Genomic DNA, 56,340 nt, shown 5'->3' with positions numbered 1-56,340 from the left:
CATGGCCCGGTCAACCAGCGCCTGGCCGCCATCGACCTTGTCGGAGAACGCCTGATAGACCGGCGCACTTGCAGTGACGAAGGCATCCCGGTCCACCTCGTTGACGGCCATGCCACCCGCCTTGAGGCTTGCCAGCAGCTTGTCATCAAGCTCCGCACCCTTGGCGAAGGCCCAGCTCTGGGTCTCGGCGGAGACTTCGGCAATCGCTGCCTTCACGTCCTCGGGCATCTTGTGCCAGCCGGCCTGACTGCTGGTCAACCAGATGGGCGAATAGACATGATTGGAGAGTGACAGGTACTTCTGCACCTCCTGGAACTTGGCGCCATCGATGTTGGACAGCGGGTTCTCCTGACCATCGACGACCCCGGTCTGCAGCGCCACGAAGACTTCCGAGAAGGCCATCGGCGTCGGGTTGGCGCCCCAGGCGTTGAACATGCCGGTCCGCCATTCGCTCTGTGGGGTACGCAGCTTCAGCCCGTCCAGGTCTTCTGGCGCAACGATCGGATGCTCGTTGTTGGTGATCTGACGGAAGCCGTTCTCCCAGGTGGAGACCAGCTTGAGGCCCTTGGACTTGGCATCCTCGGCCAGATCCGTCATCACGATCGCGTCATCGATGCGCTTGAGGTGCTCGCGGTCCTTGACCATGAACGGCATGTCGAACAGGGCGAAGCTTGGTGACACGGACGACATCACCGAGGAAATCGCGGCCAGGTCGACCGTACCCAGGCGCAGCTTCTGGATCAGCTGGCGCTCATCCCCCAGCTGCCCACTGTGGTAGTACTCGACCTGATGCTCATCGCCGAGCCGGGCTTGCAGGCTATCGGCGAAGTACTGCGCGGTCTGGCCCTGCAGACTGTTGGGACTTCCCCCGATGGCAAACACGATCTTCTCGGCATGCGCGGTCGTGGTACCCAAGGCGGCGGCTAACAGCGTGGCGGCAAGCATGACTCGCTTCATTGTCGAATCCCTTTGATTGTTCTGATTATGGGTATGGACGTATCGCGTATGGCATGACGCTTGAGGACGGTGAGCGTGTGCTGGCGACGGAGCTTCGAGCGCTTCACGCGCAAGAGCCGCCTTCCTCAAGTGGACTGCAAACCATACCAGATAGAGCAGAACTTAGACGCCTTCCGACTCAAGGGTCAATCCAATTGGCGCAGAAATAGACCTTTGTCTAGACAAATACGCAATATATCGCTCTACACCATAACATCTGGCCTGTTTTGCAAACCACATGATACCTGATGGCGGTGCTCCAGACGCGAAGGCCCCACCGGCATCGCCGGCAGGGCCTGGACAGATCAAGACATCAACCTCGATGTCTCTTCAGCGGGGCCATGAGCTGGCACTCACCATGGCGCAGGGGGGCTTCTTACGCACCGCCTCCCCAAGCCACGGCATCATGGGGGTGAAGGCTCTCGATATGCCGCACATGGACATGCGCCTCACCCTGTGAGACCGCCAGGCCATTGATCAAGCGGCGCGCGGCGTCCTCGACGAACATCAGATTCTGACCATTGAGCGCGGCAAACGCCTGCTCATCGGCGCGTTTCACGGCCGTCTGGACAGGCGTCGCCACGGCCTGCTCGATGGCATCGATCAGCGCGATCAGCCCTAGATCCTCGGCCTCAGGCTTGAGGGTGACCCGGACAATCGCTTCACTGCGCTGGCTGTGGGGCGTGGCCAGGGTGGCATGGTGGGTGAGCCACTCGGCGACCTGCTCTGGGGTCAGCGTTGCATCATGGCGGTGAGCCTCCAGGAATGCCTGCTCGATCAGCTGACGCGACAGGGCCGCCGAGCAGGGACAGGTGGAGGAATAGCCAACCGTGACACTGGCCTGCAGCGTGAACCTGCCCTCGTGCAGACTGGCCTCCAGCGTGACGGGATACGACTTCCATCCGTAGAGTGCCGGCGTGACTAGCGCCGGACGCTTCACCAGCAGTGCGAACGTCATCTTCACGCGGGCATTGCGCGAGGCGCAGTCATGATGACTTTCGACCATTGCAGCGAGCACATTCCGCAGACTGCCGGGGGTCAGCGCCTTGCCCTCCGCCAGCCCATCCAGCAGACGGTAGAGGCGCGACATGTGAATGCCCTTGGTGTGCGGCATCGGCAGGTCGACCTGCGCATCCACGCGGGCATGCAATTCACGGCGGTAATCGCCCTCCTCGATGAGCACGGGCAGATCAATGCCCTGCATGCCCACCCACTGAAGGGGGCTCAGGGAACGGGAGCGCTCGGTCAGGGAAACGTCGGGGAGTATTGCGGTCATTCGTCAGATATCCAGAGCGGCTCTCATCAGTGCCGCCTTCCTCACGCCGGTGGGAGGCAGGCACTGAGTTCCGCCGAAGTGTGGGGGAGTGTCAGGAGAGGTGAAGAACACAGCGCGGACGGCTCGCCGTCAGCGCAGGATCATCCCGCCAGTCGCGAGGAGTGATGGCCGGTGATCTTCCACTCGCCGAGGATCTCCTCGAAGGTGAACAGAAAGCGGGCCGGGATCGTGACCGTCTCGTCAGCGACGCGATACTCGAAGGTGTAATGCCCGCCGATCACCACGGTGCCCAGCTTGCGACTGACCCGTGGCGAGTACTCACCCAGCTCGCAGGCCAGCGCCTCATTGGCGAGAAAACCATCGAAATAGGCCTGCCGTTGCTGGCGATTCTCACGCACATCATCGGCGACCGTCGGCACCAGAATCGCGTCCTCGGCATACAGCGAGAGAAGCGTTTCCTTTTCCCCACGCGTGACGGCGATCGCCCAGCGCTCGAGCGTGCGAGTCGCGGCATTGATGCAGAATTCAGCGTCACGTTCCGTCAATGGAGGGGACGTCGGATGAGGCATGCAGTGGCTCTCCCTTGAGGATGGTGCTCTTGAGGATTTGGAAGGAAAGACGGGGGCTGCCGGCCTCCCCGCCTTGATGTCACGTGATCGCTCAGGCGTCGGCACACCGCAGGATGCCCTGCCCCAGACGCTTAATCAGCTGCGGATAGAGTGTCTCGCCCAGCGGCAGCCCGACACCCAGCGGCTCGAAGACGATGGAGGTCTTGACGCCGGTCCCCTCGAAGACACTCTCGATCAACGCCGGGTTGTACTGTGGCTCACGGAAGACACACTGGATGTTGTCCCGCGCCACGCGCGTCTGGATCTCCTTGACGCGCGCTGGGCTGGGCGTGGAGGCATCCCCCAGCGAGATGGCACCGGACGCGGGGACATCGAAGCGGTGCTCGAAGTACTGGTAGGCATCATGGAAGACGATGTAGCGAGTGCCCTGAACTTGCGCCAGACGCGCTGACAGTGACTCTGTCATGGCGTCGAGCTCCCGCTGGCCCGTCTGGGCATTCCTGCGATAGGTCGCGGCGTGCTCCGGGTCCTGCGCTGCCAGCGATTCCGCGATCGCCGCCAGCCAGAGACGCGCATTCATCGGGTCCAGCCAGCCATGCGGGTTCATGCCAACGTGGGCATGCTCATGGTGCTCGTCATGGCCGTCGTGATGCTCGTCGTGCTCCGCATGGGCTTCGTGACCGCCATCATGATGCTCGTCATGGTCACCGTGCTCTTCATGATCACCATCGTGATGCTCTTCGTGATCGCCATGCACTTCATCATGTTCAAAAGACACCTCATCATCATGATGATGCGCTTCGAAGGTGGCGCCCTCGCGATAGCGCAGATGAAGGGTGCCGGGCACTTCCATCAGCTCGAGGGTGTCGGCATCCGCGGCCAGCGACGCACGCGCCTTGGCAAGCCAGGGCGTCAGGTCATCACTGACGAAGATCAGGACATCCGCGTCGGCCAGTGACCTGGCCTCCGAGATCCGCATGGAATAGCCATGCGGCGAGGCTCCAGGCTGGATGACAAGCTCGGGACTGCCCAGCTCCCCCATGACGCGCGAGACCAGTGAATGCACCGGCGGGATGTCCACCGCGACGGAGGGCACCTCCGCCATGGCCACGGCGGGCAGCATCAATACCGGCAGCGAGAGTAAGGGCAGCAACCGATTGCGCATGACGGTTCTCCAGAAGATGCGATGACACGGAAGGAAGTTTGGAGACGCTACCGCCTCGACCCAATATGTTATAACATAACACTTACGATCACTGAACCGTCAACGTTGTCATTCTTCAAGGGCCTGCTCCCCATGCCGCTGTTATCGATCGAGAACCTCTGCGTCACCCTCGGCAAGCACCGCATTCTCGAGGAGATCGAGCTACAGGTGGAACGCGGTGAAATCGTCACCCTCGTAGGCCCCAACGGATCGGGCAAGTCCACGCTGCTTCGCAGCATCATCGGGTCCATTGCTCCGTCGCACGGTCGGATACAACGAGAGTCGGGACTCAAGATCGGCTATGTCCCTCAACGTCTGAGCCTTGACCCGACGCTGCCGATGACGGTGGAACGCTTCCTGAACCTGCCACATCGACACTCGCTGGATGCCGTGGCGCATGCCCTCCTGCAGGCCGGCATTCCCGGTGCCGAGGTTCAGCAGATCGCCAGTCTCTCCGGTGGTCAGTTCCAGCGCATTCTGCTGGCCCGTGCACTGCTGGATTCGCCTGATCTCCTGCTGCTGGATGAGGCGACCCAAGGCCTGGATCACCGAGGCATCGCGGATTTCTATCGTCAGATCGACCGTGTCCGTCACACCCTCGGCTGCGGAGTGCTGATGGTCAGCCACGAACTGCATGTGGTGATGCGCGCCTCGGACCGCGTCGTCTGCCTGCATGGGCACGTCTGCTGCCAGGGCACGCCAGAGCGCGTCATGGCCTCACCGGCCTATCAGGATCTGTTCGGACTCGATACCGCTGACGCCCTCGCCTTCTACCGACATGACCATCGACACAGCCATCGACACAGTCATCACCACAGCCACACGGCCCCGCCGATGGATGACAGGGTGCCGCCTGCACAGCCCCTCACGACACCCGCGACACCGATCACAGAGAGATTGTACTGATGCTTGACGCCCTCATGGACGACTTCATGGTCCGCGCCGCTCTGGCAGGCATTGCCGTGGCGCTTGCGGCAGCGCCCCTGGGCTGTTTCGTCGTCTGGCGGCGCATGGCCTATTTCGGCGATGCCACGGCCCACGCCGCGATTCTCGGGGTGGCGCTGTCACTGTTGATGTCCACCTCGATGCTGGCAGGCGTGCTCATCGTCTCGCTGATCATGGCGACGCTGGTAACCCTGCTCAGCGGACGCGGCTATGCCATGGACACCCTGCTTGGCGTCATGGCGCACTCCGCGCTCGCCTTCGGGCTGGTCGCCGTCTCCTTCCTGCCTGGCGTACGGATCGACCTGATGGCCTATCTGTTCGGCGATATCCTGGCCGTCAGCAAGACGGATCTTGCGATCATCGCCACAGGCGGCCTGCTGGTCCTCGGGCTGCTCCGCTGGCGCTGGTCGGCATTGCTCACCGCCACGCTCAACGAAGACCTGGCGCGTGCCAGCGGTATCAACCCGCGACGCGAGCAGCTGGTGCTGACATTGTCGCTGGCCGTGGTGGTCGCGGTCGCCCTGAAGGTGGTCGGGGCGCTTCTGATCACCGCCCTGCTGATCATCCCGGCGGCCACGGCACGCCGCTTCTGCCACACCCCCGAACTCATGGCGGTTGCCGCTGCCATCATCGGCGGGATTTCCACCACCGGCGGACTGCAGGCGGCCTACTGGCTGGATACGCCCACCGGCCCCACCATCGTGTGTCTCGCCGCCCTGCTGTTTGCCCTGAGCAGCGTATCGGCACGGCTCTCGCGTCTGGCCTCCCGCACAGCCCCCGACGCACCTGATCCACGAAAGCGAGTCGAGTGAGCCTCTCAGACACTGACAGGATGCCGGAACGCCGAATGGCGAGACGACTACTTTTCTGCGTCAATTAGCAGCTTGCGCAATAGACGGGCAAGCTGCTCCTGCTCCTCACTGTCCAGCACACTCGCCATCTGATGCAGGTTCTCGACATGCCCCGCCAGGGCATCGTCGATCAGATGACGCCCTTCCTTCGTCAGCACGACGCGATTGCTACGCCGATCTTCATCACTGGCCTGTCGCTGCAACAGCCCTCGCTTTACCAACTGATCAATCCGCGTGCTCATGGCGCCAGAAGAGAGCATCAACGTCTGATACAGCTGAGTCGGCGTCAGCGGTTCTCGAGAACGTCGCAGTGTCGCCAGGATATCGAACTCGACAGCAGACAGGCCAAACCTCTCGAACACCTGCTCCATGGCTGGACTGAACAATCGACCAGCTCGGCGAAGACGTCCGAAAATGCCCATCGGCCGACAATCCAGGTCGGGGCGAGCCACCTCCCACTGCGCAAGAATACGATCCACACCATCCGTCATCATGTCTCTCCTGAATATCTTTTCAAAAAGATACTTTGATCTCTGGAGATTTGCGAGTACTGTAAATATATCTTTTAAGAAAGATACTTTCAGGAGAGACAGCTATGCCACTCACCAACGCCAGGAGCCTGGCCATGACCGCCATGGCCCCGATCATATGGGGCAGCACCTATCTGGTGACGCAGACCCTGCTGCCCCTGGATACCCCCTTCACTGCAGCGGCCATCCGCGCCATCCCCGCTGGGATACTCATACTTCTCTGGACTCGGCAGACCCTGACAGGTGGGTGGTGGTTGAAGGCCATGGTGCTCGGCACGCTCAATATCGGGCTGTTCTTCACTTGCCTGTTCGCCGCTGCCTACCGCATTCCCGGTAGCCTGGCCGCACTGCTGCTGGCCAGCCAGGCGGTGTGGGTACTGCTATTGAGCCGCTGGTGGCTAGGCACCGGCTTCAGCGTGACGGCAGTACTGCAATGTGGCTTCGGCGTGGGGGGTGTGGTGCTGCTGGTCACTTCCGATCAGAACGGGCTGGACCCGGCGGGACTCGGATTTGCCCTGCTCGGCGCGCTCTCGATGGCAGCCGGCATCGTCTTGAGCAAACGCTGGGCACGTCCGCCCGACGTCAGTCAATTGAGCCTGACTGGTTGGCAACTGGTGTTCGGCGGGCTCTTGCTGCTCCCCCTGGCTGCCTGGTCGGAAGGGATCCCCACCTCCCTCGATCCTCGTCATCTGCTTGGCTACGGATACCTGATCCTTCTGGGGGGCGTGCTCGGGTATGGGCTCTGGTTCGCCGGCATCCAGAAAATGTCCGCCTTCTCCGCCTCTCTGCTGGGGACCTTGAGTCCGCTGACCGCGACGGTATTGGGCTTCCTATGGATGGACGAGTCATTCGGACCGCTTCAATGGCTTGGCACCTTGTGCATTCTCACGGCCCTGACACTCCCTCTCGGATTCTCACTCAAGCGACATGTCGCTCAACGCAGCCAACCTGCACCTACCCAATGACACTCCCAAGGAACTCACCATGAACTTGCACCTGATGATCATCGTCGCCAGTCAACGCCCTGAATCCGCCAGCCTGCGATGCGCACGATTTCTGGAACGTCAGGCCCTTTCTAGCGGCTTTGCGGACTGTGACATTCTTGACCTTGGCAAGACACCACTCCCCTTGTGGGACACTGATCTTGACAGTCATGTAGGCCATTGGTCCGACATGCCGGACCTTCGACAACGGGTGCAGGCAGCCCATGCCGTGATTCTGGTCACGCCCGAGTGGCATGGCATGGCCACACCGGCGGCCAAGAACTTTCTCATGCTGTGCACCCAACATGAGCTGGGGCACAAGGCTGGATTGCTGGCAGGGGTATCTGCGGCAGACAACGGGGTGTATCCCATTGCCGAGCTGCGCATGAGCGGGACAAAGAACAATCACCTGTGCCTGATTCCGGAGCAGCTGATCTTTCGTCAGGTCGATAGCCTGATTGATGCTGATTCGTTGTGTCACGATGAACCGTTCGAGGCTCGGAGCCGCTACACCATGAGCCTGCTGGCCCACTATGCACGCGCCCTCACGCCGATAAGAGACTTGCCGGGCGTTCCCTCAAGGAGCTTTGCCTTCGGGATGTAATGCTCTGGCCAGCAGGGCTGGCTCTGACGTCTTCTCATCCACCATGACAACGCCCCACTGACCAATGATCAGTGGGGCGTTGTCATGGTGCGCGAGAGTCATCGGGCACTATCTGCCCATCACTCATTCCCAGGCGGGGAACGGGTCCGGCAGGTCACGCCAGGCTTCCTTGCCCGCCAGCAGCGTGGCGTCATCGAGCAGACAGTCGTCCAGCGCCTGGCGGATACGGGCTTCCTCCAGGTTCTGGCCGATGAACACCAGCTCCTGGCGCATGTCGCCGAAGGGCTCCTGCCATTTCTCCTGAATCGACGCCAGATACTCGGGGTCTTCAGGCCATTCGACCTTCGGTACCGCCTTCCAGAACATGCCGCCGAAACCGTAGTGGGCGATGCCACCGGCCTGGTTCCACTGCCCCGCGAACTGCGGGCGCGTGGCCAGCCAGAAGAAGCCCTTGGAGCGCAGCAGCTTGCCACCGAACCAGTCACCGTGGAGCAGCTGGTAAAATTTCTCAGGATGGAACGGCACGCGCGCATGGTAGGAGAAGCTCGAGATGCCGTACTCCTCGGTCTCCGGCACGTGCTCGCCGCGCATCTCCTTCAGCCAGCCCGGTGCCTGCTGTGCACGATCGAAACTGAAGCGACCGGTATCCAGCACCTTGGAAAGCGGCACGGCGCCCTGCGCCATGGGCAGAATCTCGGCTTCCGGGTTGAGCGAGCGCAGCACGGCCGTCAGCTCATCCAGCTGGGTTGCCTCGATCATGTCCGTCTTGCTGATCAACAGCACATCGCAGAACTCGATCTGGTCAACCAGCAGGTCGGCGACATTGCGCTCATCGTCCTCGCCGAGGCTTTCCCCGGCTTCGGCCAGTGACTGCGCCTCGCGATACTGGGCAAGGAAGTTGGCACCATCCACGACGGTGACCATGGTGTCGAGGCGCGCGACATCGGAGAGGCACTGGCCATCCTCATCCTCGAAGGTGAAGGTTTCCGCCACCGGCAGTGGCTCGGAAATGCCGGTGGACTCGATCACCAGGCAGTCGAAGCGCCCCTCCTCGGCCAGCCGGCGGACCTCGATGAGCAGGTCCTCGCGCAGCGTGCAGCAGATGCAGCCATTGCTCATCTCCACCAGCTGCTCCTCGGCGCGATTGAGCGCCACCTCGCTGCCTGTGCCGGGTGCGCCACGCACCATGGCGGCGTCGATATTGACCTCGCTCATGTCATTCACGATCACCGCCACCCGCCGCCCTTCGCGGTTGGCCAGGATGTGATTGAGCAGTGTCGTCTTGCCGGCGCCCAGAAAACCGGACAGCACAGTGACTGGCAGGGATTGTGGCAGGGGCCGCGACAGGGCTTGAGACGGGGATTGCGTTGGAGACACTCGGGGGGAAGTCATCAGGCGGTACCTCGATAGGATAGGGTCTTGGCCACGTCGCTTTCGCCTGGAGGCATTCTTGCCGGCGCAGGGTCAGGGCGAGGGACAGGTGAGTGCCTGGACGTGGGGGACCGCTGGTTTCTCGATCATCAGATGCGGTAAATGATACGTTATAACATAATCTTCCGTCAGCCATTTTCTGATGAACCGCCCCACCTCCTTGTCTCATCAGCATCAGAAAGAAAGAAAACGCCCCACTGGCAAGCCAGCGGGGCGTTTCTCGTCGTGAGCAGAATGTCAGGTGACGATCAGACCGCCATCATCACGGCAGAGGCCATCACTGCCCCGCCCACCAGACGAGACGCGATGGTTGGCACGCTCATCAGGCGCTGACCCACTGCACGGCCCAGCAACGCCAGGGCCAGTGTCGCGACCACGAAGCCCGCCATGTAACCCATGGCACTGCCAGCCGCCGGCATTTCCAGCGCGTGGGCGAAGCCGTGGAAGGCCATGAAGCCGGCCACCATGACGGCGCCAGCCAGAGTCGGCAGACGCAGCAGCAATGCCACCAGAGCACCGGACACCAGCACCGAGAGCAGGATGCCCTGCTCCGCGATCAGCGCATGCAGCGCCTGTCCACCGCTGAGAAGCGCAATACCGGCCCCCGTCAGCATGCCGATGACCATCAGCAGCGGCGTGGCAAGCGTCAAGACCCGAGACTGGCGCGCGCTCCAGATCCCGATGGCCAGCATGGCCAGCAGGTGATCCAGCCCGGTGAAGGGATGCGTCAGGCCGGCCATCAGTCCCTGGGCATCATGCCCGGGGTGTGCAGAGGCCGAGGTCGCCACCAGCAACAGTGAGGTGGCCAGCAGTGCGGAGTGAGAACGCTTCATGTGTCATTCCTGAACAAGAGGATGATGAATTCACCCGATATCCGTCATGTGTCGACTACCGGGAGACAATGGATTCCTGGCAAGCGGCAGAAAACGTTGCGCCGTCAGGCCTGTGCGGCCAGCTTTTCCGGGCGGCGCTCCGGCAGCATGCCGCGATCCAGAATGAAGGCGATGATCTCTTCCAGGCCGACGCCGTCATACAGGTTGGCGAACACGAAGGGCCGCTCGCCACGCATCTTGCGCGAGTCGCGGTCCATCACCTCAAGCGAGGCATGCACCTGCTCGGCGATGTCGATCTTGTTGATGATCAGAAGGTCGGACTTGGTGATGCCCGGCCCGCCCTTGCGCGGAATCTTGTCGCCTGCCGAGACGTCGATCACATAGAGCGTGAGATCGGAAAGTTCGGGGCTGAAGGTCGCGGACAGGTTGTCACCGCCGGATTCCACCAGCACCATCTCCATGTTCGGATGACGCGCCTGGAGATCATCGATGGCCGCCAGATTCATCGAGGCGTCTTCGCGGATCGCGGTATGCGGACAGCCGCCGGTCTCGACGCCGAGAATGCGGTCCGCCTCCAGTGCTTCATGGCGCAGCAGGAAATCGGCATCTTCGCGGGTGTAGATGTCATTGGTGACCACCCCGATGTCGTAGTGATCGCGCAGGGCCAGACACAGCTGACGCAACAGCGCCGTCTTGCCGGAGCCCACCGGCCCACCCACTCCTACGCGTAGACAATGCTTCATGACAGCTTCCTTTCTCGTGAGATATCAGGCGTTCGTGTCGGTCGGTTCAGGCGCCGCCGCCTCAGGACAGGCGGCGTTCACTCAACTCCTGAACAGACGGGAATATTGGGTTTCGTGCTGGGCGGAGGCGAGTGCCAGCCCCGGCAGTATCGGGCCAAGCGCTGCATCCGGGCGCTCAAGCGCCTGTGCGACGACCTCCACCACGCGGGGGCGCAGTTGCTCGGTCAGGCGCTGCGCGGCGGTATGCCCCAGCGGCATGGCCTTGCAGGCCACCGCCAGCTGGTTTTCCAGCCAGGCCCAGGCAAAGCCGATCAAGGTCTGGCGCAGTGGCACCCCACGCTGATGCGCCACCCAGGCGAACACCGTGACGTAGCCCGGTGTCTCGGGCATCAGCGCCGCTGGCGGTTCACGTTCGAGGCTTCTGAGCAGACGCAGCAGCGCCGCCCCGAGACGCGCGTCCTCATCGCTGAGTTCGGCGGTTTCGCGTGTCGCCTTGAGCCAGCCATCCCACTCATTGAGCGCCGCCACATCCTCCACGGCCCATGCCTGCTGCAGGCGCACCAGCAACGGCAGTTCGCAACGGCCGAGCCCGTCTTCCAGCACGCCGTCGATCCACTCGCCAAGCTCCTGCTCCTGAGTGACCCACCCCAGTTCGAAGGCACTTTCCAGCCCCTGGGACCAGGCAAAGGCACCGATGGGCAAGGCCGGACTCACCAGCTGCAGGAGCCCCAGCAGTGCCAGGTCCTCCTGAGCCGGCAGGCCCGCCATGGCATCAATGCTCATGCGTGTGCTCATGGGCGTGGCTGTGAGAATGACCGTGGCTGTGCTCATGCCCGTGCGAATGACCATGATCGTGAGAATGAGCCCCCTGTCCCGCCTGGGCATAGGCGCCCGGCTCAGGATCAAAGGGCGCCTCGTGATGAGTGAGGGTCGCGCCAAGGCGCTCGGCCAGCGCTTCCAGCACGTGGTCCGGCGGGAAGCGCACCCAGCCGGTCTGAATCGCGGCTCCGGTCTCGGCTTCCTGCATGCCGATCGCCAGCTGCACATGGCGATTGCCCAGGTGATAGCAGAGCGCCGCCATCGGACGTCCGGCGGCGATGTGGGCAGTCACTACCGGCTCATCCGCGGCGCGGATGCGGATCACCTCGCCCTCGCGCGAGGCCAGCCGATCGCCGTCACGCAGCACCGGTCCGCGATCCAGAAACAGGCCGACCTCGCGCCCGCCGTCCGTGGTGGCACGCAGCCGCCCGCGGATGCGCAGCTCCAGCGGCAGGGTCAAGGTATCCAGAGGCTCCGCCTCGGTGTGAGCGCTCGCTGGGTCGCCTGAGCCACTGGCGTCTGGCAGGCGATGTATCAGTTCCATCATGGCGTCAATCTCGAATAGGGAGTCAGAACAGGCACTTGAAACAGGCCCTCAGAACAGGTCTTCAGAACAGGTGATAGCGCTGGGCCAGGGGCAGCTCGGTGGCAGGCTCACAGGTCAGAAGTTCACCGTCGGCGAAGACTTCGTAGGTCTCGGGGTCGACCTTGAGCTCCGGGCAGGCATCGTTGAGCTTCATGTCACGCTTGCGCACCTGGCGTACGTCGCGACAGGCGGACAACGGGCTGTCGAGTCCGAGGGCCTCGCCGACACCGGCCTTGAGTGCCGCCTGGGAGACGAAGGTCAGGCGCGTGGCGCTGGCTGCCTTGCCGAAGGCGCCGAACATCGGGCGGTAATGCACTGGCTGCGGCGTGGGAATCGAGGCATTCGGGTCGCCCATCGGCGCTGCGGCGATCATGCCGCCCTTGAGAATGCAGGCCGGTTTGACGCCGAAGAACGCCGGTGACCACAGCACCAGATCCGCCAGCTTGCCGACCTCGATGGAGCCGACCTCATGGGCGATACCGTGGGTGATAGCCGAGTTGATGGTGTACTTGGCGATATAGCGGCGGGCACGGAAGTTGTCGGTGCCACGCTCGGCATCCTCCGCCAGCAGGCCGCGCTGCTCGCGCATCTTGTGCGCGGTCTGCCAGGTGCGGCAGATCACCTCGCCCACACGGCCCATCGCCTGGGAATCCGAGGACATCATCGAGATGACACCCAGATCATGCAGGATGTCCTCGGCGGCGATGGTCTCGCGGCGAATGCGCGAATCGGCGAAGGCCACATCCTCGGGGATGCTCGGGTCCAGGTGGTGGCAGACCATCAGCATGTCGAGATGCTCATCCACCGTGTTGACGGTGTAAGGCCGCGTCGGGTTGGTGGAGGACGGCAGCACGTTGGGCCGCGAACAGGCAGTGATGATGTCCGGCGCATGGCCGCCACCGGCGCCTTCGGTGTGGAAGGTGTGGATGCAACGGTCCTTGAAGGCCGCCAGGGTATCCTCGACGAAGCCTGATTCATTCAGGGTGTCGGTATGGATCGCCACCTGCACGTCGTAGGCATCGGCGACTGTCAGACAGTTATCGATGGAGGCCGGCGAGGTGCCCCAATCCTCATGCAGCTTGAGGCCGATCACGCCGGCCTCTATCTGCTGCTCCAGCCCCTCGGGCAGCGAGGCATTGCCCTTGCCGAGAAAGCCGATGTTCATCGGCAGGCTATCCACCGCCTGCAGCATCTTGCCGATATGCCAGGGCCCCGGCGTACAGGTGGTGGCATTGGTGCCGGTGGCCGGCCCCGTGCCACCGCCCAGCATGGTGGTGATGCCGCTCATCAGCGCCTCTTCCACCTGCTGTGGGCAGATGAAGTGGATATGCGGGTCGACACCGCCAGCGGTGAGGATCTTGCCCTCGCCGGCGATGATCTCGGTGCCCGGGCCGATCACGATATCCACGTCAGGCTGGGTGTCGGGATTGCCGGCCTTGCCGATGGCCGCGATGCGCCCGGACTTGAGGCCGACATCCGCCTTGACGATGCCCCACCAGTCCAGAATCAGCGCATTGGTGATCACGGTATCCATCACGCTGTCATCGGCGCGCTGGCTCTGGCCCATGCCGTCGCGGATCACCTTGCCACCGCCGAACTTCACTTCTTCCCCGTAATGGGTGAAATCCTTCTCCACCTCGATCCACAGTGCCGTGTCGCCCAGACGCACGCGGTCACCGGTGGTCGGGCCGTACATGTCGGCATAGGCCTGTCGCGTTATCTTCATGGGTTGCCTCTTGATCCCGGAGTCTCTATCTCTGAGCTGCAGTTGCTGAGCGAGCTCCGAGCTGAATGCCTGTCAGTGCCATTGCCTGACACATTGAGCTAAAGGGCGTCGCTCGCTCAGCGCTCGACACTGCCGTCATCCTTGAGCTGTCCCATCACCTCGCCACGGAAGCCATAGATATGGCGACTGCCGGCGAAGGGAATCAGCGTGACGTCACGCGTCTGCCCGGGCTCGAAGCGAATCGCCGTTCCGGCGGCGATGTCCAGGCGCTGTCCGAGGGCGGCCTCGCGATCGAACACCAACGCCGGATTGGCCTCGGCAAAGTGATAGTGCGACCCGATCTGGATCGGTCGGTCGCCGCGATTGCCGACCGAGAGCGTGGTGCGCAGGCGGTCCTCACAGAGAGAGATCTCGCCGTCCGCCACCTGATATTCACCGGGAATCATCATTGCTCACCTCACACGATGGGGTTGTGAACGGTCACCAGCTTGGTGCCATCCGGGAAGGTCGCCTCGACCTGCACCTCGGGAATCATCTCGGCGATGCCTTCCATCACGTCATCACGGGTCAGCACCTCTGCCCCGCGCCCCATCAGCTCAGCCACACTCAATCCTTCGCGTGCGCCTTCCAGAATCTCGGCGCTGATCAACGCGATGGATTCCGGATAGTTGAGCTTGAGGCCCTTGGCCTTGCGGCGCTCGGCCAGCAGCGCTGCGGTAAACAGCAACAGCTTGTCCTTGTCTCTTGGCGTCAGTTCCATGTCGTGGCTCTTGTGGTTGTCATTGCGTGGGGGCTCTCGAGGTCAGGTCAGCCAGATGCGTGGCACCTGTGCCTCAAGCCCCGTCATCAGTGGTCGCAGGATCTGCCATGCCTGCTGGCACAGTGCCCAGGCCTCGTTGCGTTCATGGCCGAGATAGCGCAGCAGCAGCACGCCCTCGCGGCGCGTCACCGCCCATCGCGGAGAGGCAGGCATCGCCTCGCGCAGGGCCTCGATGGCCGCCGCCTCATCTGCAAGCCCGACCGCCCACAGCGTGGCCTGGACACTGCAGCCGCCCTGCCCCCAGCGCCCCATGAAGCGCGGATGCAGCGGGTCCAGCGACTGGCGCTCGATCCACACTGGCTTGCCGTCACGCGTCAGGCGAAAGCGTTGTTCCAGATGTCCGCTGACGAAGGGCAGCTCACCGACGGGCCGGCCGAGTGCCAGCACTTCCCAGCCCAGACAGCGAGCATTGCCCTCAAGCTCGAGAGTGGTGGTCTGCTCGCCGCGCGAGCCATTGAAGGCCAGCGTTTCCTGAGGCAGCCATTCCAGGGTGGCGCCGTTGGCGACCTTGAGATGGGTATGCTGGCCCCAGGCCACGCCATTGCGATCCGCCTTGTAGAGCTTGGCGGCCGCCGGCGTGGTCAACAGCACCTGCGCGGCCTGCTCAACCTCTGCCGTGATATGCAGCGCATCACCACTGACCAGCCCGCCGGGAGGGTGCAGCAGATAGACATGGCAGCAGCCGTGGCGGCCTTCGGGATAGAAAGGGCGCTGTACGCGTAGCGGGCCGTGATGACGGCGACGCGTCAGTCGCGTGATGGGGCCTGCGCCATCGCGGGTGTCGGTCTCGAAGCGCAGCGCCAGCGAGGCCTGCCACTGACGCTGATCATCGAAGCGATGGCCGGACGCGACATCCGTCGCGCCGTCTGCGGAAATCATGCGCTGGATCGTCATACGGTCAGGTGCTGCTTGATCAATTCATCGGACAGCGCCGCGATCCCGCCTTCGGCCACCCGCCGGCCGCGATCCATGATCACGAAGCGATCGGCGTACTTGCGCGCGAAGGGCAGCTTCTGCTCGACCAGCAGCACCGTCAGGCCGTCTTCCTTGATCAGGCGCCGGATGACCTCGCCTATCTGGGCGACGATATTGGGCTGGATGCCTTCGCCTGGCTCATCGAGGATCAGCAGCCGCGGCTCGATCACCAGCGCGCGGCCGATGGCGAGCTGTTGCTGCTGGCCGCCGGACAGGTCGCCCCCGCGCCGGTGACGCATCTCCTTGAGCACGGGAAACAGCTCATAGATGCGCTCGGGAATCTGGCGCAGTCCATCACGACGTACGGCCAGCCCGGTGCGCAGGTTCTCTTCCACCGTCATCATCGGGAAGATCTGACGCCCCTGGGGGACATAGCCGACGCCCAGGCGGGCACGCTCCTCGAGCTTGCGGCGTGTCAGATCAAGGGGCTCGTGGCCACTGGCATCGCCACTGATGTTCTCACCACTACCGCCCTCGCCCTCGGCGCGATACAGGAGCTTGCCGTCACGGACACTCTCCTCGCCCATGATGCATTTCATCAAGGTGGTCTTGCCGACGCCGTTGCGGCCCATCACGCAGGTGCATTGGCCGGCGGGAATCTCCAGCGTGAGATCCCACAGCGTATGACTCTCGCCGTAGAACTGATTGAGCGACTCGATGCTCAGCAGCGGCGCCACGTCATTCGTCGCCGCATCATTCGTCGCCGGGTCACGGGTCGGCGATGCGGGGGACATCGGGGTATCGGTCATCTGCGCTTGCGTCATCCGTCACTCTCTCCCAGGTAGACCTCGACGACCTTGGGGTCGCTCGATACCTCATCCATGCTGCCTTCCGCCAGTACCGAGCCCTGATGCAGCACCGTGACCTTGCGCGCGATGGAGCGCACGAAGCCCATGTCATGCTCGACCACCACCACCGACTGGCGTCCCGCCAGGCTGGTCAGCAGCTCCGCGGTGCGTTCCATCTCCTGCTCGGTCATGCCGGCCACCGGCTCATCGACCAGCAGCAGACGCGGTTTCTGCATCAACAGCATGCCGATCTCCAGCCACTGCTTCTGGCCGTGGGACAGGATGCCCGCCTCGCGCGCATGCCATTCCTTGAGATGAATCGTCTGCAGCACTTCCTCGATCCGATCCCGAGTCTCGCCGGTCATGCGAGCGGTCAGGGTCGGGAAGATGCGCTTGTCGGTGGCCATCGCGAGTTCGAGATTCTCGAACACGCTGAGCGCCTCGAAGACGGTGGGCTTCTGGAACTTGCGGCCGATGCCCAGGGTGGCGATCTCGGGCTCACTCATGTGCAGCAGATCGTGGCGGCTGCCGAACCACACCGAGCCACTGTCGGGGCGCGTCTTGCCGGTGATGATGTCCATCATCGTGGTCTTGCCCGCGCCGTTGGGGCCGATGATGCAGCGCAGCTCACCATCGTCGATGGTCAGGTTGAGGTCGTTGATCGCCTTGAAGCCATCGAAGCTGACACTGACATCCTCCAGATAGAGGATCGGCCCGTGGGTCACATCCACCGGCGAGACGCGTGGGGTCAGGAAGTCGAACACGCGATCCCGCGTGGCCATCTCTTTCAACAGGCTCATGCCGTGGCCTCCTGCTCGGTGGGACGAGTCGCGTTCGTCGGATCAATCTTCGCCTTGGACGACGAGCGCCTACCCCAGCCACGCTGGGCGAACAGGCCGGCGATGCCCTTGGGCAACAGCACGGTGACCAGCACGAACAGACCGCCGAGAGCGAACAGCCAAGCGTCCGGCATGATGCCGGTGAACACCGTCTTGGCGTAATTGACGATCAGCGCGCCCAGCACGGCGCCGTAGAGCGTCGCGCGGCCGCCGAGCGCCACCCACACCACCACCTCGATGGAGAACAGCGGCGAGAACTCGCCGGGATTGATGATGCCGACCTGCGGCACATACAGCGCTCCCGCCACTCCGGCCAGCATCGCCGAGACCACGAAGATGAACAGCTGGACACGTTCGACGCGATAGCCCAGAAAGCGCGTGCGCGCCTCGGCGTCGCGACAGGCGATGCTCACGCGCCCGAGCTTGGAGCCGACGATGCCGCGACACAGCAGATAACCGAGTCCCAGCGCCACGCCACTGGCGATGAACAGCGCGACGCGCATGGCATCCGTGCGCAGATCGAAGCCCAGCATGTCCTTGAAGTCAGTCAGGCCGTTGTTGCCGCCAAAGCCCATCTCGTTGCGGAAGAACGCCAGCATCAAGGCGAAGGTCAGCGCCTGGGTAATGATGGAGAGATAGACACCGGTGACGCGGGAGCGGAAGGCCAGGAAGCCGAACACCAGCGCCAGCAGCCCCGGTGCCAGCAGCACCATCAGGAAGGCGAAGGCCGGCATGTCAAAGCCCTGCCAGAACCACGGCAGCTCCTGCCAGTTGAGGAAGACCATGAAGTCCGGCAGTTCCGGATTGCCATACACGCCGCGGTCGCCCACCTGGCGCATCAGGTACATGCCCATGGCGTAACCGCCCAGCGCGAAGAAGGCGCCGTGGCCCAGGCTGAGGATGCCCAGGTAGCCCCAGACGAGATCCACCGCCACCGCCAGCAGCGCATAGCACAGGTACTTGCCCAGCAAGGTGACGGTGAAGGTGCTGACATGCAGCGGATTACTCTCGGGCAGCAGCACATGCAGCAGCGTGACCGCGAGTACCGACAGTGTCAGGACTGCCAGGAATATCTGGGTGGAGCGCTCCGTGAAGGGGCGCGCCAGCCAGGAACGTGAATCAGGCATGGATCAACCCTCCGCGGCGCGGCCCTTCTGCGGGAAGAGTCCCCGCGGGCGCTTTTGAATGAACAGGATGATGAACACCAGCACCACGATCTTGGCGAGGACCGCACCCGCCCAGGGCTCGAGGAACTGATTGAGCAGTCCCAGCGACATGCCGGCCACCAGCGTGCCCCACAGATTGCCGACCCCGCCGAACACCACGACCATGAAGGAATCGATGATGTAGTTCTGGCCCAGGTTCGGCCCGACATTGGTGATCTGCGAGAGCGCGACACCGGCAAGGCCGGCAACGCCGGAGCCGAGTGCGAAGGTCATGATGTCGACACGCGTCGCCTTGATGCCCATCGAGCGCGCCATGGCACGGTTTTGGGTCACCGCCCGCACCTCGAGCCCGAGACGGGTGCGGCGCATGATCAGCATCAGGCCGGCGAACACGAACAGCGCGAAGCCGATGATGTAGAGGCGATTGAGCGTCAATGACAGCGCCTCGTTGATCATCAGCGAGCCGCTCATCCACTCCGGCGTGACCACGATGCGATTCAGGGGCGAGATGGTGGTACGCACCAGCTGCTGCAGGATCAGGCTGATGCCGAAGGTGGCCAGCAAGGTCTCCAGCGGACGCCCCTTGAGGTGCTGGATGACGCTGCGCTCGATGATGACGCCCACCGCCGCCGCGACCAGAAAGCCTGCGGGAATGGAAAGCAGCAGTGCCAGTCCCGGCTGCCCGGGCAGCAGCTGCTGCATGCCCCAGGTGGTGTAGGCGCCCAGCATGATCAGTTCGCCATGCGCCATGTTGATCACGCCCATGACACCGAAGGTGATGGCAAGCCCGATGGCAGCCAGCACCAGTACCGAGCCCAGCGAGAGGCCGAAGTAGAGCGTCTCGAGCCCGCTGTTGAGCTGGAGCTTCTGCTCGATACCGGCCAGTGCTACCCGAGCGGCCTTGGCCAGCTGCGGGTCATCACTGGCCGCAGCACCATTGATGGCGGCAATCGCCGCGGCGTTCAGGCTGCCGGACAGCGTCTCCAGCGCCGCAGGGTCGCCATTGGCTTCCAGCTGCTGGATGGCGAGCGCCTCCGCCAGGGTGTCGCGGATATCAGTATCGGCTTCCTGCTCGATCAGGCTCGGCAGCCGCTCGGCCATGGTCTCATCGACACTGCCGCGCAGGCCGCGCGCCGCCGTGAGCCGGACCTCGGCCTCCGGGGACGACAGGTCGATCATCGACAGCACGCCATCGATGTGGCCGCGCAGCGAGTTGTTGCTGCGCAGTGTCTCGAGTTCACGTCGCGAGACCTTGCCGGCGGAGTCGCCGGACAGAGCGTCGGAGACGGCCCATTCACGGCCGCGATTGTTGTCGATGATCAGGAAGCGCTCGCCGCTCTTGAGGCGAGCCAGCTTGCTTGAGGAGAAGGCTTCCAGCCAGCCACGCGCGCGCTCATCGCCGCTCACGGCAATCTCATCGATCACGGCTGGCTTGGCGGGGTTGCGCGCCTCGGCAAGTCGATTCAGCAAGGTCTGGGCAGCGCTGTCAGACAGACGCGCTGACTGCCCAGTCGCGGATTCGGACTGGGCAGCGGCAAACAGGGGGAATGACAGAAGACAGATCAGCAGCATCCTCTGCCAGCACCAGCGGAACATCATTGCAACGGAGATAGACATCAAGAAGGCCATCCATGGTGAACGCGCGAAGGCGTCATCAGTCTCCGAGGGCATCGCGACCTCGGAGACTGACACTCAGCGAGGCGGCACGCAGGCTCACATGCGCGCCGCCTCACTCTCAGAACGTGCTACGCCTCATTGCGTGGCGACGTTCTGTTGAGCCCCACAGGAATGGGTCACGACATTGTAGTTGCCGCATTCCATCGGTTTGCGCCAGTCACTGATCAGGTCCTTGGAACCTTCCAGATAGTCCGACCAGGCATCACCTGCCACAGTGGAGGGGGTCTGCCAGACGACGGAGAACTGACCGTTGTCCTGGATCTCGCCGATCAGCACCGGTTTGGTGATGTGATGGTTGGGCATCATGGTGGCGTAGCCGCCGGTCAGGTTGGGAACGGACACGCCGATGATGGCGTCCTTGACCGCATCAACCTCGACACTGCCCGCCTTGCGAGCGGCTTCCATCCACATGTTGAAGCCGATGTAGTGGGCTTCCATCGGATCATTGGTGACGGCATCTTCCTTGCCGGTGTAGGCGATCCACTCATCGATGAAGTCGTAGTTGGTGTCGCTGTCCACGCTCATGAAGTAGTTCCAGGCCGCGAGATGCCCGACCAGCGGTGCGGTATCGATGCCGGAGAGCTCCTGCTCGCCCACCGAGAAGGCCACCACCGGAATGTCCTCGGCATCGATGCCCTGGTTGGCCAGCTCACGATAGAACGGCACGTTGGCATCGCCGTTGATGGTGGACACCACGGCTGCCTTCTTGCCCGCGCTGCCGAAGGACTTGATGTCCGAAACGATGGACTGCCAGTTGGAATGACCGAAGGGCGTGTAATTGACCATCACATCCTCGTCGGCCACACCGTGAGACTTGAGGTAGGCGGCCAGGATCTTGTTGGTGGTACGCGGATAGACATAGTCCGTGCCTGCCAGCACCCAGCGCTCCACGCCCACATCGTTCATCAGATAATCCACTGCCGGAATCGCCTGCTGATTGGGCGCCGCCCCGGTATAGAAGACATTCTCCGAGGACTCCTCGCCCTCATACTGCACCGGATAGAACAACAGGCCGTTGAGCTCCTCGACCACCGGCAGCACCGACTTGCGCGAGACGGACGTCCAGTTGCCGAAGATCACGTCGACCTTGTCCTGCGCCAGCAGTTCACGCGCCTTCTCGGCAAACAGCGGCCAGTTGGAGGCCGGATCGACCACGACGGGCTCCAGCTTGCGTCCCAGCAGCCCACCCTTCTCATTCTGCTTCTCGATCAGCATCAACATGGTGTCTTTCAGTGTCGATTCACTGATCGCCATGGTGCCGGACAGTGAATGCAGGATGCCGACCTTGATCGGCCCCTCTTCTGCCTGGGCGACATTGGCCAGCGAGAAACCGACACAGGCGGATAGCATTGCGGCAGCGATTTTCTTGTTCACGACATTCCCTCGTGTCTTGTTGTACTTGTTATCCCGACTGAGGTAGTGCAATTGATGTGCCAGCAAAGCAGGCAATCGCACGAAACATCGGTGCCGTGCGTTGCCATCGTTCAGCCAAAAGGAAATCTCGATATCGTTTTGAATATAAGCCGCACCAAATATGCGCAATCAAAAATATGCCAGCCGGCCATTTGCACCAAACAGGTGAATTGCTGAATATCGTGCACAAAACTCATCCTTGGCATGGCGTAATGAGGAGATTACCAGTCAAAAGCATGGCCTTGACTGGTGCAGCGGGCGAAAGTCGAGCAGGACACGTCAGCATCAGCAGCACGCTGATGATGCATTGCCCTCCGCGGCTCCTTCTGACATGGACAATGATCCATCCCGGCCACCGCGCCATGCGCCGGCGTAATCACTCCGGTATCCTTGCCTCCCCGACTTCTCCAGGAAAGCCCTCATGAAGCGTTATGAACGCTTTGCCGCCGAGATCTCCAACCTGATTCGAACCGGCATTCTCGCGCCGGGTGAGCGCGTGCCGTCGGTGCGTCAGGCCAGCAAGGCGCATGGCATCAGCCCCTCTACCGTCTTTCAGGCGTATTACCTGCTGGAGAATCAGGGCCTGATCAGTGCGCGGCCGCGCTCGGGGTATTTCGTGCGTGACAATGCCTCGCGGATACTCGATGAGCCGCATGTCGCCTTGCAGCAGCAAGCCCCTTCCGATGTCGCCGTCAGTGAACTGGTGTTCTCGGTGCTGGGCTCACTGCGCGACAACGACACCGTCCCCTTCGGCTCTGCCTTCCCGAGCCCGGAGCTCTTCCCGCTCGCGCGGCTTGCGACCAGCATGACGCGTGGGCTGCGCCAGCTGTCATCGCATGCCGTGATCTCCGACATGACCACAGGCCATCCTGACCTGTGCCGACAGATCGCTCAGCGCTACATGGTCAACGGCATGCAGCTGCCGACGGAGGAGCTGGTGATCACCAATGGCGCCATGGAGGCGCTCAATCTTGGCCTGCAATGTGTCACCCAGCCCGGGGACCTTGTCGCCATCGAGGCGCCGGCCTTCTATGCCACGCTTCAGGTACTTGAGCGGCTCAAGCTGCGCGCGGTGGAAATACCGGTACACCCGCGCGACGGGATTGATCTCGAGGTGCTCGAGAATCGTCTGGAGACGCTGCCCATCAAGGCCTGCTGGTTCATGAGCCATCTGCAGAATCCGCTGGGGGCCAGCCTGAGCGATGCGCGCAAGGCCCAACTGTATGCGTTGCTCTGCCGTCATCAGCTGCCGATGCTGGAGGATGATGTCTATGCGGAACTGTATTTCGATCAACGTGCCGAGGTGTCGCCCCCGCAACCCGTCAAGGCGCTGGATGACGAGGGTCTGGTAATGCACTGCGGGTCGTTCTCCAAGTGCCTGGCGCCGGGCTATCGGGTGGGCTGGATATCCGCGGGGCGGCATACCCGGGAGATTTCGCGCCTCAAGCTGATGACGACCATCTCGCCATCGCTGCCTGCCCAGGTGGCCCTGGCCGACTACCTCCAGCATGGCGGCTACGACCGCCACCTGCGCAAGCTACGCCTGGCGCTCGAGACCCAGCAGACGGCCATGCTGGCAGCCATTGATCGCTACTTCCCTGCAGACACCCGCGTTACCCATCCCCACGGGGGCTATTTCCTGTGGTGCGAGCTTCCCGAGCACATCGACTCGCTGGCCCTATTTCAGCAGGCACTGGTCCACGGCATCAGCCTGGCGCCGGGGCCCATCTTCTCGGCCACCCAGGGCTTCAAGCATTGCATTCGCTTGAGCTACGGCCACCCGTGGGACGCGGCGTCAGAGCGCGCCATGCAAACATTGGGTGAATTGCTCAAGGCAGCCTGACACGCGGACCACTCAGGTTGTATGCGATATGCGATATGCGATATGCAGGATGCGAGAAGCGCCTTGAGTATGTGCGCATGAGTGCGCGCAAATACCGCAGTCCTTGCTGCCGCCTTGCCACACAGTCTTCACGCGTTATCCGCTGCGTCAAAACAGTCTTTTGCGGTGCATATCACTCGCTCGAGAGCCGCTTGCCACGCCTTGATTGCGCACCGTTTTACTCACCTTGATTGCCTGCCCTGATGCCGCATGTGTGCCCCTGCAGAGTGCGCCAGAGCCCGCCATGGCGGGGCCTGCCGCCTAGGGCGATGAGGCCAAGCATCTGACACTAACATGGTGCTGGCATCAATCAGAGTGCGCCCTCCTGTCCGGCTCGCCTTGCTGGATTCTTGCCATACCGCCTGGCTGGCGGGTTGACTGGCTCACGGGCATTTCACGCCAAGCCAAGGTTCAGCTCGCAACTGATATGGTTTTTTCTCGCACAACTGAGCCTGTTATGGGATCAGGCGGCTCCCTAGAGTAGCGGCGAAGATTCAGGCAGGGCCGTCCCCCTTGCCGCCTACTCAGGAGACATTGCCATGTTCGGCACCGAGGCCATCGACCTGGCCAGGATACAGTTCGCCTTCACCATCTCATTTCACATCATCTTCCCGGCCATCACCATTGGCCTCGCCAGCTATCTGGCGGTGCTGGAAGGCATGTGGTTGAAGACAGGCACACAGGTCTACCGCAATCTCTATCATTTCTGGTCGAAGATATTCGCGGTCAACTTCGCGATGGGTGTGGTGTCGGGACTGGTCATGGCCTACCAGTTCGGCACGCATTGGAGCGGTTTCTCGGCCTTTGCCGGCAGCGTGACCGGGCCACTGCTGACCTATGAAGTGCTGACCGCCTTCTTCCTCGAAGCCGGCTTCCTCGGCGTGATGCTATTTGGCTGGAATCGCGTCGGTCGCGGCCTGCACTTCTTCTCGACCTGCATGGTCGCACTCGGCACCCTGGTCTCGATGTTCTGGATCCTGTCGTCCAACAGCTGGATGCAGACCCCACAGGGGCACGAGGTCATTGATGGCATCGTCGTGCCGGTCGACTGGTTCGCGATCGTCTTCAACCCCTCCTTCCCCTATCGCCTGGCCCACATGGCACTGGCCTCCTTCCTGAGCACCTCGCTGTTCGTCGCTGCCTCCGCCGCCTGGTTGCTGCTCAAGAAACGCGACACCCCGGAAGTGCGCAAGATGCTGGTCATGGCGGTGCTGATGTTGATGGTGACCGCCCCGCTGCAGGCCTTCGTCGGCGACATGCATGGCCTGAATACGCTCAAGCACCAACCGGCCAAGATCGCGGCCATCGAAGGTCATTGGGACAACAGCCATGGGGAACCGACGCCGTTGATCCTGTTCGGTGTGCCCGACATGCAGCGCGAAGAGACGCGCTTCGCGCTCGAGATTCCGGCCCTCGGCAGCCTGCTGTTGATGCATGACATCGACAAGCAGGTACCGGCGCTCAAGGACTTCCCCGCCGCGGACCGCCCCAATTCGACCGTCGTGTTCTGGAGCTTCCGCCTGATGGTCGGCCTGGGTCTTGCGATGATTCTGCTCGGCCTCTCGGGTGTCTATCTGGCTCGCAAGGGCAGGCTCTTCACCTCGCGGCGCTGGCTGAGGCTGGCCGTCGCCATGGGGCCGGCCGGTCTGATCGCGATACTCGCGGGCTGGTTCACCACCGAAGTCGGCCGCCAGCCGTGGGTGATCTACGGCTTGATGAGAACGGAAGATGCCGTCTCTGCTCACAGCGCCGTTCACCTCAGCATCAGCCTGACAGCCTTTGTCACGGTCTACTTCATCGTCTTCGGCACGGGGATCAACTACCTCTTCAAGCTGATCAAGAAAGGGCCTGAGGGTGATGACAGCCACGCCCCCAGCGGCGGCCCCGGCAAGCCACGTACACCTTCCCGCCCACTGTCAGCCATCGAGGAATCTCTCGACGGCACCACTCACTGACCGGAGCGATGAACGCTATGGGTATCGACCTTTCTGTCATCTGGTCGGGCATCATCCTGTTCGGCCTGATGATGTACGTGATCATGGACGGCTTTGATCTGGGCATCGGCATTCTCTTCCCGTGGGTAGAGGAAAAGGTGGACCGAGATGTGATGATGAATACCGTGGCCCCCGTGTGGGATGGCAACGAGACATGGCTGGTACTGGGCGGCGCGGGACTATTTGCGGCCTTTCCGCTGGCCTACGCCGTCTTGCTGGAAGCCCTGAGCATTCCCCTTGTCGCCATGTTGATCGGCCTCATCTTCCGCGGTGTCGCCTTCGAATTTCGCTTCAAGGCCTCGGACGCGAGCCGCCACTGGTGGGACAAGGCCTTCGTGGGCGGCTCGGTGCTGGCCACCTTCAGTCAAGGTGTCGCACTGGGAGGCTATATCCAGGGCATCGCCTTCGATGGGGTTAATTTCAGCGGTGGTTCGCTGGACTGGTTGTCACCCTTCCCGCTGTTCTGCGGTGTGGCGCTGCTGTTTACCTATGCATTGCTCGGCAGCACCTGGCTGATCATGAAGACCGAAGGCATTCTCCAGGCGCGCATGTTTGCCCTGACGCGCCCGCTGACGCTGTGGGTATTGATCATGATCGCGGCCGTCAGTCTGTGGACACCGCTGGCGCACCCCGCCATCGCCGAGCGCTGGTTCACGCTGCCGCAGCTGTTCTGGTTCCTGCCGGTGCCAGTGCTGGTAGTGCTGGCCGGTTATGCGCTGATCCGCGCCGTCGCCTTTGAATATCATGCCCAGCCCTTCCTGCTGGTGCTGGTCTTGATCTTCCTAGGCTACAGCGGTTTCGGCATCAGCATGTGGCCTGACATCATTCCCGATCACGTGACGATCTGGGAAGCGGCCTCTCCGCCCCAAAGCCAGGGCTTTGCCCTCGTCGGCACGCTCTTCATCCTGCCGATCATCCTGGTGTACACGGCGTGGAGCTACTTCGTGTTCAAGGGCAAGGTCCGTCATACCGATGGCTACCATTGAGAGGTGCTGACATGACATCCCCGACACGCGAGACACATTCAGCGCCACTGCATGCCCCCACAGCCAGACTCGACAACGAGCCATCCGGGACGCCTGCGCGCCCGGCAAGCTGGCTCAGCAAGATCGGCTGGCTGGTGGTCATCTGGGGAGGCAGCGTCAGCGCGCTGGGCCTCGTCTCTCTGACACTGCGACGCTTCATGCAGGCCGCGGGCCTTACACCATGAAAGCAGCGAAAGAAGACATCACGTAGACACAAAAAGACGCCGGAGCAGCGAATGCTCCGGCGTCTTTCTGTATTTCGGGGGCTTTCAGGGCTACGGAGGCTTTTTGGCTTCAGCCAAGCAACGATGCCTCTCCCGCTTATTGTGCGCCTTTCGATAGTGACGCTGTCGCCCACGGGATGTCGGCCCGGGTGGCGGCCATGCGAAGATAGCGCTCCAGAACGCCCATGGCGTTACCCCCGCCAGTGTTTGACAGGAGGCATGCGTGTATTCGATTCGTCTGTGGGCCACACGTCACGCGCGGCTGCTGGAGCTCACCTATCGGGCCGTCGAGCCGGTGATCATCAAACTGCAGCCGCTATGGAAGTCTGTCGGTTACGCACGTGCCGAGAAGCCCGTCGCCAGCTTGGAGCAAGCCTGCAAGGGTTTGCTGTTTGACTGTCAGATGTGTGGCCAGTGCATTCTGAGTTCGACCGGCATGTCCTGCTCCATGAACTGCCCCAAGAATCTGCGCAACGGTCCCTGCGGCGGTGTCATGCAGAATGGCAACTGTGAAGTCGAACCGGACAAGCGCTGCGTCTGGGTGGAAGCCTGGGAAGGCAGCCAGCAAATGAAGGACAGCGACGCGATCCAGATCGTGCAGTTGCCGGTGGACCACCGCTTGCAGGGCACTTCATCCTGGCTGCGCGTGGCTCGGCAAGCCGCTGAGCGTCGAGAGAGCCTGAAATGACATCCAGACTCACTATCCCGGACAACACCCAGGCGCCACCTGCCGAGCGAGATGGCAACGTCGGTCACCTGGAGCGAGTGCTCAGAAGCGGTCAGTTCGCCGTTACCGCCGAGCTGGCACCGCCCGACTCGGCTGACCCACAGGACGTCCATGCACGCGCGCAGCTGTTTGCCGGCCATGTCGATGCCATGAACGCCACCGATGGCTCGGGCGCCAACTGCCACATGTCGAGCGTGGCGATGTGTGCCCTGCTGGCCCGCGAAGGCCATGAGACGGTGATGCAGATCTCCTGTCGTGACAGAAACCGCATCGCCATCCAGGGCGATGTGCTGGGGGCCTCGGCGCTGGGTATCCGCAACCTGCTGTGTCTGACCGGCGATGGTGTGCAGGTCGGGGATCACCCCGAGGCCAAGCCGGTGTTCGACCTCGATTCCCTGTCGCTGCTGGAAATCGTCGCCGGACTGCGTGACAAGCACGCCTTCGCCAGCGGCCGGTCACTGACCTCTGCGCCCCAGGTATTTCTGGGCGCCGCCGCCAACCCCTTCGCCCCGCCCTTCGCGTTTCGCCCTCATCGTCTGGCCAAGAAGATCGCCGCCGGGGCTCAGTTCATCCAGACACAGTACTGTTTCGACCTTCCACGCTTTCAGGACTTCATGCATCGCGCTCGTGATCTGGGCCTGGTGGAGAAATGCTTCATCCTGCCCGGCGTCGGCCCGCTGGCCTCGGCACGTACCGCCGAATGGATGCGCCGCCATGTCCCCGGCGTGCATATCCCGGACCACGTGATCGAACGCCTCAAGGGTGCCAAGAATCAAAAGGCGGAAGGCCGTGACATCTGCATCGAGATGATCCAGCAGTTGCGTGAGATCGAGGGTGTGAGTGGCGTGCATATCATGGCGCATCGTCAGGAAGCGTCTGTGCCGGAGATCATCCAGCGCGCGGGCATTCTGGGGGAAAGAGGCGCATGCCCACCGCCATCCAAGCCTTTTACCCTCCCCTATGATGACAATGGCCTATCGCCAAACCCACTTTGAATACGCTTAGAAACACTTAGACAGCTGGTAATGCATCACGGCAACGCCAGCCTGCTCACGCATCCAGTAAATCCGGCACTGCGACAGCTGGCTAGCGAGTTGTAGACACACGCACATCAAGCCCCGGTCTCGGGGCGCGAAAGTGACGTGATAGAAAGAGGCTGCACAACGCTGAAGATCGAATTCTTCAGTGCGTCAGCATTTCGCGCCGGCAAGATGCTCAAAAGTGAGTGATTGGCACAAGCTTGCTGCTCAACCAGCGGTCGCTGCCTCACGCACTGTCGCGATATCTGGCTCAACGCCAGCCTGAGGACTGACCTCAGGGCTTTCCTGAGAACACGCCTCCAATGCCTCGACCTTCTCAAGCTTGCCCTTGCCGGTGACGATGGCTTCCAGGTGATCGCAGAAGTCACTCAGCGCATCACTGACATGACCCGGCGAGCGATGAAGCTCGATTTCCACATGACCAAGCGGCGGCAAGCCTTCGTCATCGCCGACGATACGACAGCCGGAGGGTACGCTGCGCGGTGTCTTGACGGTCAGTGCCAGTCCGGCCTTCACCGGCAGATTGATGCCCGTCGGTGACTGGCTTGAGTAACGCACGTCCCACTGCCGGTCGTCCCGCCCCAAGGCGGCGAAGGCATGCGCGCGGAAGATGCAGCCTTCCGGATTGAGCGCGAGCGGCAGTACCTCCCAGTCTGCAAGGGATTGGTCTTCAGCGACCACCCACACCATGCGCTCGCGCCCCAACAGCCGCCCGGTCTGGGTCGGCCCGTGACGCACCACCAGCACGGCGTCCAGCAAGCCTTCCTGAAAATCATGCACCAGCGACGCGCTGATCTTGCAGGTCACTTCCAGGCGCACTTCGGGGTGATCCGCGGCGAAGCGCGACAGCAATTCAGGCAGGTAGGTACTGGCCTGTTCTTCCGACGTGCCCAGCCGGATGAGCTCATTCTTGCGATCGACCCCAAGCACCTGCCGCGCCTCATCCTGCAGCTTGAGAATGTGCCGCGCATAGGGCAGCAACCGCCCTCCCGACGCCGTGAGTTCTACCCGGCGGCTGGTGCGAGACAACAGCGCTCCGCCCATCTGATCCTCCAGCCGCTTGATCTGCAGGCTGACGGCAGACTGGGTGCGATGCAGCACCTTGCCGGCGGCGCTGAACCCTTCACATTCGGCCACCGTGACAAAGGCACGAAGCAGGTCGGTATCCATGATCTATGAGCCCTCGCAATGCATTTGATCTTGACCATTCATTTCTATTATCAAAACACGCCCTCTAACCTATTCCTACGTTATTTAGCGATCAGGGAACAGGAGGCCGGGCATGAACGCAATCCAGCAGCAGGACAGTGATACCTCTCTCGATGGGCTGATAGATCTTGAACACTACCCCATCCATCGACTGACAGAAGCGCGGGGTCGCGAACTGATGCGCCAATGTCGCGAACAGCTCGCGCAGGATGGCTGCGTCGTGCTGGAGGGCTTCGTGCCTCAGGAGGCGCTGGCACGTCTGGAGCAGGAAACGGAGCGCCTTTCACCGCTGGCGCACTACAACCAGACCGTCACCAACCCCTACAACAGCGACGGTGATGACTCACTGCCTGCATCGCATCCACGCAATCGCTTCGATGATCGCACCAACGGTTTCGTGGCGGGCGACCGGATCGGCTCGGATACCCTGATTCGCCAGGTCTACACGCATCCCGATTTCCAGCACTTCATCGCCAGTGTCGTCGGCATGGACGACATTCACCAATATGCCGACCCGCTCGCGGACCTGGTCGTCAACGTGCTGCGCGATGGCTGCCAGCATCCCTGGCACTACGACACCAACGAATTCATCGTCACCATGATGACCCGCAAGTCCGATGCGGGTGGCCGATTTGAATACGCCGCCGGTATCCGCAGTCCCGAGGGCGAGAACTTCGAAGGCGTCGAGAAGGTGCTCGACGGAGATCGCTCGCGCCTGACCGCCATCGACCTGAAGCCGGGCGACCTGCAGATCTTCTTCGGCCGCTACTCCCTGCATCGCGTCACCCCGGTTCGTGGTGAGCGAGAACGCCATACCGTGATCTTCGCTTACGCCAAGGAGCCCGGGTTCATCGGTCGCCCTGAGCGCGCCCAGCGAATCTTCGGCCGCATGGCGCCTATCCACGAGCGCCTGCTCAAGGAAGGCATGCAGCGCAGCGACAACCTGGCGGACTGACGCGCCAGAAGACGTACGTGATTCATCTTTGCCCAGCGCTTTTTCTGCCCTTTTTCATCAGACCGTGAGCCCAGACTACCCATGAGCATCGTCGACTTTGAACGCCTGACCGACAGCGAACCCGCAAGCTTCCCGATCGTGCCGTCCGCGCCAATGGCCAATGGCGACAGCATTCCCACGGCCTTTGACCCTGTGCAGCTGCGCGGCGGTCGTCTGACCCGCCTGCGCGCCATGATGGCGGAGCAGGGCTACGCCGCCGTGGTGCTGTTTGATCCCAACAACCAGCGCTACGCCACCGGCTCGCGCAACATGTTCGGCTACTTCCTGCGCAACTCCACCCGCTACATCTACGTGCCTCTCGAGGGGCCGGTGATCCTGTTCGAATACCCCGGTAGCGCCCACGTCTCGACCTGGCTTGAAACCATCGATGAGGCGCGCACGTCCAAGGTGGTGTGGTCCGCCGTCAACCAGCGCGACAATCTCTCGAGCGACCCGTTCGGCATCGAGATCGCCCAGCTGGTCGAGGAACATGGTGGTGGCAATCGCAAGGTCGGGCTGGATCGCTGCACCCTGAATCTGGCGCGCTCGCTGGAAGCGCAGGGGCTGGAAGTCTTCGACTGCATGCAGGACACCCTGCATTGCCGTCGCCTCAAGACGCCTGAGGAAATTGCCTGCCTGGCCCAGTCGATGGCCGGTAGCGAGGCCGCGGTTGCCGCCGTGGAAGCCGCCATCAAGCCCGGCGTCACCGAGAATGAGCTGTTCGCCATCATGTACGGCGATGTCATCCGCCAGGGCGGTGAGTTCATCGAGACCCGCCTGCTGTCTTCCGGACCGCGCACCAATCCATGGTTCAACGAGGCCAGCGACCGCGTGATTCGCCCCGGAGAGCTGGTCGCGCTGGATACCGACACCATCGGCTGCCACGGCTACTACTCCGACTTCTCACGCACCTTCCATGTCGGGCCGGGCCGTCCGACCGCCTATCAGCAGAGTCTGTACCAGATGGCGCACGAGCAGGTGCACCACAACATGTCGATCCTCAAGCCCGGCATCAGCTATCGCGAGATCGCCGAGAGCGCCTGGAAGATTCCCGAGCGTTTCCTTGATCGCCGTTACCCCTCGATCATCCACGGCGTCGGCATGCATGGCGAGACACCGCTGGTCGCGCACCACATGGACTTTGATCGCTTCTCCAAGGATGGCGTGCTGGAACCCGGCATGGTCGTCTCGGTGGAAAGCTATATCGGCGAAGTCGGCGCTGCCGATGGCGTCAAGCTGGAGGAAGAGGTGCTGATCACCGAGACCGGCATCGAGAAGATCTCACGCTATCCCTTCGATGAGGCACTGCTGGGGCGTCAATTCTGAGCACGGGTCAATCCAGGCTCACGGCAACCTCAGCTCAAGACAGCACAAGACAGCTCAAGACAGCGACTTTCTCTGCCACATTCTCTACGACTGAACACAAGGCTGAAAACTGACCGATGGATACCCTGACTCACCTGATTGGCGGTGACGCCGTGACTGGCGATCGCACCCTGGATGTGCTCAATCCGGCCACCGCGCGAGCCGTTCGCCGTCTGCCACTGGCTGATGCCGCCATCGTGCAACGCGCGATAGTGGCCGCCAAGGATGCCCTGCCCACCTGGCGCGCCATGCCGCCCGCCAAACGCGCTCAGGTCATGTATCGCTTCAAGACATTGCTGGAACGGGATGCTCAGGAGATCTGCGCCCTGATCAGTGAAGAACACGGCAAGGTGCTCGACGATGCCATGGGCGAACTCAAGCGCGGCATCGAGAACGTCGAATATGCCTGCGGCGTGCCGGAGCTGCTCAAGGGCGAGTATTCCCACAATGCCGGGCCGAGCATCGACACCTGGTCCAACCATCAACCGCTGGGCATCGTGGCCGGTGTCACGCCGTTCAACTTCCCGGCCATGGTGCCGCTCTGGATGTTCCCCATGGCGCTGGCCTGCGGCAATGCCTTTATCCTCAAGCCGTCGGAGCAGAGCCCGTCGGCGGCCAACAAGATGGCCCATCTGCTGCGCGAAGCCGGACTACCCGATGGACTCTTCAGCGTGGTGCATGGCGATCGCGAAGCCGTCGAGGCGCTGATCGCGGCTCCGGAGGTCAAGGCGATGAGCTTCGTCGGCTCGACGCCCGTGGCGCGGAGTCTCTACGAGGGGGGAACCCGTCAGGGCAAGCGAATCCAGGCGTTGGGAGGTGCCAAGAATCACGCCGTGGTATTGCCGGATGCTGATCTCGACAATGCCGCCAGCACCTTGATCGGCGCGGCCTTCGGCAGCGCGGGCGAGCGCTGCATGGCCATCTCGGTGGCCGTCTGCGTAGGGGATGACACCGCGGATGCCCTGATCGAACGACTCGCGCCTCAGGCACGCGCCATGAGCATCGGCCCGGGCACCGAACCCGGGCACGACATGGGTGCCCTGATCAATGCCTCGCAGCGCGACAAGGTCGCCGGCTATATCGAGGCAGGCGCCAGCGCTGGCGCCCAGCTGGTCGTGGATGGTCGCACTCACCCGCTGGTCGAGAGCTCACCCGGTTTCTTCCTGGGCGCAACGCTGTTCGATCGCGTCACACCTGACATGAGCATCTACCGTGACGAGATCTTCGGTCCGGTACTCTGTGTGGTGCGCGTGGCAAGCTTCGAGGATGCCATCGCGCTGATCAATGACCACCAGTACGGCAACGGCACCTGCCTGTTCACCCGCGATGGCGAGGCCGGACGCCGCTTCGCCGACCAGATTGAGGTCGGCATGGTCGGCATCAACGTGCCCTTGCCGGTACCGGTGGCCTTCCACAGCTTCGGCGGCTGGAAGGACTCGCTGTTCGGTGACCTGCACGCCTATGGCCCCGACGCCGTGCGCTTCTATACCCGACGCAAGAGCGTGTCCCAGCGCTGGCCGCAGCGCAGTGCTCAGGAAGCCGCTCAATTCAGCTTCCCGTCCTGAGCCGCATTGCCGGTAAAGCAAACAAGACGCCCGCGCCAGAACTCTGGCGCGGGCGTCTTGTTGCTCGACAGGCTTATCTGTCTTGCTGCTGGGCTTTCTCAGTGCCTGCTGCTCAGCGCCTGTTGCTATACACCTGCCGCTCAGCGATAGCCCAGCATCAAGTCACGGACCAGCGGCGTATCGGCGTCGCGGTGTGTCGGCAGCTCGAATCGGGCCTTGGCGATCGCGGTGCGCGACAGCTCGGCATGTATCAGCATCTCGCGGTCTTCCGCCTGGGCCAGCGTTTCCCCGCGCGGGCCAAGAATTCGTGATCCGCCCCAGAAGTGACTGCCACCCTCGGGCCCGAAGCGATTGGCCATGATGACCGGCGTGCCGTAGGTCATGGCGTAGAACTGGAGATTGATCGCCCAGTTCTGCTCATTGGAGAAATCATCGCTGACGATGCCCGAGGCCGAATTGATCGGCGCGCATAGCACGGTGGGACGCGCGAGCATGGCGGCGTGCACCAGGCCTGGATTCCACAGGTCCGCGCAGATCAGCGAGGTGGCTGACCAGCCTTCGCGCACATCGTTCTGGGTCAGATCGCTGCCGTGGGTGAACAGCTTGCCCTCCTCCAGCCCGCCGTAGGTCGGCAGATTCAGCTTGCGATGCACGGCCTGCAGCGCGCCATGCTGCAGAATCGCCAGGGCGTTGTAGTACTCCCCCGGACTGGCCTCCTCGACAAAGCCCACCACCAGCTGCATGTCGCCCGCGGCACGCGCGAGCATCAGCAAGCGCGGGTCATGCGGCGGAAAGGCCAGATCAATGACCCGACTGCCCATGCCATAGCCCGTCAAAGACAGCTCCGGGAAGACCAGCAGATCCAGATCGACATCCCGCGCCTGATGGATGATGTCGAGATGACGTTCCAGGTTGGCCTCAATATCGCCGAGGGTGGCGTTGATCTGGGCCGCGCCAACGTGCAGGTGATCTTGATGGTGCATGGGCAAGTCTCGGTAATGAAAAGAGAAGGCAACGAACAGCAGAAGCCAGGGTCAGGGTCAGGTAGAAAACCAAGCGAAAGGCCAGGGCCAAGGTCAGATAGCAGGCCAATGAGAATCAAGCGCCGCGCAGAATGTCAGCCGCGGCCGCCCTATTCAAGCCGGTGCGCCCAGCAGCGCCAGCAGCTCGGAGACCGGTCGTGACTCCAGATCCATCACGACATCACGCAGCCTGGCTGCGCGATCTCCCAGCACCGGCTCCGCCAGGGCCTGATATTTGGCCAACACCTGAGCGTCCGTCAGCGGCTTGTCCGGATTGCCCAGCGCCTCATGGTCTGCGCTTTCCAGCACAGCACCATTTTTCAGGATGATTCGCGCACGGGCCCACCGCTCGGCAGGGAAACGGGCATTGAATACGGCATCCTCCTCGATCATCACCTTGCTCGCCAGCGCCTTGAGTCCGGCATCGTCAAGGGCATCGCAGATGCCTTCCACATCCACGCTGCCCCGCCCCAGGGCACAGGCGACCGACCACGGCAGACTGTACTGCGCCTGCTCCGTGGTGTCGGGGTGCGTGACATGCAGCCGCTTGCCCTCATGGAAGGTGATGATCTCGATACGCGTGATGTCGTCAGGCTCACGAGCGGCGTCCGCCAATGACAAGACCGCTTCGACTGCCGGCTGCGCCCAGCGACACACCGGATAGGCCTTGAAGTACTGCTCGAACAGATAATGACGCTGGCCGAGGTCCTGCCACAGCGCGGCGACCTCCGGCGCCGTGACCGTCAATGCCGGTGCTCCGGTGAAGCCATCTTCCGCCAGCAACGCCGCCGAGATGCCGGTCATCGCCCCCCAGCCGGAGCCATCCTTGAGCATGGTGGGGTGATCGATGCAGCGCATCATCTGGCTGCGCGGCCCATAGAACTCGGCGATGCCCAGCGCGTGGTGCAACGTCTCACGATCAAAGCCGCGCAGACGCGCAGTCACTGCGGCCACGCCCAGCGCATTCCAGGCCCCCGACGTATGGTAATCGGGACTCTGGGCATGCAAGGCGATGCCCGCGCGCGTGGCGACCTCGTAGCCATAGGCCAGCAGCGCCAGAAACTCATGCCCGCTGAGTTGTCGGGTTTCCGGGAGTGCCAGCAGGCCGGGCAACAAGGCCACCCCCGCATGCCCCTTGGTCAGCACCTGGCCATCGTGGGCATCCAGCGCATCGATCAACCAGCCACCCTGCAGGGCGACACCGCTGGAAGAGGCCGTACCGCTGGCGAACAACAGCGGCACGTCGCCGCCGTGCTGGCGCGTGACGTAGCGCGCCGCCTTGGCGGCCAGGGGAGTCCGCGTCGCACCTGCCGCGACGCCCAGCAGATCCAGCAGGCAGCGCTTGGCCTGGTGCAGCTGCTCTGCGCCGAGACGGGTGCAGTCGTACGCATGGATCAGAGACAGCGGCTCAGGCGCCACGCAGGCCTTGCCAGATACATGAGTGGCAGACATGGCATGAGGCAGACAATCCGGTGCAGACATGGGACTTCTCCACGGTGGTAGACACGGCAGTGACGAACGGGATGGCGACAGACGCGAGCGAGGCAGACGCGCCCGCCAGAGACGACAAGACCGCCCGCTGGCGGCCTTGTCGTGCTGGCTTGGCCCCTGAGCCTCGCTGTCAGAGGATCAGGCGTACCTGAAGGTCACTTGAGGCCATGCTCCTTCAGGAAGTCCTCGGCGACCTGCTCGATGGTCTTCTTCTCGACATCGACCTGTGCGTTAAGGCTCGCCATGGTGTCGTCATTGAGCTCGGCGGACAGCGCATTCATCTGCGACTCGAGTTCCGGGTTGGCCTTGAGCGACTCCTCACGCACCACCGGCGTCAGGGCGTAGGCCGGGAAGTAGCCCTTGTCGTCCTCGAGCACCGTGAAGTCGAACGCCGGGATGCGGCCATCGGTAGCGAACACCAGGCCGACATCGACCTGACCATCACGCAGTGCCTGGTAGACCAGACCGGAATCCATGCGCTTGACGTCGGCGCGCCCGACACGGAAGTCATAGGCTTTCTGCAGCGGACGCCAGCCATCATCGCGCGCGTAGAATTCGGCGTTCAACGCGAAGGACAGCCCCTTGTCGTCGTTGACCGCCTGCGCGAGGTCCGACAATGAGGCGATACCGCGCTCCTGGGCATCCGACTCACGCATCGCCAGTGCGTAGGTATTGTTGGCCGCAGACGGCTCCAGCCACACCAGGCCCTTCTCGGCGTCCAGCTCCTTGACGCGGGCATAGGTGTCTTCCGGACTCAGGCGCTCACTGACATCGTTGTAGTTGATCAGTGAGGTGCCTGTGTATTCCCAATAGAGATCGATCTGGCCGTTTTCCTGCGCCTGACGGAGTACGGCAGAGCCCATGCCGGAGCGTTCTTCCACGTCATAGCCCAGGCCTTCCAGATACTGCCCTGTCATGCTCGCCAGAATCTGTTGTTCAGTGAAGTTCTTGCCCCCCACCACGATCTCTTCGGCGTGCGCCGTCGAGAGGGAAGCGGCCAGTGCCGCGCCGGTCAGCAGAGTCGTCAAGGTCTTCATGGTGTTCTCCTATCCTGTGAAAAGTCGGTCCAGCTGGTTGTTATTGTTCAGGTATTGCAGTCTGTCACCACGCGCCGAGCGGGCCGGCTCGTGGGTCTTCGTTCATGCCCGCGCCGGGTTGACGCCTCGCGGCACCACGAGGAAGGCCACCAAGGCCACCAGCACATCCACCCCGATCGCCAGCAGCGCCGTGGGAATGGCACCGGACAGCATCATGATGGGGTCATAGAGATCGATCCCGGTAAAGATCAGCTCCCCCAGCCCACCGGCGCCGATCAGGAAGGCCAACGGTACCGTGCCGACATTGATGGCCAGAGCAGTACGAATCCCGGCGAACATGACATACAGCGCATTGGGCAACTCGACCCGCACCAGGCGCTGAAGTGGCGACATGCCGATCCCGGCCGCCGCTTCCTTCAAGGCAGGTGAGACTCCCTTGAGCCCCGTGTAGGTATTGCGGGTGATGGGCAGCAGGGTCGCGACGAACAGACCGAAGACCGCCGGCACGGTGCCGATGCCCAGAAAGCTCATCGACAGTGCCAGCACCGCCAGCGTCGGGATGGTGGTGCCCACGTTGAGCACCTGCATGGCGGATTCGGCGTAGCGCGTCATGCTGGGTCGCGACAGGATGATGCCCAACGGGACCGCGACCAGGATCGCCAGCCCGCCTGAGAGTGCCGTCAACCAGAGGTGTTGTACCGTCAGGAACTGGATATCGGGTATATAGAAGAGAAACTCTTCGATCACGCCACTCGATTGGCTCCAGACCCCGGCCATGAAGATCGCGACCACGGCCACCAGCCGCAGCAAGCCCGTGAATTTCAGTGTCGGCATGGGCTTACTCCTTGTGTAGCGCGGTCGCGGACATCTCAGCCTGCTGGCCCGCAGCCCCGCCACCTGAATGCGCCCGATAGCGAGACCCCAGGTGGTGGGTGATGGCGCGCTGCGTGATCTGGCCAATGATTCGGCCCTCATCATCGACGCACGGCATCCAGGTCATGTCGTTGGCAAACATCAGTGAGGCGACCTTGCGCAGGTCATCATCCAAGGTGACCACGACGGGCACGCTCTGGAAGTGATCACGGCAATGGCCCTTGGAGGTGCGGGCGATGGCGGCACTGATGATCCCGACCGGCTGACGCTTGTCGTTCACCATCACGATGCTGTTCTGGTAGCCGTAGGCCTCGATGCGTTCGAGCGCCGTGGTCAGGGTGTCATCCGGCATGACCATGCCGATGTCTTCGCTGGCCAGATCACGCACCTTGACCAGGTTGAGGCGCTTCAGGGCACGATCCTCTCCCAGGAAGGATTCGACGAAGTCGTTCTTCGGCGCGGCCAGCAATTCATCGGGCGGTGAATACTGCACCAGCTTGCCACCGCGGAAGATGGCGATGCGGTCACCCATCTTGATCGCCTCATCGATATCGTGGCTGACGAACATGATGGTCTTCTTGAGGTCCTGCTGCATCTTGAGGAACTCATCCTGGATCACCGCACGATTGATGGGGTCGATCGCGCCGAAGGGCTCATCCATCAGCATCACGGGCGGATCTGCCGCCAGGGCACGCGCCACCCCGATACGCTGCTGCTGGCCACCCGAAAGCTCACTCGGGTAACGCTTGAGAAACGCATCAGGCTCCAGCGCGATCATGCGCATCATCTCGCGCGCACGCTCGCGATAGCGGGTCTTGTCCCAACCCAGCAGCTTGGGAACCACCGTGATGTTCTCCTCGATGGTCATGTTCGGGAAAAGCCCGATCTGCTGGATCACGTAGCCGATATTGCGGCGCAGGTCCTGGGTATTGAGGTTGGTAGTATCTTCACCGTTGATCAGTACTCGCCCGGAAGTCGGGCGAATGATGCGATTGATCATCTTGAGGCTGGTGGTCTTGCCGCAGCCGGAGGGGCCGAGCAGGATGCAGATCTCACCGCTCGGGACCTTCATGCTGATATGGTCAGCCGCCGTCACGGCGCCTTTCGGGGTATCGAAGACTTTTGTCAGGTTGTCGAGTTCGATCATGAAGCGTTCCTTGTCGTGTTGGCAGAATCGCGCGCGAATGACGCGTCAGGCGGCGGCCGCTGTCGTGCGGTCCATGCCCTTGGGCGTCAGGCGCTTCTGCAGCGCCAACAATGCATAGTCGACGAGGATGGCCAGCACGCTGACCGCCACCGCCCCGACAATCAGCTGACGTGGATCTGACTGGGAAATGCCACGGCTGATGAAGGTGCCAAGCCCCCCGGCACCGATATAGGCCGCAATCGCCATCACCCCGATATTCAGCACCACGGCGGTGCGTACACCGGCCATGATGATCGGCACGGCCAGCGGAATCTCCACCATCCACAGGCGCTGGTTCTGACTCATGCCCACCCCTCTGGCCGCTTCACGCAGCGCCGGGTCGACATTGTTGATCGCGGTGTAGGTATTGCGAATGATCGGCAACTGCGAATACAGCAACACGGCAATCACGGCCGGCACATAGCCGATGCCCTGCCCGATCAACGACAGGATCGGAATCATGATGCCGAACAACGCGATGGAAGGGATCGTCACGATGATCGAGGCGATATACAGAACGGTCTTGGCGGCTCGCTCGTTCTTGGTGATCGCGATACCGATGGGCACGCCCGTCAGGGTGGCGATTCCCACCGCCACCCCGACCAGCGAGATGTGCTCAAGCGTGCGTGTGGTCAAGAGCTCCAGATTGTCCAGAGCATACTGGATCAGTTCCAAGCGAGATCTCCTTGCTTTTATTGTGTTCTGCACAGACTCCACACCGCGACGCACGCCTGATGATCAAAGCTCGAAGCATCAGAGCCCGAAAGATCAGGGCAACAAGGTCAGAGTCGTCAGGCACGACGGAAGCCGGTCGATGTGGGAATCTGCTTAGCTTAGCAAAGCGAGATAGCAGTTATTTATCGATTTGGATGAGTATGCAAAATGCCAGTTATCAAGAACAGTGATCCTCCTTGCCCCATGCGACCCCGAGGGCACGACTGGCCCACCGACGGCAGGTGTCACTGATTCGCTTTGCAGGTTTAGGGCCAATTTGTCACCGCTATCCGCCTCGTACGCGACGATGGTAACAAAAAAGCCAAAACAATTTATAAATCATCCATTTAGCATATATAGACAGGCCCTACCCCCAGCGAAATGACGGTCGTGCAGCGGGCGCGAGCCTTCCACCCCCCCCTCAACTCCATAAGAAAAATGCATACCCTCCGATAACACTCACCCCCTACTTAGGTCCCATGCCTCGCTCCCATAATGGCCCGATATACAACCGTGCTAATGGAGAGATGCCTGCATGTCCCTGACCAATGCCCTGTCCGACGCGCTGCCGCTGACCCTGAGCGAGTCGCCGCTGTCACTGAACCTGATCACCGCTGAAGGCCCCGAGCCGGTCAGCCCGCTGTGGCTGCGCGAGCGCACCCAGGACCCGGAGCAGCTCGATGAGGTCACCACCCAGCGCCTGTTCGATTCGCATGCCATCGACGTCAATCTCGAGTTGACCGCGGCGCGCCCGGTCGATGAGACGCACGTGGAATTCACTTTCAGTGACGGGCATTGCGAGGTGTATGACCTCACCCTGCTGGCGCATGAGCTGCAGGGCATCACGCCGTTCCCCAAGGCCGAGAGCTGGGATGCGGGCATCGATCAGCAGGCGCAGCGCGTCGACTGGGAGAAGATGGGCAACAATGAGGACTTCCAGAAGGCACTGGAGGCCTATCTGCGCTTTGGCTACATCATCGTGCAGAACGTGCCGACCGATCCGGAGCGCATTCTGGAAGTGGCCGGTCACTTCGGTTACGTGAAGGACACCAACTTCGGCAGCTACTTCGAGGTGTATTCGCGCCCAACCGGCAACGATCTCGCCTATCGCAGCGTGGCACTTGGACCGCACACCGATAATCCGTATCGTGATCCGGTGCCGGGCATCCAGATGCTGCATTGCCTGGTCAACGAGACCACTGGCGGCCTGTCCACGCTGGTCGACAGCCTGAATGCGCTCAAGCAGCTCAAGGCCGAGATGCCGGAAGGCTATGAACTGCTGCGTACCACCCCGGTGGGCTTCCGCTTCCTGGATGCCGGTACCGAGCTGACCACGCGTCGCTGCGTGATTCGCGAGAATTCCGATGGTGAGCCCATCGGCGTCAACTACAGCCCGCGTCTTGATCATCTGCCGCACATGTCGCTGGAGAACACGCGCCGCTACCATCAGGCCCGTCAGCGTCTTGGACAGCTGTTCCAGGACCCGGCCAACGAGATTCGCTTCCAGCTCGAGTCCGGTGAGCTGATGATGTTCGACAACACCCGTGTGCTGCATGGCCGTACGGCGTTCGACACCAATGAAGGGCATCGCCACCTGCAGGGCTGCTACATGGACAGCGACGGCCCGCGTGAGCGCTTCGCCACGACCCTGATGCGTCAGCGTCAGCAGCAGGCACAACAAGAAAACCGTGAGGAAATGGCGTAATGGATCAGGTTTCATTCACCCAGATGAAGGACGGCACCGCAGAAGACTATGCGTTGCTCGAGCGTCTTGAGGATCAGTTCAATGAAGGGCTGGTGGAGCGCCTCAAGCTTGCCCTGCGCAAGCTCGATGATGGTCTGAGCGGCTACAAGGTCAGCCGTCTGGAGCACTCCCTCCAGTCAGCGGCACGTGCCGAAGCCGACGGTGGCGATGATGATCTCGTCGTCGCGACCCTCCTGCATGACTTGGGTGACGAGCTGGCGCCCTACAATCACTCGCAGCTGGCCGCCGCCATCATTCGCCCGTATGTGCGTGCCGAGGTCACCTGGATCATCCACCACCATGGACTGTTCCAGAAGTTCTACTACGGTCACTTCTACGGCGAGGACCGCAACGAGCGCGAGATCTACAAGGATCACCCCTGGTATCAGAAGTGTGTGGATTTCTGCGAGCGTTATGATCAGGCGGCCTTCGACCCCGACTATCCGACCCCGCCGCTGGAGCACTTCGAGCCGGCTCTGCGTCGCGTCTTCGCACGCAAGCCCTTCGATCCGGACGTGATCGGCGAAGAGCCCGCCGGCGGTTTCGACAGCCGCGTCTGAACGTGTGGATGGCGGGCGCATGAATCGCGCCTGACCTGCTCCACTCCTGTGCTTGACCATTGCCCCCACTGGCTCGCCCAGTGGGGGCAATGTGGTTTGTGGGCGTTGCGTTGAGCGCACCACGCCAACAGGGGGTTGAACCTCGCCACTCAGCCTTCATCATCGTGGGGCAAGGCAAGTATCCATGAAGACTGTCCCTGATGATGCGGCAGTCTCGCTCCTTGAGACGCATTCCCCCTCCCCGACCCGACAGGCATACACATGGAACACCTCTTCATCTATGGCCCGCTGGGGCCAGGCGGACTCAACGAACATGTCATCGCCAACATCGATGGCGAATGGCGCCCGGCCTATCTGCGCGGCCGACTCGAGAACAGCGATCAGGGTACCGAGCACAACTTCCCCGGGCTGGTGGTCGACAACACGGGGCAGGTGATACGCGGCCACGTCTTTTCCTCACCGCAGCTGCCCGAGCATTGGGACGCTCTCGATGACTTCGAGGGCCCCATCTATCAGCGTCGCGTCACCACCGTCATTCTCGACGACAATCGTGAGCTCGAGGTCTATGTCTATGCGCTGGCGATGTGAGAATCTCCTGCCGGGCAGGCAGAGCGACAAGTGACAGAGCGATCCCCCTGCCTCTGGATCGCGTCACCCTCTCGGCCCCAGCCTCGCCAGCACCCTCGCCCAGGCATCACAAGGAGAATTTCTCATGCAGCTTGAAGGTTCGTGCCACTGCAAGGCCGTCACATTCCAGCTTGAGTCACCGCATCCCTACCCGTACCAGCGCTGCTACTGCTCGATCTGTCGCAAGACGGCAGGCAGCGGCGGCTACGCGATCAACCTGGCGGGCGACGCCGGCACCCTCAAGGTGGAAGGCCGCGAGCACATCTCGATCTATCACGCGGTGATCGACGGGGTCGAAAGCCCGGCGGAACGTCATTTCTGCAAGCACTGCGGCAGTGCACTGTGGCTTTACGATGCCCGCTGGCCAGAACTGATCCACCCGCAGGCGGGGGCGATAGACACCCCGCTGCCCGTGCCACCGGAGCATGTCCACATCATGCTCGACAGCAAGGCCAACTGGGTGGAAGTCCCGCACGAGGTGCGTGATGCCCATCACGCCGAGTATCCCGACGAGAGCATCGCGGCCTGGCATGCGCGAATTGCCGAGCGCGGCACTCAGTAAGCTCAGGGACGCCCTCCAACAGGAACAGGTGCGACCCTGGTCAGGATCAGGTGCGACCTCGCGCCCTGATTCGCCGGGCTGAGCGTTGATGTCACTCGCTGCGTCGCGTATAAGTGCCGCCTATACAAGGCGGCGCTCCTGCCTGATATCCGCGGTGTACGGCGTGAAGCCTCTCGCAGGCCCGGATATTCCAGGACAGGACCGCCGTGACAGTGCATCACAGCGAGGACTCCCGTGCCGGCCCGAAAGACACGCTCCCCTGCGCCAGACGATACCGCCAGCCCTCTGGATGATCTGCCCTCCCTGCGCGGGCTGGTCGCCTTTGACGTGACGGTTCGCCTGGGCTCGATGACGGCTGCGGCCAATGAGCTGGATACCACCCAGCCCACCATCTCCCAGCGCATCCGCGCGCTGGAGGAGCACCTGGGCCATCCGCTGTTCGATCGCCAGGGCGGCAGGCTGATCCTCAACCACTACGGCGAGACCTTCCATGCCGAACTGGCAGGCGGACTTGGCCAGGTCTGCAGCGCCGTCACGGAAGCACGTCGCAAGGTGCACAAGCCGACACCGCGCATCACCATCGCCGCGGGTGCCGGTTTCGCCCACGTCTGGCTGCGCCCGCGGCTGGAGCGGTTGGAGCAGGCCTTTCCGGAGTGTCACTTCACGCTGCTGCCGATCGATCGCGATGAAGACCCGCAGATGCAGCAGGCCGATATCGCGATCCGCTTCGGCCCGCCGCTGACGGGCGATCATCGTGATACGCTGGTGGTCGCGGAGCGCGCCTTTCCTGTCTGCTCCCCGGATTACGCGCGGCGTCATGGGCTGGAGAAGGGGCTGGATGCCGAGGCGCTGTCGCGCATCACGCTGCTGCATCTGGACATGCGCGATAGCCGCTGGCTGGACTGGGCCACCTGGTGTCGTCATGCGGGACTGCCGGTACCGCGTCTCGACAAGGCCTTTCCCTTCAACAACTTCCCGCTGACGCTGAACGCCGCCGTCAACCATCAGGGGGTCGCGCTGGGCTGGAGCCACGTCATCCAGGACCTGCTCGACAACGGCTCGCTGATCGCCCTGACGCCGCATATCTCGCGTGACCGTCATGGCTATCGCATGAGCGTCCGCCATCCCAACAGCGCCGTGATCCAGCCCATCACCCGCTGGTTGATGCGCGAATTCTCAGGCCTGACATTGCCTGACGCCTGACGCCCGCCCTCCTCACTCATCAGCTCTCAGAGACCGGCCTGAAGATCGCGCTGTACCCGTCTGGCGCGCGCTGACAGCGGCCACTCCGCCCGCGTGATCCACCACAGCGTATCCACCACCTCGACATCCCCGTCTGCGGGTGCCACCACCTTGATGGCCTGAGGATTCTGGAAGGCCTCGCGTGCATGGCGAGGCACGACACTGAAGCCCAGCCCGCAGGCCACCGGTTCCAGAATCAGGCTGATCTGATTGGTGGAGCCACTGCGCGGCAATGAGCGGACCCCCGGATTGCCCGGGAAACGCCGACTGAGCAGTCGTGACGCCATGTCCTGGCCATCGGGATGATCGATGAAGCCCAACGTCTCGAGATCGCGCCAGTCATGGATCTCGACACCCGCCGGCACCACCAGCTCAAGTGGCTCGCGGGTCAGCTCCGTCACGCTCAGGCGCGGGTCATCCGGCTTCTGGGTGACGATGCCCAGCTCGAAGCGATTCTCCAGCACTGACTCCACCACTTCGCGCGTGGGGGCGAAGCGATGATGGATATTGAGACCGGGTGACGCCTGCTGCAGCGCCAGCAAGCGGGGGTAAAGCGCCAGTCCGATGCTGCCCGGCGTGATCAGCCGAATATCCCCGTGGCTGTCTTCATTGCCGGCCAGGCGCTGGGCCAGGCGCTGCTCCGCCGTCTCCATCTCGCGCGCGTAATCCAGCAACGCATGGCCGGCCGGTGTCAGCTCGAGCTTGCGAGGATGTCGAATCAACAGCTTGCCCAGCTGGGTTTCCAGATGTCGCACATGCTGGCTGACAGCGGCCTGGGTCAGATCGAGCTGCTCTGCGGTGCGCGTGAAATTGCCGACACTCACCAGAGTGCGGAAGGTACGTAACCACTGGGGTTGCAGCATGTCGGCTCCTCGTTGCGACAGTCATGGCGCCAGGGACGTGTCTGGCCTGACAGCCGGCAGTCCTGATCGGCGACAAAGCTGGTCCGCCATAACGAACTCTTATCACTATCATAACAGCTACGTAGTTTTCATTATTGCTCATGACGCCCAAGATGGCATCCAACGTCACGCAGACAGTGACTGAGCCAATTCCCTTCACGACTCCCTTCACGAGGTGAATCATGAGCAGCGAAAAGCACACACCGTATCCGCGCACCTTCTCCCACATCGGCCTGTCCGTCGGTGATGTGGAAGCCGCCGTCAAGTTCTATACCGAGGTACTGGGGTGGTACGTGGTGATGGAGCCGACCACCATCACCGAAGACGACTCCGCCATCGGCGTGATGTGCAGCGATGTCTTCGGTCCGGGTTGGGGCAGCTTCCGCATCGCCCACCTGTCCACCGGTGATCGTATCGGGGTCGAGATCTTCGAATTCCCGAACCACGAGACGCCGGAGAACAACTTCGAGTACTGGAAGACCGGCATCTTCCACTTCTGCGTTCAGGACCCGGACGTCGAAGGGCTGGCCGAACGCATCGTGGCCGCCGGCGGCAAGCAGCGCATGCCGGTACGCGAGTACTTCCCGGGCGAGAAGCCGTTCCGCATGGTCTACATGGAAGACCCGTTCGGCAACATCCTCGAGGTCTACAGCCACAGCTATGAAATGACCTATGCCGCCGGTGCCTATCAGAACGACTGATCAAGCCCCAGGCAGCGATGCACGCATGAGTCGATGACCGACGCATGCGTGCATCGAACCAGCGCCCCTTGCCCCCTGTCATCAGGGGGGCAAGGGGCTTTTTTCGTCATGGCCAGGCCCTATCACGGTCGCCTCTTGTCGATTGTTGAGCAATCATTCAAATTTGCGTAAGCTGGTAGGCAATCGATGGGCGCTACCGGACCAGCAATGCAGGGAGATTCCTTTCACCGACATCCGCTGTACTGCCTCCCCAGGCCCACACCCCACACCCAGTCTGTCCAGGAGTGTTCATGTCCACCCCAAAGCCCGTCTCCATTCTGGTATTCGACGTCAACGAGACCCTGCTCGACATCACCACCCTTTCACCGCTGTTCGGGCGCGTCTTCGGCGATGAAGGCGTGCTGCGTGAATGGTTCGCGCAACTGGTGCTGTATTCCCAGACCATGACGCTTGCGCATCGCTATACCCCCTTCGGTGAGCTTGGTGTAGGTGTCCTGAAGATGGTTGCCGATATCCATCAGGTCACGCTCAAGGACAGCGATATCGATGAGCTCAAGTCGCGCATGGCCGAGATGCCGGCTCACCCCGACGTCGCACCGGCGCTCGAGCGCTTGAAGCAGGCCGGTTTCCGCCTGGTGACCCTGACCAACTCTCCCGCCGGTGCCTCACCGACACCGTTGGAAAAGGCCGGCATCAGCGAGGCCTTCGAGCAGCACTTCAGTGTCGGAGCCGTGGAACAGTTCAAGCCGGCGCCCGCGACCTACCAGCACGTGGCCGAGCAACTCGAGGTCAAGCTCGATGACATGTGCATGGTCGCCTGTCACGTCTGGGATACCATCGGCGCCCAGGCAGCCGGCATGCAGGGTGCACTCCTGACGCGTCCGCACAATGCCGTGCTGCCGGCAAGCAATGTCCCGACACCGGACCATGTGGCCGATGAGTTGATGACCCTGGCCGATCACCTGATCGCCACCCGACACGCCTGATCTCCCCCGCTGGTGAAAGCCGCATGACAGACACGCCACGGCGCCTACTCAAGGCCCGTGGCGTGTCTGATTCACCTCTTCCCCCGCCTCACCTCCACCTCCCTGGTGATCTGCAGCCCTCTTCTGCCCCCTGCCTCTTGTCGATGCCTTCACTCCAGTGACCGGAACGTCTTGAGCATCTCGTCACGGGTCTGGCCGAGGGCCGTCTTGATCTCGGCATGCCGGCTGGCAATGCGCCATTCCGGTCCCAGTACCGAGATGGCGTAATGCCCCTGACTGGTCTCGAGCCCCATGGCGATGGCCGCGACCCCGCGGGTGTGCTCACCGGCGTCGTATGCGTATCCGCAGCGACGAATCTCCGCCAGCTGCTCGAGCAGCTCGGGCATGTTCGCGGTCTTCTCCGTGTAAGCCGTGAGCGCGGTTCCCAGCAAGTGCTTGACCTGCGCGTCCTGCAGGTGTGCCAGCAGGACCTTGCCACTGGACGTCGCGTGCAGAGAGAGGAAATTGCCGGCCATCGGCGATACCCGCAGGGGCTGCGGGGACAATACGGAGTGCAGTATCAGCAACTCGTTGCCGCTCAGGCTGCAGAGCACCACCGTCTCCTCGGTGGTGACACTCAAGGCTTCCAGAAATGACTTGGCGTGCGTGGTGATGTCGAGCTGGCTATGCCGTGCCAGTCGCATCAAGGCAGACCCCAGCCGGATACCGCCATGCCCATGAATCTCCAGCAGATCCTCCAGCGCCAGCGCGTCCACCAGCCGTTTGACGGTGGAACGCGGCAGCTCACTGCGCTGCGCGATCTCCCCCAGACTCATGCCCCGCTCATTGCCTTCCAGGCTCTTGAGAATCGCCGCGACCCTGGCCACGACCTGTACGCCACCGCCTTCACGTGTGGTCAAGTCACATCTCCTTAACAAGCTAACTACTTGCTCAACAAAACCACTGAATGGTACAGTGTACCGCATAACGAAACACCCACCGCGATATCTTCCTGCCCTTTCCGTCAGACGCGAGAACCTGCCAGTGGCTGCTGCTCAACCCTTCAATCTACGAATCGCTCTCGGCCTCGTGGGTATCCTGCTCGCCTCGCTGATGTCCGGTGTCGGCGAGCGAGTCACTCAGACGGTGCTGACGGATGTGATCGGTCACTTCGGCTTTTCCCATGATGAAGGCAGTTGGCTGACCACCCTCTACAGCGCCGCTGAAGTCTCGATGATGCTGCTGGCCGGCTGGTTGGCCGTCACCTTCAGCCTGCGCCGCTTCGCCATCGGTGCCTGTCTGTCACTGGCAGTGTTCTCGCTTCTGGTGCCACTGGCCGACAGTTTCCCGTTGATGGCGGGGCTGCGCGTTGCCCAAGGGCTGGCATCCGGCAGCATCCTGCCGCTGCTGATGATGTCGGCGCTGCGCTTTCTGCCGTGGCACAGCAAGCTCTATGGCCTGTCGGCCTATGCGATGACGGCCACCTTCGGCCCTTATCTGTCGTCACCGCTGGCCGCGCTCTATGGCGACCTGGGCGACTGGAATCTGGTGTTCTGGGAAACCGCGCCGATGTGTCTCATCGCGGCGGCGCTGGTGTCCTGGGGACTGCCACAGGACCCGCTCAAGCTGGAGCGCCTCAAGCAGTTCGACTGGCTCGGCGCCCTGCTTGGCGTCACCGGTCTCTGTGCTCTGGTGGCCGGCATGACCCAGGGCGAGCGTCTCGACTGGGGCAACTCCCCCGTGATCATCGCCCTGCTGGGCACGGGCGGACTGGCCTTCGCCGCCTTCCTGATCCATGAATGGTTCCACCCGTTGCCGCTCTACAAGCTGCAGCTCCTGGCCCATCGCAACTTCGCCTTCGGCATTCTTACCCTGTGTACCTTCATGTTCCTGACCCTGGCCGCCGGCACCATTCCCGCCGCCTTCCTGGGCGAGGTACAGGGCTATCGCCCCATGCAGCTGTTCCCGGTGATGCTGACCATGGCTCTGCCGCAGCTCGTGCTGGCACCGCTGGTGGCGACACTGATCAATCGCAGGAGCGTCGACAGCCGCTATGTGATGGCCACGGGCCTGGTGTTGATCCTGATCAGCTGCCTGCTGGGCTCGCAGCTCACCAGCGACTGGAACCGTGACAACTTCCTGCTCATCGAGGTGCTCAATACCCTGGGCCAACCGATGGTGGTCGTGCCGCTCTTGATGAATGCCACCGGCGCCATCAGTCCGCTGGACGGCCCCTTTGCCACCGCGATGGTCAACTCGCTGCGGGCGCTGTTCACGGTGGTGGCCGCCACCGTCTATGGCAGCTTCATCGTCCAGCGTGATGCCCTGCATTCGACCCGTCTGAGCGAGGCGCTGGGCCTGCAGGGCAATCAGCCCGCCGGCCTCATCCCGCTGGACGCCGCGCGCGATATCGCCACGCGCCTCTCCGAGCAGGCCGCGGTGATGAGCTACGCGGATGCCTACCTCGCCATCATTCCCTTCGTGGTGGCCCTGCTGGTGCTGGTCATGGTGTTGCCGGTGCGCGCCTACCCGCCGCAACCGGCACCTGCCGCCCGCCAGCACACCCACTCTCCTGCGACCTGAAAAGCGAGAACACGATACTGCCATGAACAAGACACGCACGACTCTGCTGCTGAGCGGACTGGCCCTGCTGCTGCTGATTCTCTATGCAGCGCTCTACTGGAAGGGTCACGATGGCCGCGAGGCCACCAACAACGCCTACGTGCGTGCCGATAGCGTGATGGTCACCCCACGGGTGGCCGGCCAGATCGACACGGTACGGGTGGAAGACAACCAGGTGGTTCACGAGGGGCAGATACTGGCCACGCTGGACGACCGTGATTACCAGGCCTCCCTGCATTCCGCCCAGGCGGATCTCGCCGCCAGTCAGGCGGCGGTAGGAGATCTGGACGCCAACATCGAACGTCAGCGCGCGGTGGTCCAGCAAGCCCTCGCCGAAGTGAAGGCGACCGAGGCGTCACTGCGTTACGCACGCAATGATGCCAAACGCTATCGCAGCCTGCGCATGACCAATGCCGCCTCCCAGCAGGACAAGGAAAAGGCCGATGAGGAACAGGGCATCTGGGAGGCACGACTCGTGCAGTATCAGGCCGCTCAGCGCTCGGCCGAGAAACAGATCGGTGTCCTGCAGGCTCAGCGCGTCGAGGCCCGCGCCGAGGTCGAGCGCTCGCGCGCCACGCTTGAGCAGGCAGCGCTGAACGTCGATTACACCACCATCCGCGCCCCCAAGGATGGCATCGTCACCCAGCGCTCATTGCGTGTCGGTGCCTACGTGCAGCCGGGCTCCTCGCTGCTGGCCATCGTGCCACACAAGGAAGCCTACGTGGTCGCCAACTATCTCGAGACCCAGATGGCCGAGATGGCGCCGGGCCAGCCGGTGGAGATGACGCTGGACAGCCTGCCGGGCAAGACCTTCCATGGTCATGTCGAGAGCATCGCACCGGCCTCCAGCAACGCCTTCTCGGCAGTGGCCAGCGAGAACGCCACCGGCAACTTCACCAAGATCACCCAGCGCATGCCGGTCAAGATCGCGTTTGACCCCGATCAACCCGACTTCGACAAGGTGCGCATCGGCATGTCGGTGATCACCCATGTCACCACTCGGGACGCCTCCTGATCCAAGGGACTCGCTCCCGGACGCGACGGCCGGCTAGCCGGCAAGACAAGACGCCCCATCTGTCAGTGACAGATGGGGCGTCTTGTCTTGCGTGCCCTTGCAGACAGGCGATGCAGGCGATACGGCCTGCCTGGACACTCCGGACTATCCAGACGATGGCGGGCACAGCTGCCAGTCGTCGTGCTCGATCTCCAGCATTGCCGCGATGGCGGCCGAGGCGATGACATGGGTCTGGCCATTGGCCTCATCATGCACATTCAGCCCACCGTGCACCACCGTGACCTCGGCGCGCCCGCGTGGCAACTCGCGTGTCACGACATCCACATCCACGGCCTCCGGTGTCTGTACGCCGATGGTGACCTCGACACGCATCTGACGATGGTCGATGCCCAGGGACTGAAACAGCACGATGGAGGAATGATGCAGGGCATCCTGCACTGCGCGGCAGGCGGCCTTGGTGTAGTCCTCTCCGTAGAGATCATTGCCGGTGCCCATCTCGAGAATGATGCGCTGCTCGCTCATGCCTGACCTCCTGACGGATGGCGGGTCTGTCGCGAAGCCTGAGGGTGCTCCGGCATGTCGGTACCGCTCGCCAGCATGTCAAACGACACGATGAGGGCGACATTGGCGATCACGCTCACCCCGCTGCCATCCGGCTTGGCCACGTCTAACCCGCCCTTGACCACCTTCACGCTGGGCTGGCCATAGGGAAAGATCCCCAGCAGGGCGTCACTGTCGACCTTGTCGGGCTGCTGCACGCCGATCTCGACCTCGATCAGCATCGCCTCCTTGGGAAAGCCGAAGGCATCCGCCACATTCAGGGAGTTGTGCCACAGGGCATCACGAATCCCGCGGGCCGCCGCCTCGGTGTAGTTCTGGCTGCGAATGGAAGTGCCCATACCGAACTGGGTCACCATGCGTGTCCTGGACATGTGGCCTCCTTGAGAAACGTCGTGCACCGCGCCATGGCGATGGTACGGAAATGAAGGCAAGTCAGAGCAATCTCTCGGCCTGCTCCGCCATCATCCGCCATCAAACATCACTTTTCCATACAATACGTTCCACTTTCATGGATATCCATCCGCAACTGGCGCGATAGGCCCGCCATCGACGCTAGACATCCCAGCGGGGCTTGAACCAGCCAAGCACCCAGCAGACCCCGACGAGCACCACCACCGAGGCGAAATCGCCGCGAAACAGATTCACCACCGCCAGACCGGCCGACACCAACTGGGCATTGGTGAGCGCGATGCTTCTCCAGCGCAATCTCTGATACTCCGCCTCTGTCATGCTGGCCTCCACGTCAGACGTCTTGAGCACGCTTCTCAGGCGGCTCACCGCTCACCCGCTGCTTGCCTCAAGCGATTGGCCACCGCTCTGGTGAGCGTAGTACAGGAAGAATGCCGAATTCAGCCTCCCTTCGCCTATCCGACAAAAAGACTCGCGCTGACATGGTGGCGTCACCTCAGGGTTGCTATGTTCAGAATTCCCTTGATCACAGGAGTCTGACATGACCCGCCTGACCGCAAAGGATTTTGCCCCCGAGTTGCTGGAGCTGTATGACGGCTATGTGCACGGCCAGATCACCCGCCGCCAGTTTCTGGATCGCGCGGCAGCCTTTGCCGTCGCGGGCATGACGGCCACCTCGATACTGGCCAGCCTCAGCCCGAACTACGCGCTGGCCTCACAGGTCGAGTTCACCGACCCCGACATCGTGGCCGAGTACATCACCTACCCCTCTCCCGAAGGCCACGGCGAGGTGCGCGCCTATCGAGTGACACCGGCCAATGCCAGCGGGCCGTTGCCCGGCGTGGTGGTGGTGCACGAGAACCGCGGCCTGAACCCCTATATCGAGGATGTGGCGCGGCGTGTGGCCAAGGCCGGCTATGTCGCGCTGGCGCCGGATGGCCTCAGTTCGGTGGGCGGCTATCCCGGCAACGACCCCAGGGGCAAGGAGCTGCAGGCACAGGTAGACCCGGAAAAGCTGATGAACGACTTCTTTGCCGCCATCGATTACCTGATGGCCGAGAACCGCACCACCGGCAAGATCGGCATCACCGGCTTCTGCTACGGTGGCGGGGTCTCCAATGCGGCCGCCGTCGCCTATCCGGAACTGGCCTGCGCCGTGCCCTTCTACGGCCGCCAGCCACGCGCCGAGGAAGTCGCCGCCATCCAGGCTCCGCTGCTCTTGCATTACGCCGAGCATGACGAGCGCGTCAACGCTGGCTGGCCCGCCTATGAAGCCGCGCTGAAGGAACATGACAAGGTCTACGAGGCCTACCTCTACCCCGGCACCCACCACGGCTTCCACAACGACTCGACCCCACGCTATGACGAACAGGCCGCCAAGCTCGCCTGGGACAGAACCCTTGCCTGGTTCGAGAAGTACCTGAGCTGACCTCAGGCGGCACCGGGGAAACAGCCACCAGCCTCGATACGACGAAGCCAGCCATCACCTGGATTGCGTGATGGCTGGCTTCGTCATTTCCGTGTGACCGGGGCCGATACTTCCTCAGGCTCAGGCCTGATCAGTTCAGAACAGGCCAGTTCTGAAAAAAGCTCAGCTGCACAGTAGCCCACTGGCGACGATCTCGCTGAGCGTGCCCTGCCCGATACCGCTGATACGGGTCAGCTGGCCGCTGGAACTCCATGGACGCTGACGGATGATGTCTGCGGCACGCGCCGGCCCGATATTGGGCAGCTGATCCAGCTGGTCGGCATTGGCGGTGTTGAGGTCGATGCAGGTCTGACTCGCCGAGCTGGAGGTCTTTGACGCCCTGCGGGAGGCGACCTCTGCCCCGGCTGCCTGCGGCTGACCACCCTCCAGCGGCAGCAACGCCAGTGTCTCGCCGGTCACCGACAGATAGATCGGGGCGTGGTCCGAGACATCGGCACGCGCTGTCTCATGACTGATGCCCAGATAGTCCGGGAAGCGGAACACATCGCCATTGGCCTTGGGCCATTCGCTCGGCACATACCAGATGTTGTCGTAGAGCGAGGCATAGCGGCCATCGGTCTTGGAGAGTGTCGTTGCGCCTTCGGTGATCAGCGGGCGCAGGCCGAGGGTACGCAGATCTCCCCACGCAGGCTCGGACGGTGCCATGTTGAAGTCGCCCATGATGATCGCCGGAGTGCCGGGCGAGATTTCCTTCATCAGGTCATAGATATCCGCCAGCGCGCGGATTTCCGGCGAGCGATCCGCCTTGCTGTCGCCATAGACGATGTGCACGTTGGCGGCGCTGAAGGCCCGCCCAGTGTCCTTCTCGACGAAGGTGGCGAGCAGCGGCTCGCGCGAGAACACATCCTCGGGATCGAGATAGACGGTAGCCCCGCCCTGATAGGCGATCGTCTTGTCGCGATACAGATAGGCGTAACGCTCGGTATAGGTGCTGCGCCCCACCGCATGACTGACCAGGCTGTCCCACTCGTCGCCGGTCAGGGCCTCCAGCTGCTGCTCGAGCTCGCTGACGACCTCCTCCTTCATCACCTCCTGCAGGCCGATCAGATCCATGTGGCTGGCCACCGCCGCGACCTGCTCGAGATGCTTGCCGTTGTTCCAGCCGGCATGCTTCAGATTCCAGCTGGCAATCACCGCATTCGCCTGACTGCTGGCCGCAGCGCCCAACAGCACGGGGACTGCCAGCGCCGTCACCATCCGCCTGACAATCCGCTCAAGCCGAGAGCCATCAGAGGGCTGTCGGCCGCGCGTGTTGTTGCTGATGCTACTCGTGCTGCTGTTGCTGGCGATATTTGAGTGACTGCTGCTCGAATTGCTGACGCTACCGCGATGACCTGTGCGTATCACTGCATGACCCTTGACTGATGACTCGTACACAAAAGACCGTAAGGCCCTGTATCTTATGGACTTGTCGTCAAGGTTTATAGAACCATGATGTTATTTATTACCCTTTGCGCGACTTTCGATGACTACCGGGTCAGCCACACGCTCACGACGGTCGCCACTTGACCTTGCAGCGCAAGCTCTTACCCTCGACTCACAGCGTCTTCCCTGTCTTTCACCACGAGCTCCCATGACCCCATCGCCATCCCACTCCCCCGGCAACGCGTTGCGCCGTCTGCGTCAGACCACGCCACTGGTGCACAACATCACCAACCATGTCGCCATGACACCGACCGCCAATACCCTGCTGGCCATCGGGGCCTCGCCGCTGATGGCGCATGCGCAGCAGGAGATCCAGGAGATCTCCGCCATCAGTGCGGCGCTGTCGATCAATATCGGCACCCTATCGCCCAGCTGGATAGAGGCCATGCAGCTGGCGGCGATGTGCGCCCACCGCGATGGCAAACCCTGGGTGCTGGACCCCGTCGGCATCGGCGCCTCCAGCCTGCGCCAGTACGCGTGCCGCGCGCTGCTGGAATATCGCCCCAGCGTGATACGTGCCAATGCCTCGGAGGTGCTGGCGCTGGCCGGCGAGATGAATCAGGGCCGTGGCGTGGACAGCGGCGATGACAGTGAGGATGCGCTGGAGCGCGCCAGCCGCGCCGCCGTCGCCCTGGCGCGCACGCAGAACTGCGTGGTGGCGATGACCGGCCACGCCGATGTCGTCACCGATGGCCAGCGGCAAATCACGATTCAGGGCGGCCATGCGCTGATGGGCCGCGTCACCGCCATGGGCTGCGCACTGAGCAGCGTGGTCGCCGCCTTCCTCGCCGCCTCACTCGACGGACATGACGACACCTTGCAGGCCACCGCCGCCGCGCTGGCCTGTTACGCCGAGGCCGGTGAGACGGCGGGCCAGTCAGTAGAAGGCCCGGGCAGCTTCGTGCCACGCTTCCTGGATGCCCTGTATACTCTCGACGCCGATTCCACTCTGCTTGCCTTTCGCCTGGAGCTGACCGATGTCACTTGATCTATCCCTTTACCTGGTCACCGACCCCGCGCTGTGCGCCGAGCGCGGCCTGGAAGCCACCGTGATGGCCGCCGTGCGCGGCGGCGTCAGTGTCGTGCAGCTGCGCGACAAGCACGCCAGCGACGAGGAGATGATCGCCCAGGCCATCCGCCTCAAGGCGCTGCTGGACGAGTACGAGGTGCCGCTGATCATCAATGACCGCATCGAGGTCGCGCTGGCCAGTGGCGCCGATGGCCTGCACATCGGCCAGAGCGATGGCGACCCGGTCGAGGCGCGTCGCCGTCTGGGCGAGGACGCCTTGATCGGCCTGTCGGTCCAGGCGCTTGAGCAGCTCAAGGCCGTCGATGTCGAGCGCATCGACTACCTCGGCCTCGGCCCGGTCTATGCCACCGCGACCAAGCCCGATC

Annotated in this window: 57 protein-coding genes (2 of these 57 running past the window's edge); 25 read left to right on the top strand and 32 right to left on the bottom strand. The window is 62.6% G+C overall.

Translation table 11 applies throughout. The features are described from left to right. The 4 genes from HXS66_RS16195 to HXS66_RS16180 all read right to left on the bottom strand — a co-directional run. Positions 1–957 carry the 5' portion of a TRAP transporter substrate-binding protein gene (locus HXS66_RS16195; protein ID WP_176504061.1) on the bottom strand. The gene continues 18 nt to the left of window position 1, outside the view, so 957 of the gene's 975 nt are visible here — the first part of the coding sequence; it begins with the start codon at positions 955–957; its stop codon lies off the left edge, out of view. 415 nt (positions 958–1,372) lie between these two features. Continuing rightward, positions 1,373–2,272, bottom strand: coding sequence for a GTP cyclohydrolase FolE2 (gene folE2, locus HXS66_RS16190; RefSeq protein ID WP_084208288.1), 900 nt, complete (start codon positions 2,270–2,272; stop codon positions 1,373–1,375). A gap of 140 nt (positions 2,273–2,412) precedes the next feature. Next, the gene (locus HXS66_RS16185; RefSeq protein ID WP_136938543.1) at positions 2,413–2,841 is read right to left on the bottom strand and encodes a DUF4440 domain-containing protein; all 429 of its coding nucleotides are present in this window, start codon (positions 2,839–2,841) and stop codon (positions 2,413–2,415) included. Positions 2,842–2,932: 91 nt separating this feature from the next. Next, a complete protein-coding gene (locus HXS66_RS16180) occupies positions 2,933–4,006 on the bottom strand; it encodes a zinc ABC transporter substrate-binding protein (RefSeq protein WP_176504060.1) in 1,074 nt (357 codons plus the stop codon). 132 nt (positions 4,007–4,138) lie between these two features. Between HXS66_RS16180 and HXS66_RS16175 the strand changes: the two genes are divergently transcribed. Both HXS66_RS16175 and HXS66_RS16170 read left to right on the top strand, forming a co-directional pair. Beyond that, the gene (locus HXS66_RS16175; RefSeq protein ID WP_176504059.1) at positions 4,139–4,951 is read left to right on the top strand and encodes a metal ABC transporter ATP-binding protein; all 813 of its coding nucleotides are present in this window, start codon (positions 4,139–4,141) and stop codon (positions 4,949–4,951) included. Beyond that, complete coding sequence (locus tag HXS66_RS16170) at positions 4,951–5,802, top strand: metal ABC transporter permease (protein ID WP_176504058.1); 852 nt, start codon at positions 4,951–4,953, stop codon at positions 5,800–5,802. Before HXS66_RS16175 ends, HXS66_RS16170 begins: the two co-directional genes overlap by 1 nt. A 47-nt stretch (positions 5,803–5,849) precedes the next feature. Here the strand turns inward: HXS66_RS16170 and HXS66_RS16165 are convergent, their stop codons facing one another. Then, the gene (locus HXS66_RS16165; protein ID WP_240499689.1) at positions 5,850–6,227 is read right to left on the bottom strand and encodes a MarR family winged helix-turn-helix transcriptional regulator; all 378 of its coding nucleotides are present in this window, start codon (positions 6,225–6,227) and stop codon (positions 5,850–5,852) included. Between the two features lie 239 nt (positions 6,228–6,466). On the opposite strand from HXS66_RS16165, the gene HXS66_RS16160 reads away from it, so the two are divergent. Together HXS66_RS16160 and HXS66_RS16155 are read left to right on the top strand one after the other, a co-directional pair. Next, complete coding sequence (locus HXS66_RS16160) at positions 6,467–7,336, top strand: EamA family transporter (RefSeq protein WP_176504057.1); 870 nt, start codon at positions 6,467–6,469, stop codon at positions 7,334–7,336. A gap of 19 nt (positions 7,337–7,355) precedes the next feature. Further along, positions 7,356–7,958 (top strand): NADPH-dependent FMN reductase, encoded by a 603-nt coding sequence (locus HXS66_RS16155; RefSeq protein WP_200017211.1) that lies wholly within the window; start codon positions 7,356–7,358, stop codon positions 7,956–7,958. Positions 7,959–8,081: 123 nt separating this feature from the next. Here the strand turns inward: HXS66_RS16155 and zigA are convergent, their stop codons facing one another. From zigA to urtA, 14 genes are all read right to left on the bottom strand, one after another. Continuing rightward, entirely contained in the window at positions 8,082–9,350 is a 1,269-nt protein-coding gene (gene zigA / locus HXS66_RS16150; RefSeq protein WP_176504056.1) for a zinc metallochaperone GTPase ZigA, read from the bottom strand. A 287-nt stretch (positions 9,351–9,637) separates the two neighbouring features. Further along, entirely contained in the window at positions 9,638–10,222 is a 585-nt protein-coding gene (locus HXS66_RS16145; RefSeq protein ID WP_176504055.1) for a HupE/UreJ family protein, read from the bottom strand. A gap of 104 nt (positions 10,223–10,326) precedes the next feature. Next, complete coding sequence (gene ureG, locus HXS66_RS16140; protein ID WP_176504054.1) at positions 10,327–10,965, bottom strand: urease accessory protein UreG; 639 nt, start codon at positions 10,963–10,965, stop codon at positions 10,327–10,329. A gap of 81 nt (positions 10,966–11,046) precedes the next feature. Further along, positions 11,047–11,748, bottom strand: coding sequence for an urease accessory protein UreF (locus HXS66_RS16135; protein WP_218015197.1), 702 nt, complete (start codon positions 11,746–11,748; stop codon positions 11,047–11,049). Next, positions 11,738–12,331 carry an urease accessory protein UreE gene (ureE, locus tag HXS66_RS16130; RefSeq protein WP_176494430.1) on the bottom strand — a complete coding sequence of 198 codons (594 nt, stop codon included), beginning with the start codon at positions 12,329–12,331 and terminating at the stop codon, positions 11,738–11,740. The genes HXS66_RS16135 and ureE overlap by 11 nt, the downstream gene beginning before the upstream one ends. 61 nt (positions 12,332–12,392) lie before the next feature. Beyond that, the gene (gene ureC / locus HXS66_RS16125; RefSeq protein ID WP_176504053.1) at positions 12,393–14,096 is read right to left on the bottom strand and encodes an urease subunit alpha; all 1,704 of its coding nucleotides are present in this window, start codon (positions 14,094–14,096) and stop codon (positions 12,393–12,395) included. A gap of 116 nt (positions 14,097–14,212) precedes the next feature. Next, a complete protein-coding gene (locus HXS66_RS16120; RefSeq protein ID WP_054556303.1) occupies positions 14,213–14,542 on the bottom strand; it encodes an urease subunit beta in 330 nt (109 codons plus the stop codon). Positions 14,543–14,553: 11 nt separating this feature from the next. Next, on the bottom strand, positions 14,554–14,856 hold the full coding sequence (gene ureA, locus HXS66_RS16115) for an urease subunit gamma (protein WP_024952521.1): 303 nt from the start codon (positions 14,854–14,856) through the stop codon (positions 14,554–14,556). 42 nt (positions 14,857–14,898) lie between these two features. Next, a complete protein-coding gene (locus HXS66_RS16110) occupies positions 14,899–15,795 on the bottom strand; it encodes an urease accessory protein UreD (protein WP_176504052.1) in 897 nt (298 codons plus the stop codon). Between the two features lie 11 nt (positions 15,796–15,806). After that, positions 15,807–16,559: an urea ABC transporter ATP-binding subunit UrtE gene (gene urtE, locus HXS66_RS16105; RefSeq protein ID WP_176504080.1), complete on the bottom strand. Its 753-nt coding sequence runs from the start codon at positions 16,557–16,559 to the stop codon at positions 15,807–15,809. A gap of 92 nt (positions 16,560–16,651) precedes the next feature. Then, positions 16,652–17,479, bottom strand: coding sequence for an urea ABC transporter ATP-binding protein UrtD (gene urtD, locus HXS66_RS16100; protein ID WP_084208277.1), 828 nt, complete (start codon positions 17,477–17,479; stop codon positions 16,652–16,654). Then, on the bottom strand, positions 17,476–18,645 hold the full coding sequence (gene urtC, locus HXS66_RS16095; RefSeq protein ID WP_176504051.1) for an urea ABC transporter permease subunit UrtC: 1,170 nt from the start codon (positions 18,643–18,645) through the stop codon (positions 17,476–17,478). Before urtC ends, urtD begins: the two co-directional genes overlap by 4 nt. A gap of 3 nt (positions 18,646–18,648) precedes the next feature. Next, on the bottom strand, positions 18,649–20,301 hold the full coding sequence (gene urtB, locus HXS66_RS16090; protein WP_373996134.1) for an urea ABC transporter permease subunit UrtB: 1,653 nt from the start codon (positions 20,299–20,301) through the stop codon (positions 18,649–18,651). Positions 20,302–20,436: 135 nt separating this feature from the next. Next, positions 20,437–21,711, bottom strand: coding sequence for an urea ABC transporter substrate-binding protein (gene urtA / locus HXS66_RS16085; RefSeq protein WP_176504078.1), 1,275 nt, complete (start codon positions 21,709–21,711; stop codon positions 20,437–20,439). Positions 21,712–22,195: 484 nt separating this feature from the next. Here urtA and HXS66_RS16080 point away from each other — a divergent pair, with 484 nt between their 5' ends. From HXS66_RS16080 to HXS66_RS16055, 6 genes are all read left to right on the top strand, one after another. Continuing rightward, the gene (locus HXS66_RS16080; protein ID WP_176504050.1) at positions 22,196–23,617 is read left to right on the top strand and encodes a PLP-dependent aminotransferase family protein; all 1,422 of its coding nucleotides are present in this window, start codon (positions 22,196–22,198) and stop codon (positions 23,615–23,617) included. A 578-nt stretch (positions 23,618–24,195) separates the two neighbouring features. Continuing rightward, complete coding sequence (locus HXS66_RS16075; RefSeq protein ID WP_176504049.1) at positions 24,196–25,611, top strand: cytochrome ubiquinol oxidase subunit I; 1,416 nt, start codon at positions 24,196–24,198, stop codon at positions 25,609–25,611. An 8-nt stretch (positions 25,612–25,619) separates the two neighbouring features. After that, positions 25,620–26,636 carry a cytochrome d ubiquinol oxidase subunit II gene (cydB, locus tag HXS66_RS16070; RefSeq protein ID WP_308478525.1) on the top strand — a complete coding sequence of 339 codons (1,017 nt, stop codon included), beginning with the start codon at positions 25,620–25,622 and terminating at the stop codon, positions 26,634–26,636. An 11-nt stretch (positions 26,637–26,647) separates the two neighbouring features. Then, on the top strand, positions 26,648–26,860 hold the full coding sequence (locus HXS66_RS16065) for a DUF2474 domain-containing protein (protein ID WP_176504048.1): 213 nt from the start codon (positions 26,648–26,650) through the stop codon (positions 26,858–26,860). A 262-nt stretch (positions 26,861–27,122) separates the two neighbouring features. Next, positions 27,123–27,587: a methylenetetrahydrofolate reductase C-terminal domain-containing protein gene (locus tag HXS66_RS16060; RefSeq protein ID WP_176504047.1), complete on the top strand. Its 465-nt coding sequence runs from the start codon at positions 27,123–27,125 to the stop codon at positions 27,585–27,587. Continuing rightward, positions 27,584–28,621, top strand: coding sequence for a methylenetetrahydrofolate reductase (locus tag HXS66_RS16055; RefSeq protein ID WP_176504046.1), 1,038 nt, complete (start codon positions 27,584–27,586; stop codon positions 28,619–28,621). The genes HXS66_RS16060 and HXS66_RS16055 overlap by 4 nt, the downstream gene beginning before the upstream one ends. Before the next feature lie 252 nt (positions 28,622–28,873). On the opposite strand, the gene HXS66_RS16050 is transcribed toward HXS66_RS16055, so the two are convergent. Next, a complete protein-coding gene (locus tag HXS66_RS16050) occupies positions 28,874–29,836 on the bottom strand; it encodes a LysR family transcriptional regulator (protein ID WP_176504045.1) in 963 nt (320 codons plus the stop codon). Positions 29,837–29,948: 112 nt separating this feature from the next. Here HXS66_RS16050 and HXS66_RS16045 point away from each other — a divergent pair, with 112 nt between their 5' ends. The 3 genes from HXS66_RS16045 to HXS66_RS16035 all read left to right on the top strand — a co-directional run bounded on the left by HXS66_RS16045 (position 29,949) and on the right by HXS66_RS16035 (position 33,799). After that, a complete protein-coding gene (locus tag HXS66_RS16045) occupies positions 29,949–30,830 on the top strand; it encodes a phytanoyl-CoA dioxygenase family protein (protein WP_166018348.1) in 882 nt (293 codons plus the stop codon). 81 nt (positions 30,831–30,911) lie between these two features. Then, positions 30,912–32,195 carry a Xaa-Pro peptidase family protein gene (locus tag HXS66_RS16040; protein WP_176504044.1) on the top strand — a complete coding sequence of 428 codons (1,284 nt, stop codon included), beginning with the start codon at positions 30,912–30,914 and terminating at the stop codon, positions 32,193–32,195. A gap of 116 nt (positions 32,196–32,311) precedes the next feature. Continuing rightward, entirely contained in the window at positions 32,312–33,799 is a 1,488-nt protein-coding gene (locus HXS66_RS16035; RefSeq protein ID WP_176504043.1) for a CoA-acylating methylmalonate-semialdehyde dehydrogenase, read from the top strand. 140 nt (positions 33,800–33,939) lie between these two features. Here HXS66_RS16035 and HXS66_RS16030 read toward each other — a convergent pair whose 3' ends face one another. The 6 genes from HXS66_RS16030 to HXS66_RS16005 form a co-directional block, all read right to left on the bottom strand. After that, positions 33,940–34,782, bottom strand: coding sequence for a nitrilase-related carbon-nitrogen hydrolase (locus HXS66_RS16030; RefSeq protein WP_176504042.1), 843 nt, complete (start codon positions 34,780–34,782; stop codon positions 33,940–33,942). A gap of 153 nt (positions 34,783–34,935) precedes the next feature. After that, a complete protein-coding gene (locus HXS66_RS16025) occupies positions 34,936–36,303 on the bottom strand; it encodes an MmgE/PrpD family protein (RefSeq protein ID WP_255303313.1) in 1,368 nt (455 codons plus the stop codon). Positions 36,304–36,467: 164 nt separating this feature from the next. Next, entirely contained in the window at positions 36,468–37,349 is an 882-nt protein-coding gene (locus HXS66_RS16020) for a glycine betaine ABC transporter substrate-binding protein (protein ID WP_176504041.1), read from the bottom strand. Positions 37,350–37,451: 102 nt separating this feature from the next. Further along, positions 37,452–38,183 (bottom strand): ABC transporter permease, encoded by a 732-nt coding sequence (locus tag HXS66_RS16015; protein ID WP_176504040.1) that lies wholly within the window; start codon positions 38,181–38,183, stop codon positions 37,452–37,454. A gap of 4 nt (positions 38,184–38,187) precedes the next feature. Next, positions 38,188–39,369, bottom strand: a complete 1,182-nt coding sequence (locus HXS66_RS16010) for an ABC transporter ATP-binding protein (RefSeq protein ID WP_176504039.1) — start codon at positions 39,367–39,369, stop codon at positions 38,188–38,190. Between the two features lie 45 nt (positions 39,370–39,414). Then, on the bottom strand, positions 39,415–40,083 hold the full coding sequence (locus HXS66_RS16005) for an ABC transporter permease (protein ID WP_107336399.1): 669 nt from the start codon (positions 40,081–40,083) through the stop codon (positions 39,415–39,417). 574 nt (positions 40,084–40,657) lie between these two features. Here HXS66_RS16005 and HXS66_RS16000 point away from each other — a divergent pair. The 5 genes from HXS66_RS16000 to HXS66_RS15980 all read left to right on the top strand — a co-directional run bounded on the left by HXS66_RS16000 (position 40,658) and on the right by HXS66_RS15980 (position 44,818). Next, positions 40,658–41,827, top strand: a complete 1,170-nt coding sequence (locus HXS66_RS16000; RefSeq protein WP_176504038.1) for a TauD/TfdA family dioxygenase — start codon at positions 40,658–40,660, stop codon at positions 41,825–41,827. Further along, entirely contained in the window at positions 41,827–42,426 is a 600-nt protein-coding gene (locus HXS66_RS15995; protein ID WP_077373977.1) for an HD domain-containing protein, read from the top strand. Before HXS66_RS16000 ends, HXS66_RS15995 begins: the two co-directional genes overlap by 1 nt. A gap of 261 nt (positions 42,427–42,687) precedes the next feature. Beyond that, the gene (locus tag HXS66_RS15990; RefSeq protein ID WP_077373980.1) at positions 42,688–43,014 is read left to right on the top strand and encodes a gamma-glutamylcyclotransferase family protein; all 327 of its coding nucleotides are present in this window, start codon (positions 42,688–42,690) and stop codon (positions 43,012–43,014) included. Positions 43,015–43,138: 124 nt separating this feature from the next. Next, complete coding sequence (locus HXS66_RS15985; protein ID WP_176504037.1) at positions 43,139–43,615, top strand: GFA family protein; 477 nt, start codon at positions 43,139–43,141, stop codon at positions 43,613–43,615. Between the two features lie 234 nt (positions 43,616–43,849). After that, the gene (locus HXS66_RS15980) at positions 43,850–44,818 is read left to right on the top strand and encodes a LysR substrate-binding domain-containing protein (protein ID WP_176504036.1); all 969 of its coding nucleotides are present in this window, start codon (positions 43,850–43,852) and stop codon (positions 44,816–44,818) included. Positions 44,819–44,844: 26 nt separating this feature from the next. Here the strand turns inward: HXS66_RS15980 and HXS66_RS15975 are convergent, their stop codons facing one another. Beyond that, the gene (locus HXS66_RS15975; protein WP_077373989.1) at positions 44,845–45,720 is read right to left on the bottom strand and encodes a LysR family transcriptional regulator; all 876 of its coding nucleotides are present in this window, start codon (positions 45,718–45,720) and stop codon (positions 44,845–44,847) included. A 221-nt stretch (positions 45,721–45,941) separates the two neighbouring features. Between HXS66_RS15975 and HXS66_RS15970 the strand changes: the two genes are divergently transcribed. Both HXS66_RS15970 and HXS66_RS15965 read left to right on the top strand, forming a co-directional pair. Next, a complete protein-coding gene (locus tag HXS66_RS15970) occupies positions 45,942–46,460 on the top strand; it encodes a lactoylglutathione lyase family protein (protein ID WP_077373992.1) in 519 nt (172 codons plus the stop codon). 290 nt (positions 46,461–46,750) lie between these two features. Next, positions 46,751–47,446, top strand: coding sequence for a haloacid dehalogenase type II (locus HXS66_RS15965; RefSeq protein WP_176504035.1), 696 nt, complete (start codon positions 46,751–46,753; stop codon positions 47,444–47,446). 149 nt (positions 47,447–47,595) lie between these two features. Here the strand turns inward: HXS66_RS15965 and HXS66_RS15960 are convergent, their stop codons facing one another. After that, a complete protein-coding gene (locus tag HXS66_RS15960; RefSeq protein ID WP_176503987.1) occupies positions 47,596–48,345 on the bottom strand; it encodes an IclR family transcriptional regulator in 750 nt (249 codons plus the stop codon). 124 nt (positions 48,346–48,469) lie between these two features. Between HXS66_RS15960 and HXS66_RS15955 the strand changes: the two genes are divergently transcribed. After that, positions 48,470–50,008 (top strand): MFS transporter, encoded by a 1,539-nt coding sequence (locus tag HXS66_RS15955; protein WP_218015196.1) that lies wholly within the window; start codon positions 48,470–48,472, stop codon positions 50,006–50,008. A gap of 22 nt (positions 50,009–50,030) precedes the next feature. Continuing rightward, complete coding sequence (locus tag HXS66_RS15950; RefSeq protein WP_084208260.1) at positions 50,031–51,062, top strand: HlyD family secretion protein; 1,032 nt, start codon at positions 50,031–50,033, stop codon at positions 51,060–51,062. 144 nt (positions 51,063–51,206) lie between these two features. Here the strand turns inward: HXS66_RS15950 and HXS66_RS15945 are convergent, their stop codons facing one another. The 3 genes from HXS66_RS15945 to HXS66_RS15935 form a co-directional block, all read right to left on the bottom strand. Beyond that, entirely contained in the window at positions 51,207–51,584 is a 378-nt protein-coding gene (locus HXS66_RS15945) for a Lin0512 family protein (protein WP_176504033.1), read from the bottom strand. Further along, on the bottom strand, positions 51,581–51,994 hold the full coding sequence (locus HXS66_RS15940; RefSeq protein ID WP_176504032.1) for a Lin0512 family protein: 414 nt from the start codon (positions 51,992–51,994) through the stop codon (positions 51,581–51,583). Before HXS66_RS15940 ends, HXS66_RS15945 begins: the two co-directional genes overlap by 4 nt. 181 nt (positions 51,995–52,175) lie before the next feature. After that, entirely contained in the window at positions 52,176–52,352 is a 177-nt protein-coding gene (locus HXS66_RS15935; RefSeq protein WP_157109441.1) for a hypothetical protein, read from the bottom strand. 220 nt (positions 52,353–52,572) lie between these two features. Between HXS66_RS15935 and yghX the strand changes: the two genes are divergently transcribed. Further along, on the top strand, positions 52,573–53,460 hold the full coding sequence (gene yghX / locus HXS66_RS15930; RefSeq protein ID WP_176494380.1) for a YghX family hydrolase: 888 nt from the start codon (positions 52,573–52,575) through the stop codon (positions 53,458–53,460). Positions 53,461–53,622: 162 nt separating this feature from the next. Here yghX and HXS66_RS15925 read toward each other — a convergent pair whose 3' ends face one another. Further along, on the bottom strand, positions 53,623–54,717 hold the full coding sequence (locus HXS66_RS15925; RefSeq protein ID WP_176504031.1) for an endonuclease/exonuclease/phosphatase family protein: 1,095 nt from the start codon (positions 54,715–54,717) through the stop codon (positions 53,623–53,625). Between the two features lie 376 nt (positions 54,718–55,093). Here HXS66_RS15925 and thiM point away from each other — a divergent pair, with 376 nt between their 5' ends. Together thiM and thiE are read left to right on the top strand one after the other, a co-directional pair. Beyond that, complete coding sequence (gene thiM / locus HXS66_RS15920; protein ID WP_176504030.1) at positions 55,094–55,933, top strand: hydroxyethylthiazole kinase; 840 nt, start codon at positions 55,094–55,096, stop codon at positions 55,931–55,933. Beyond that, positions 55,923–56,340, top strand: partial view of a thiamine phosphate synthase gene (thiE, locus tag HXS66_RS15915; protein ID WP_176504029.1) — the 5' portion only. The gene runs 206 nt beyond the window's last position; 418 of the gene's 624 nt are visible here — the first part of the coding sequence; its start codon is at positions 55,923–55,925; its stop codon lies beyond the right edge, outside the window. The genes thiM and thiE overlap by 11 nt, the downstream gene beginning before the upstream one ends.

It is taken from the genome of Cobetia sp. 5-11-6-3, from assembly GCF_013374055.1.
Classification (GTDB): Bacteria; Pseudomonadota; Gammaproteobacteria; order Pseudomonadales; family Halomonadaceae; genus Cobetia; species Cobetia marina.
Note: the sequence above shows the minus strand (reverse complement) of the source record. Positions and strands in the feature narration are given on the sequence as shown.

Excerpts from the sequence above, each read along its gene's own strand:
- HXS66_RS15970 (WP_077373992.1), top strand. The coding sequence starts at position 45,942 with ATGAGCAGCGAAAAGCACACACCGTATCCGCGCACCTTCTCCCACATC.
- HXS66_RS16155 (WP_200017211.1), top strand. The coding sequence starts at position 7,356 with ATGAACTTGCACCTGATGATCATCGTCGCCAGTCAACGCCCTGAATCC.
- HXS66_RS15985 (WP_176504037.1), top strand. The coding sequence starts at position 43,139 with ATGCAGCTTGAAGGTTCGTGCCACTGCAAGGCCGTCACATTCCAGCTT.
- HXS66_RS16040 (WP_176504044.1), top strand. The coding sequence starts at position 30,912 with ATGAGCATCGTCGACTTTGAACGCCTGACCGACAGCGAACCCGCAAGC.
- HXS66_RS15995 (WP_077373977.1), top strand. The coding sequence starts at position 41,827 with ATGGATCAGGTTTCATTCACCCAGATGAAGGACGGCACCGCAGAAGAC.
- HXS66_RS16180 (WP_176504060.1), bottom strand. The coding sequence starts at position 4,006 with ATGCGCAATCGGTTGCTGCCCTTACTCTCGCTGCCGGTATTGATGCTG.
- HXS66_RS16010 (WP_176504039.1), bottom strand. The coding sequence starts at position 39,369 with ATGATCGAACTCGACAACCTGACAAAAGTCTTCGATACCCCGAAAGGC.
- ureG (WP_176504054.1), bottom strand. The coding sequence starts at position 10,965 with ATGAAGCATTGTCTACGCGTAGGAGTGGGTGGGCCGGTGGGCTCCGGC.
- folE2 (WP_084208288.1), bottom strand. The coding sequence starts at position 2,272 with ATGACCGCAATACTCCCCGACGTTTCCCTGACCGAGCGCTCCCGTTCC.
- HXS66_RS16000 (WP_176504038.1), top strand. The coding sequence starts at position 40,658 with ATGTCCCTGACCAATGCCCTGTCCGACGCGCTGCCGCTGACCCTGAGC.
- HXS66_RS16025 (WP_255303313.1), bottom strand. The coding sequence starts at position 36,303 with ATGTCTGCACCGGATTGTCTGCCTCATGCCATGTCTGCCACTCATGTA.
- cydB (WP_308478525.1), top strand. The coding sequence starts at position 25,620 with ATGAACGCTATGGGTATCGACCTTTCTGTCATCTGGTCGGGCATCATC.
- HXS66_RS16030 (WP_176504042.1), bottom strand. The coding sequence starts at position 34,782 with ATGCACCATCAAGATCACCTGCACGTTGGCGCGGCCCAGATCAACGCC.
- yghX (WP_176494380.1), top strand. The coding sequence starts at position 52,573 with ATGACCCGCCTGACCGCAAAGGATTTTGCCCCCGAGTTGCTGGAGCTG.
- HXS66_RS15935 (WP_157109441.1), bottom strand. The coding sequence starts at position 52,352 with ATGACAGAGGCGGAGTATCAGAGATTGCGCTGGAGAAGCATCGCGCTC.
- HXS66_RS16185 (WP_136938543.1), bottom strand. The coding sequence starts at position 2,841 with ATGCCTCATCCGACGTCCCCTCCATTGACGGAACGTGACGCTGAATTC.
- HXS66_RS15925 (WP_176504031.1), bottom strand. The coding sequence starts at position 54,717 with ATGGTGACGGCGCTGGCAGTCCCCGTGCTGTTGGGCGCTGCGGCCAGC.
- HXS66_RS16015 (WP_176504040.1), bottom strand. The coding sequence starts at position 38,183 with ATGCCGACACTGAAATTCACGGGCTTGCTGCGGCTGGTGGCCGTGGTC.
- HXS66_RS15990 (WP_077373980.1), top strand. The coding sequence starts at position 42,688 with ATGGAACACCTCTTCATCTATGGCCCGCTGGGGCCAGGCGGACTCAAC.
- HXS66_RS16080 (WP_176504050.1), top strand. The coding sequence starts at position 22,196 with ATGAAGCGTTATGAACGCTTTGCCGCCGAGATCTCCAACCTGATTCGA.
- HXS66_RS16175 (WP_176504059.1), top strand. The coding sequence starts at position 4,139 with ATGCCGCTGTTATCGATCGAGAACCTCTGCGTCACCCTCGGCAAGCAC.
- ureC (WP_176504053.1), bottom strand. The coding sequence starts at position 14,096 with ATGAAGATAACGCGACAGGCCTATGCCGACATGTACGGCCCGACCACC.
- zigA (WP_176504056.1), bottom strand. The coding sequence starts at position 9,350 with ATGACTTCCCCCCGAGTGTCTCCAACGCAATCCCCGTCTCAAGCCCTG.
- HXS66_RS15965 (WP_176504035.1), top strand. The coding sequence starts at position 46,751 with ATGTCCACCCCAAAGCCCGTCTCCATTCTGGTATTCGACGTCAACGAG.
- HXS66_RS16120 (WP_054556303.1), bottom strand. The coding sequence starts at position 14,542 with ATGATTCCCGGTGAATATCAGGTGGCGGACGGCGAGATCTCTCTCTGT.
- ureA (WP_024952521.1), bottom strand. The coding sequence starts at position 14,856 with ATGGAACTGACGCCAAGAGACAAGGACAAGCTGTTGCTGTTTACCGCA.
- HXS66_RS16170 (WP_176504058.1), top strand. The coding sequence starts at position 4,951 with ATGCTTGACGCCCTCATGGACGACTTCATGGTCCGCGCCGCTCTGGCA.
- ureE (WP_176494430.1), bottom strand. The coding sequence starts at position 12,331 with ATGATGGAACTGATACATCGCCTGCCAGACGCCAGTGGCTCAGGCGAC.
- HXS66_RS15950 (WP_084208260.1), top strand. The coding sequence starts at position 50,031 with ATGAACAAGACACGCACGACTCTGCTGCTGAGCGGACTGGCCCTGCTG.
- HXS66_RS16145 (WP_176504055.1), bottom strand. The coding sequence starts at position 10,222 with ATGAAGCGTTCTCACTCCGCACTGCTGGCCACCTCACTGTTGCTGGTG.
- HXS66_RS16160 (WP_176504057.1), top strand. The coding sequence starts at position 6,467 with ATGACCGCCATGGCCCCGATCATATGGGGCAGCACCTATCTGGTGACG.
- urtC (WP_176504051.1), bottom strand. The coding sequence starts at position 18,645 with ATGCCTGATTCACGTTCCTGGCTGGCGCGCCCCTTCACGGAGCGCTCC.
- urtB (WP_373996134.1), bottom strand. The coding sequence starts at position 20,301 with ATGTCTATCTCCGTTGCAATGATGTTCCGCTGGTGCTGGCAGAGGATG.
- HXS66_RS16035 (WP_176504043.1), top strand. The coding sequence starts at position 32,312 with ATGGATACCCTGACTCACCTGATTGGCGGTGACGCCGTGACTGGCGAT.
- HXS66_RS16055 (WP_176504046.1), top strand. The coding sequence starts at position 27,584 with ATGACATCCAGACTCACTATCCCGGACAACACCCAGGCGCCACCTGCC.
- HXS66_RS15975 (WP_077373989.1), bottom strand. The coding sequence starts at position 45,720 with ATGCTGCAACCCCAGTGGTTACGTACCTTCCGCACTCTGGTGAGTGTC.
- HXS66_RS16135 (WP_218015197.1), bottom strand. The coding sequence starts at position 11,748 with ATGAGCATTGATGCCATGGCGGGCCTGCCGGCTCAGGAGGACCTGGCA.
- HXS66_RS15945 (WP_176504033.1), bottom strand. The coding sequence starts at position 51,584 with ATGAGCGAGCAGCGCATCATTCTCGAGATGGGCACCGGCAATGATCTC.
- HXS66_RS16075 (WP_176504049.1), top strand. The coding sequence starts at position 24,196 with ATGTTCGGCACCGAGGCCATCGACCTGGCCAGGATACAGTTCGCCTTC.
- HXS66_RS16045 (WP_166018348.1), top strand. The coding sequence starts at position 29,949 with ATGAACGCAATCCAGCAGCAGGACAGTGATACCTCTCTCGATGGGCTG.
- thiM (WP_176504030.1), top strand. The coding sequence starts at position 55,094 with ATGACCCCATCGCCATCCCACTCCCCCGGCAACGCGTTGCGCCGTCTG.
- urtA (WP_176504078.1), bottom strand. The coding sequence starts at position 21,711 with ATGCTATCCGCCTGTGTCGGTTTCTCGCTGGCCAATGTCGCCCAGGCA.
- HXS66_RS16110 (WP_176504052.1), bottom strand. The coding sequence starts at position 15,795 with ATGATTTCCGCAGACGGCGCGACGGATGTCGCGTCCGGCCATCGCTTC.
- urtD (WP_084208277.1), bottom strand. The coding sequence starts at position 17,479 with ATGAGCCTGTTGAAAGAGATGGCCACGCGGGATCGCGTGTTCGACTTC.
- HXS66_RS16050 (WP_176504045.1), bottom strand. The coding sequence starts at position 29,836 with ATGGATACCGACCTGCTTCGTGCCTTTGTCACGGTGGCCGAATGTGAA.
- HXS66_RS16020 (WP_176504041.1), bottom strand. The coding sequence starts at position 37,349 with ATGAAGACCTTGACGACTCTGCTGACCGGCGCGGCACTGGCCGCTTCC.
- HXS66_RS16065 (WP_176504048.1), top strand. The coding sequence starts at position 26,648 with ATGACATCCCCGACACGCGAGACACATTCAGCGCCACTGCATGCCCCC.
- HXS66_RS15940 (WP_176504032.1), bottom strand. The coding sequence starts at position 51,994 with ATGTCCAGGACACGCATGGTGACCCAGTTCGGTATGGGCACTTCCATT.